The organism is Anaerotalea alkaliphila, assembly GCF_010179735.1.
In the GTDB taxonomy this organism is placed as follows: Bacteria; Bacillota; Clostridia; order Lachnospirales; family Vallitaleaceae; genus Anaerotalea; species Anaerotalea alkaliphila.
The window spans coordinates 1-47,923 of the sequence record NZ_JAAEEH010000025.1 but is presented as its reverse complement, the minus strand read 5'-3'; the positions used below and the strand labels follow the sequence as shown (position 1 = coordinate 47,923).

General features: G+C 55.9%; 52 protein-coding genes. 40 read left to right on the top strand and 12 right to left on the bottom strand.

The genetic code is table 11. The features are described from left to right. Window positions 1-166 precede the first annotated feature (166 nt). From gpG to GXN74_RS09660, 14 genes are all read left to right on the top strand, one after another. On the top strand, window positions 167-478 hold the full coding sequence (gene gpG / locus GXN74_RS09725) for a phage tail assembly chaperone G (RefSeq protein ID WP_162370742.1): 312 nt from the start codon (window positions 167-169) through the stop codon (window positions 476-478). 392 nt (window positions 479-870) lie between these two features. Beyond that, the gene (locus GXN74_RS09720; RefSeq protein ID WP_162370741.1) at window positions 871-3,288 is read left to right on the top strand and encodes a phage tail tape measure protein; all 2,418 of its coding nucleotides are present in this window, start codon (window positions 871-873) and stop codon (window positions 3,286-3,288) included. Then, window positions 3,285-3,650, top strand: a complete 366-nt coding sequence (locus GXN74_RS09715; protein WP_162370740.1) for a hypothetical protein — start codon at window positions 3,285-3,287, stop codon at window positions 3,648-3,650. Before GXN74_RS09720 ends, GXN74_RS09715 begins: the two co-directional genes overlap by 4 nt. Beyond that, window positions 3,651-5,024, top strand: coding sequence for a hypothetical protein (locus tag GXN74_RS09710; RefSeq protein WP_162370739.1), 1,374 nt, complete (start codon window positions 3,651-3,653; stop codon window positions 5,022-5,024). It abuts the gene before it with no gap. Window positions 5,025-5,037: 13 nt separating this feature from the next. Next, on the top strand, window positions 5,038-7,083 hold the full coding sequence (locus tag GXN74_RS09705) for a WD40 repeat domain-containing protein (RefSeq protein WP_162370738.1): 2,046 nt from the start codon (window positions 5,038-5,040) through the stop codon (window positions 7,081-7,083). Next, entirely contained in the window at window positions 7,084-7,245 is a 162-nt protein-coding gene (locus tag GXN74_RS09700) for a hypothetical protein (RefSeq protein ID WP_162370737.1), read from the top strand. Next, on the top strand, window positions 7,238-7,531 hold the full coding sequence (locus GXN74_RS09695; protein ID WP_162370736.1) for a hypothetical protein: 294 nt from the start codon (window positions 7,238-7,240) through the stop codon (window positions 7,529-7,531). Before GXN74_RS09700 ends, GXN74_RS09695 begins: the two co-directional genes overlap by 8 nt. 9 nt (window positions 7,532-7,540) lie before the next feature. Further along, on the top strand, window positions 7,541-7,750 hold the full coding sequence (locus GXN74_RS09690; RefSeq protein WP_162370735.1) for a hypothetical protein: 210 nt from the start codon (window positions 7,541-7,543) through the stop codon (window positions 7,748-7,750). Between the two features lie 3 nt (window positions 7,751-7,753). Beyond that, window positions 7,754-9,148: a hypothetical protein gene (locus tag GXN74_RS09685; protein ID WP_162370734.1), complete on the top strand. Its 1,395-nt coding sequence runs from the start codon at window positions 7,754-7,756 to the stop codon at window positions 9,146-9,148. Window positions 9,149-9,157: 9 nt separating this feature from the next. Next, on the top strand, window positions 9,158-9,367 hold the full coding sequence (locus GXN74_RS09680; RefSeq protein ID WP_162370733.1) for a hypothetical protein: 210 nt from the start codon (window positions 9,158-9,160) through the stop codon (window positions 9,365-9,367). A 4-nt stretch (window positions 9,368-9,371) separates the two neighbouring features. Next, on the top strand, window positions 9,372-9,539 hold the full coding sequence (locus GXN74_RS09675) for a hypothetical protein (RefSeq protein ID WP_162370732.1): 168 nt from the start codon (window positions 9,372-9,374) through the stop codon (window positions 9,537-9,539). Next, window positions 9,526-9,723, top strand: a complete 198-nt coding sequence (locus GXN74_RS09670; protein WP_162370731.1) for a hypothetical protein — start codon at window positions 9,526-9,528, stop codon at window positions 9,721-9,723. Before GXN74_RS09675 ends, GXN74_RS09670 begins: the two co-directional genes overlap by 14 nt. Then, window positions 9,724-9,936 carry a hypothetical protein gene (locus GXN74_RS09665; RefSeq protein WP_162370730.1) on the top strand — a complete coding sequence of 71 codons (213 nt, stop codon included), beginning with the start codon at window positions 9,724-9,726 and terminating at the stop codon, window positions 9,934-9,936. After that, complete coding sequence (locus GXN74_RS09660) at window positions 9,923-10,558, top strand: M23 family metallopeptidase (RefSeq protein ID WP_162370729.1); 636 nt, start codon at window positions 9,923-9,925, stop codon at window positions 10,556-10,558. The genes GXN74_RS09665 and GXN74_RS09660 overlap by 14 nt, the downstream gene beginning before the upstream one ends. A gap of 120 nt (window positions 10,559-10,678) precedes the next feature. On the opposite strand, the gene GXN74_RS09655 is transcribed toward GXN74_RS09660, so the two are convergent. From GXN74_RS09655 to GXN74_RS09640, 4 genes are read right to left on the bottom strand one after another with little or no spacing between them, the layout of a single operon-like run. After that, a complete protein-coding gene (locus GXN74_RS09655) occupies window positions 10,679-11,026 on the bottom strand; it encodes a hypothetical protein (protein ID WP_162370728.1) in 348 nt (115 codons plus the stop codon). A gap of 50 nt (window positions 11,027-11,076) precedes the next feature. Then, the gene (locus tag GXN74_RS09650; protein WP_162370727.1) at window positions 11,077-11,577 is read right to left on the bottom strand and encodes a hypothetical protein; all 501 of its coding nucleotides are present in this window, start codon (window positions 11,575-11,577) and stop codon (window positions 11,077-11,079) included. A gap of 1 nt (window position 11,578) precedes the next feature. Continuing rightward, window positions 11,579-12,028 carry a plasmid mobilization protein gene (locus GXN74_RS09645; RefSeq protein ID WP_162370726.1) on the bottom strand — a complete coding sequence of 150 codons (450 nt, stop codon included), beginning with the start codon at window positions 12,026-12,028 and terminating at the stop codon, window positions 11,579-11,581. A gap of 52 nt (window positions 12,029-12,080) precedes the next feature. Beyond that, window positions 12,081-12,548 carry a hypothetical protein gene (locus GXN74_RS09640; protein ID WP_162370725.1) on the bottom strand — a complete coding sequence of 156 codons (468 nt, stop codon included), beginning with the start codon at window positions 12,546-12,548 and terminating at the stop codon, window positions 12,081-12,083. Window positions 12,549-12,969: 421 nt separating this feature from the next. Here GXN74_RS09640 and ispF point away from each other — a divergent pair, with 421 nt between their 5' ends. The 4 genes from ispF (at window position 12,970) to GXN74_RS09620 (ending at window position 16,323) form a co-directional block, all read left to right on the top strand. Beyond that, window positions 12,970-13,470 (top strand): 2-C-methyl-D-erythritol 2,4-cyclodiphosphate synthase, encoded by a 501-nt coding sequence (gene ispF, locus GXN74_RS09635; RefSeq protein ID WP_162370724.1) that lies wholly within the window; start codon window positions 12,970-12,972, stop codon window positions 13,468-13,470. Between the two features lie 5 nt (window positions 13,471-13,475). Beyond that, the gene (locus GXN74_RS09630) at window positions 13,476-14,381 is read left to right on the top strand and encodes a DUF2156 domain-containing protein (RefSeq protein ID WP_162370723.1); all 906 of its coding nucleotides are present in this window, start codon (window positions 13,476-13,478) and stop codon (window positions 14,379-14,381) included. Between the two features lie 10 nt (window positions 14,382-14,391). Next, complete coding sequence (locus GXN74_RS09625) at window positions 14,392-15,609, top strand: GNAT family N-acetyltransferase (RefSeq protein WP_162370722.1); 1,218 nt, start codon at window positions 14,392-14,394, stop codon at window positions 15,607-15,609. Window positions 15,610-15,672: 63 nt separating this feature from the next. After that, window positions 15,673-16,323 carry a hypothetical protein gene (locus tag GXN74_RS09620; protein WP_162370721.1) on the top strand — a complete coding sequence of 217 codons (651 nt, stop codon included), beginning with the start codon at window positions 15,673-15,675 and terminating at the stop codon, window positions 16,321-16,323. Between the two features lie 85 nt (window positions 16,324-16,408). Here the strand turns inward: GXN74_RS09620 and GXN74_RS09615 are convergent, their stop codons facing one another. Beyond that, window positions 16,409-17,767 (bottom strand): M23 family metallopeptidase, encoded by a 1,359-nt coding sequence (locus GXN74_RS09615; RefSeq protein WP_162370720.1) that lies wholly within the window; start codon window positions 17,765-17,767, stop codon window positions 16,409-16,411. 197 nt (window positions 17,768-17,964) lie between these two features. Here GXN74_RS09615 and gltX point away from each other — a divergent pair, with 197 nt between their 5' ends. The 9 genes from gltX (at window position 17,965) to GXN74_RS09575 (ending at window position 28,104) form a co-directional block, all read left to right on the top strand. Beyond that, on the top strand, window positions 17,965-19,437 hold the full coding sequence (gene gltX, locus GXN74_RS09610) for a glutamate--tRNA ligase (protein WP_162370719.1): 1,473 nt from the start codon (window positions 17,965-17,967) through the stop codon (window positions 19,435-19,437). Window positions 19,438-19,447: 10 nt separating this feature from the next. Next, a complete protein-coding gene (locus tag GXN74_RS09605) occupies window positions 19,448-20,119 on the top strand; it encodes a uracil-DNA glycosylase (RefSeq protein WP_162370718.1) in 672 nt (223 codons plus the stop codon). 46 nt (window positions 20,120-20,165) lie between these two features. Next, the gene (locus GXN74_RS09600; protein ID WP_162370743.1) at window positions 20,166-21,230 is read left to right on the top strand and encodes a branched-chain amino acid aminotransferase; all 1,065 of its coding nucleotides are present in this window, start codon (window positions 20,166-20,168) and stop codon (window positions 21,228-21,230) included. A 2-nt stretch (window positions 21,231-21,232) separates the two neighbouring features. Next, a complete protein-coding gene (locus GXN74_RS09595) occupies window positions 21,233-22,129 on the top strand; it encodes an ATP-grasp domain-containing protein (RefSeq protein ID WP_162370717.1) in 897 nt (298 codons plus the stop codon). Beyond that, the gene (locus GXN74_RS09590) at window positions 22,126-22,605 is read left to right on the top strand and encodes a flavodoxin domain-containing protein (RefSeq protein WP_162370716.1); all 480 of its coding nucleotides are present in this window, start codon (window positions 22,126-22,128) and stop codon (window positions 22,603-22,605) included. The genes GXN74_RS09595 and GXN74_RS09590 overlap by 4 nt, the downstream gene beginning before the upstream one ends. 226 nt (window positions 22,606-22,831) lie before the next feature. Beyond that, on the top strand, window positions 22,832-24,514 hold the full coding sequence (locus tag GXN74_RS09585; protein WP_162370715.1) for a DEAD/DEAH box helicase: 1,683 nt from the start codon (window positions 22,832-22,834) through the stop codon (window positions 24,512-24,514). A 79-nt stretch (window positions 24,515-24,593) separates the two neighbouring features. Then, on the top strand, window positions 24,594-24,905 hold the full coding sequence (locus GXN74_RS14300; RefSeq protein ID WP_212505764.1) for an ABC transporter transmembrane domain-containing protein: 312 nt from the start codon (window positions 24,594-24,596) through the stop codon (window positions 24,903-24,905). Then, the gene (locus GXN74_RS09580; RefSeq protein WP_212505763.1) at window positions 24,862-26,310 is read left to right on the top strand and encodes an ABC transporter ATP-binding protein; all 1,449 of its coding nucleotides are present in this window, start codon (window positions 24,862-24,864) and stop codon (window positions 26,308-26,310) included. Before GXN74_RS14300 ends, GXN74_RS09580 begins: the two co-directional genes overlap by 44 nt. After that, entirely contained in the window at window positions 26,311-28,104 is a 1,794-nt protein-coding gene (locus tag GXN74_RS09575; RefSeq protein WP_162370714.1) for an ABC transporter ATP-binding protein, read from the top strand. On the opposite strand, the gene GXN74_RS09570 is transcribed toward GXN74_RS09575, so the two are convergent. Continuing rightward, complete coding sequence (locus GXN74_RS09570; protein ID WP_162370713.1) at window positions 28,101-28,574, bottom strand: helix-turn-helix domain-containing protein; 474 nt, start codon at window positions 28,572-28,574, stop codon at window positions 28,101-28,103. The genes GXN74_RS09575 and GXN74_RS09570 overlap by 4 nt on opposite strands. A gap of 160 nt (window positions 28,575-28,734) precedes the next feature. Further along, on the bottom strand, window positions 28,735-29,064 hold the full coding sequence (locus GXN74_RS09565; protein WP_162370712.1) for a rubredoxin-like domain-containing protein: 330 nt from the start codon (window positions 29,062-29,064) through the stop codon (window positions 28,735-28,737). A 183-nt stretch (window positions 29,065-29,247) separates the two neighbouring features. Between GXN74_RS09565 and GXN74_RS14295 the strand changes: the two genes are divergently transcribed. From GXN74_RS14295 to GXN74_RS09550, 4 genes are all read left to right on the top strand, one after another. Then, entirely contained in the window at window positions 29,248-29,409 is a 162-nt protein-coding gene (locus GXN74_RS14295; protein ID WP_212505762.1) for a hypothetical protein, read from the top strand. A gap of 71 nt (window positions 29,410-29,480) precedes the next feature. Further along, window positions 29,481-29,735, top strand: coding sequence for a hypothetical protein (locus tag GXN74_RS09560; RefSeq protein ID WP_162370711.1), 255 nt, complete (start codon window positions 29,481-29,483; stop codon window positions 29,733-29,735). Then, window positions 29,732-30,181, top strand: coding sequence for a VanZ family protein (locus tag GXN74_RS09555; protein WP_162370710.1), 450 nt, complete (start codon window positions 29,732-29,734; stop codon window positions 30,179-30,181). The genes GXN74_RS09560 and GXN74_RS09555 overlap by 4 nt, the downstream gene beginning before the upstream one ends. Window position 30,182: 1 nt before the next feature. Then, window positions 30,183-30,515 carry a hypothetical protein gene (locus GXN74_RS09550; RefSeq protein ID WP_162370709.1) on the top strand — a complete coding sequence of 111 codons (333 nt, stop codon included), beginning with the start codon at window positions 30,183-30,185 and terminating at the stop codon, window positions 30,513-30,515. Here GXN74_RS09550 and GXN74_RS09545 read toward each other — a convergent pair. Beyond that, complete coding sequence (locus tag GXN74_RS09545; RefSeq protein ID WP_162370708.1) at window positions 30,512-31,288, bottom strand: ECF transporter S component; 777 nt, start codon at window positions 31,286-31,288, stop codon at window positions 30,512-30,514. The two genes, GXN74_RS09550 and GXN74_RS09545, sit on opposite strands and share 4 nt — an antisense overlap. A gap of 93 nt (window positions 31,289-31,381) precedes the next feature. Between GXN74_RS09545 and pdxR the strand changes: the two genes are divergently transcribed. The 6 genes from pdxR to era all read left to right on the top strand — a co-directional run bounded on the left by pdxR (window position 31,382) and on the right by era (window position 40,529). Continuing rightward, window positions 31,382-32,818: a MocR-like pyridoxine biosynthesis transcription factor PdxR gene (gene pdxR, locus GXN74_RS09540; RefSeq protein WP_162370707.1), complete on the top strand. Its 1,437-nt coding sequence runs from the start codon at window positions 31,382-31,384 to the stop codon at window positions 32,816-32,818. 55 nt (window positions 32,819-32,873) lie between these two features. Further along, window positions 32,874-33,236, top strand: coding sequence for a response regulator (locus GXN74_RS09535; RefSeq protein ID WP_162370706.1), 363 nt, complete (start codon window positions 32,874-32,876; stop codon window positions 33,234-33,236). A 36-nt stretch (window positions 33,237-33,272) separates the two neighbouring features. After that, entirely contained in the window at window positions 33,273-34,466 is a 1,194-nt protein-coding gene (gene trpB / locus GXN74_RS09530; protein ID WP_162370705.1) for a tryptophan synthase subunit beta, read from the top strand. A gap of 95 nt (window positions 34,467-34,561) precedes the next feature. After that, the gene (locus GXN74_RS09525; protein WP_162370704.1) at window positions 34,562-35,179 is read left to right on the top strand and encodes an HD domain-containing protein; all 618 of its coding nucleotides are present in this window, start codon (window positions 34,562-34,564) and stop codon (window positions 35,177-35,179) included. Between the two features lie 130 nt (window positions 35,180-35,309). Beyond that, window positions 35,310-39,608 carry a 2-hydroxyacyl-CoA dehydratase gene (locus GXN74_RS09520; RefSeq protein WP_162370703.1) on the top strand — a complete coding sequence of 1,433 codons (4,299 nt, stop codon included), beginning with the start codon at window positions 35,310-35,312 and terminating at the stop codon, window positions 39,606-39,608. Between the two features lie 9 nt (window positions 39,609-39,617). Further along, the gene (gene era / locus GXN74_RS09515; RefSeq protein ID WP_162370702.1) at window positions 39,618-40,529 is read left to right on the top strand and encodes a GTPase Era; all 912 of its coding nucleotides are present in this window, start codon (window positions 39,618-39,620) and stop codon (window positions 40,527-40,529) included. Between the two features lie 72 nt (window positions 40,530-40,601). On the opposite strand, the gene GXN74_RS09510 is transcribed toward era, so the two are convergent. After that, window positions 40,602-41,741, bottom strand: coding sequence for an AI-2E family transporter (locus GXN74_RS09510; protein WP_162370701.1), 1,140 nt, complete (start codon window positions 41,739-41,741; stop codon window positions 40,602-40,604). 176 nt (window positions 41,742-41,917) lie between these two features. On the opposite strand from GXN74_RS09510, the gene GXN74_RS09505 reads away from it, so the two are divergent. Further along, a complete protein-coding gene (locus GXN74_RS09505) occupies window positions 41,918-43,576 on the top strand; it encodes an FAD-dependent oxidoreductase (RefSeq protein WP_162370700.1) in 1,659 nt (552 codons plus the stop codon). Here the strand turns inward: GXN74_RS09505 and GXN74_RS09500 are convergent. Next, on the bottom strand, window positions 43,542-44,102 hold the full coding sequence (locus tag GXN74_RS09500) for a transposase (RefSeq protein ID WP_162370699.1): 561 nt from the start codon (window positions 44,100-44,102) through the stop codon (window positions 43,542-43,544). The two genes, GXN74_RS09505 and GXN74_RS09500, sit on opposite strands and share 35 nt — an antisense overlap. Window positions 44,103-44,241: 139 nt before the next feature. Here GXN74_RS09500 and GXN74_RS09495 point away from each other — a divergent pair, with 139 nt between their 5' ends. Continuing rightward, complete coding sequence (locus GXN74_RS09495; RefSeq protein ID WP_162370698.1) at window positions 44,242-44,772, top strand: peptidylprolyl isomerase; 531 nt, start codon at window positions 44,242-44,244, stop codon at window positions 44,770-44,772. 44 nt (window positions 44,773-44,816) lie between these two features. On the opposite strand, the gene GXN74_RS09490 is transcribed toward GXN74_RS09495, so the two are convergent. Beyond that, the gene (locus GXN74_RS09490; RefSeq protein ID WP_162370697.1) at window positions 44,817-45,815 is read right to left on the bottom strand and encodes a GGGtGRT protein; all 999 of its coding nucleotides are present in this window, start codon (window positions 45,813-45,815) and stop codon (window positions 44,817-44,819) included. Between the two features lie 33 nt (window positions 45,816-45,848). Beyond that, window positions 45,849-46,541: an iron-sulfur cluster assembly scaffold protein gene (locus tag GXN74_RS09485; RefSeq protein ID WP_162370696.1), complete on the bottom strand. Its 693-nt coding sequence runs from the start codon at window positions 46,539-46,541 to the stop codon at window positions 45,849-45,851. Window positions 46,542-46,794: 253 nt separating this feature from the next. On the opposite strand from GXN74_RS09485, the gene GXN74_RS09480 reads away from it, so the two are divergent. Next, a complete protein-coding gene (locus tag GXN74_RS09480) occupies window positions 46,795-47,739 on the top strand; it encodes a hypothetical protein (protein ID WP_162370695.1) in 945 nt (314 codons plus the stop codon). Window positions 47,740-47,923: the final 184 nt, after the last annotated feature.

Sequence of the window (47,923 nt, the reverse complement as noted above, 5' to 3'; positions counted from 1 at the left end):
GTTGTTGCTGGATCATAAGGGCCACCACCTTTTTTTGATACTATGATTATAACAAAAAAAAGCTTGAATTGCAGTCTAATCTGCATTCAAGCTTCTTTTCTAATTATGAGACTTTTTCAGTGGCCTCGATTCCTGCCTTTATTTTTTTATATGGAGGCTATAAAACATGAGACCGGTATATATAAATTTTACGGATGACGAAGGCAACAAGACAAAGACGTATACAGCCTGCAGCCTTAAGACAGGCATGATGGACAACATCTTCGACATTGCGGAGAGGGCGGAAAGTCTCAATACGGACAGCGTTTCCATCGGACAGGCAAAGGATTTCTATAAGGATTTGAAAAGCCTCATCCTGGCCGTATTCAAATATCAGTTTTCCTTCGATGAGCTCAACGAGAACGTGGAGCAGGAAGAGCTGATGAAAGTTTTCCAAGACATCTGCGGGAACATCGGCGGAGAACTTAGAAAAAACTGAGTACGGGGGAGTTGGAGGACGATTCCCCCGCGGGCTATAAAACGACAGTCCTGAATCTGAAACGGACGATATCCCAAAGACTGGGATGGACACTGCACGACATAGATGAGACAGACGTATGCAACCTGTTGGCATTCATCCAGTTCCGACCGGAAGAGGATCCGGATGTTAGGGTTGTGAATGGAAGGGAATACAGAAGGGCAAAGAAGCCGCCTAGCTGGCTGTAAGGAGGTGATCAGATGGCATATGATATCGGACCTGTCATAGGGATTGAAGGGGAAAAGGAATTCAGGGACTCGATCAATAAAATCAATACCAACATGAAGACGCTTGGAACCGAAATGCAGGTCGTCACTTCCCAGTTCGACAAGAATGACAAGAGCACCCAAGCCTTGACAGCAAAGAACCAGGTGCTGAACAAGCAGATTGCTGAGCAGAAGAACAAGCTTGCCGAACTCACAAAGGGGCTTAAAGCATCCTCCGACAAATATGGGGAGAATGACAAGGTAACCCAAGGATGGCGACAGGCTGTGAACAAGGCCACGGCAGACTTGAACAACATGGAAGGTGAACTGAAGAGCAACAACAAAGCATTGGACAATTTCGGGAAAGAGATGGATGACGCATCCAAGAAAAGCGACAAGTTGGACGGTGCAATGGGAAAGCTCGGCAACAGCCTGAAATCCGTGGGAGGCGCAGCTGCGAAGACGGCAGCTGCAGGGGTGGCTGCGTTAGGAGCTGCGGTAGCCGGTGCGGTGGTCGGAATCATCAAGTTCAGCAACGACTCCGCAAAGGCCATGAACTCCTTCCAGGCCCAAACAGGCTACTCCACGGAGCAAATGAAGGAGTTCAAGGAAATAGCCAATGAGGTCTACGCCAACAATTTTGGCGAAAGCATGGAAGACATAGCGGAAAGCATGGCGACCATCAGCCAGACGGCAGGGCTTTCCGGTGAAAAGCTGAAGGATGCGACGGAACAGGCGCTGCTGATGAGGGACACATTCGGTTTCGACGTCAAGGAAAGCATCGACACGGTAAACTCGCTGATGGCCAACTTCGGTCTCACATCCAAGGAAGCCTACAACCTGATTGCCCAAGGAGCCCAGCAAGGTGCCAACAAAAACGGTGATCTGCTGGACATCATGAAGGAGTATGCGCCGAACTTCAAATCTTTGGGATTTGATGCCGATGAATTCACAGACACCCTGATCCAAGGCGCGATGTCCGGGGCGTTCCAAATCGACAAGGTAGGCGATGCCGTCAAGGAGTTTTCAATCCGATCAAAAGACGGAAGCAAGTCCAGCGCTGAAGGATTTGAGCTGCTGGGAATGAACGCGGACAAGATGTTCAGCGCTTTTGCAAAGGGAGGACCTGAAGCGCAGCAGGCGTTCCAGGAGGTGACGGCAAAGCTTTACAGCATGGAGGATCCGCTGGCCAGGAACCAGGCCGGCGTTGCCCTGTTCGGAACCATGTTCGAGGACCTCGAAATCGAGGCCATCGGTGCGTTGTCGGATATTGAGGACTACGCAAAGAAAGATGCCGATGCCTTGGATCAAATCAACAAAATCAAATACAACGATTTGGGTTCTGCGCTGGAAGGGTTGCAAAGGCAGATCATAACTTCATTGGGACCGGTGACTGAAATTGCGACAAACAGCATCGCCGGGATTGTACAAGGAATACGTGACGGAGACTTCGAGCAAGTCAGCACGGCGCTGACCGAAGGAATCAAGGGCATATTGGATGGACTCTTGCCAATGATAGTGACAACGGCCCCAATGGTGATTGAAAGCCTTGTGTCATCCCTTACCACATCGACGACCCAAGTGCTGCCATCCCTCATGGAAGCAATAGTAAAACTGCTGGCGGCCATAGTGCAAGTTATTGTCGATAACGGACCGATGCTGATAACCGCTGGCGTAGAAGCGCTGAAAACGCTGGCGCTTGGCCTTCACCAGGCCTTGCCTACACTTATCATAGCGGCAATCGAGATTGTCATGGCATTCATCATGGCGCTTACCAGCATATGGCCAGAAATCATCCCGTCGGCCATCCAGGCGATTGTCGTATTGGCAGAGGGCCTCCTGCAGGCACTGCCAATTCTCCTGGAAAAGGCTCCGGAAATCATCACGACAATCATCAAGGCCATAACGGACAACCTACCGCTGCTGATAGATGCATCCATACAGATCATTGTGGCGGTGATAGCAGCCATCATCCAGAACCTGCCGTTGCTGCTAAAGGCCGCAGTGCAGATTGTAGTTGCTCTTGCAGGAGGGCTCATTGCAGCCATCCCGACGCTGCTGTCGGTAGTGCCAAAATGGTTGGCTGCCATCCGTGAAGCGATATATGCGATAGATTGGGGAGAGTTGGGAAAGAACATACTCTTTGGCATCAGGGATGGTATTGTGAACGCCGGCTCCGCATTGGGGGAAAGCGTCATCAACTCAGCCAAAAGTGCTTTGAGTGGAGCGAAAAAGTTTCTGCAGATACGCTCCCCGTCCAGAGTGTTCGAGAAACAAGTAGGGGCCCAGATTGGTGCCGGCATGGCGGTAGGCATAACGAACAGCGCAAGACAGGTGCACTCCGCAATGGATGGATTGAACAAGGACTTGAACGCCAACATACAGGTCTCCGGATCCGGAGGATTGCTTGGGAGGTCTCCGGCAGCAGGACAGGCGGGAAATAGACCGATGGACGTAATCCATTCCGGTACCCTAAGGGTGGAAGGCATAAACAATGCAGGTGACCTTACGGGTGTGGTGGACATCATCATGGAGACACTCCGGAGGGAGGTGAGGCGCGGATGACAAAAATAGAAGCGCTGGACGGGACGATTTTAAGCCTGATATGCAAAGAAATTACCCCGGTAAAATATGACGCTACAACCATTAAAACAAAACTCCTGGATGGAAGCTACCATGTACAAACAATCGGAACACCAGCCCGGTATGTGGAGTTTACCGTGCAAGTAAATCCGACGCAAGCAGACTCCATCAATCTGATGCAAAGCCAGGGAGAAACTGTGAAGCTAACTGGATATGATGAAACATTTTACGGAAAAATAGATGAGCCTGCAGCTTGGGAGAGGATAACCATCGGGTACAGCAATAGAAGCAGGGTCGTTTACGAGGCCAGGCTGAAACTCATCATCGATAGTGGGGTGGTGTAGATGCGCACCATCCCCTCGGAGCTCCTGGACCGGGTAGCTAAAAAATGGCAGGTGCCGGCGGATAACGCAGACCCGAAGCTAAAAGTCCTGCTCTCCCGGGGGTTCCTCAACGAGCTTTTCCAGGTTTTCACAATCCAAAACGGCACAGAACTCTCCGACGTGGACGTCACCGTCAAACGCACCGACACCTCAAGCGAGCCGGCGGAAGCCTTCGCCCTGGCCATCAACGACGGGATCGCATCCGTAAAAAGCAAGCCCCTGCCATACGACGACCAGACCCCATGGGTGCACGAGTTCACCGTGGGGGCAGCAACAGCGGTGGCCATCGAGTTTGATGGATACTGGGACCGGGATTACGTGAGCCGGCGCTTCAACTTCGTCACGGAGGAAAACCCGTGGCTTTTCTACGTGCAATCCGGCGACCTCAAGGCGCAGCTCTGGCAGGACACCTCCATCACCCTGGCGACAGGCGTGACGAAGGTGGCAGCCATCCGTGGCTGGCTGCCGGCAAACGGTGACCAGTCGAACGACCAGGGGCTTGTGGTGGCCTACCTCAAGACGGATGGCACCATGTGGTACCGGGCGTACTGCATCCAGTCCGGCGGCAAGCTGTGGGAGGTGGAACGGCAGGTGACGGAGCTGGCCGGGACGTGCGACGACCTTGCGCTGTTCCGCACCAATGATTTCCGGCTGGGCTTCATGGCGCAGGTCGCCGGGGATATTTGGTGGACGCTGACGACACGCAACTATGCGGGCATGAGCGTATGGCCTGAGTTCATCAGCGCGCACATGAGCGGGTTTGCCATGAGCGTGACGCCAATCGGATACCTGAATGCGCAGCTGCCTGACGAGCAGATCACAGCAACAGCAACCGAGATGGTGATTAACGCCTGCCCGGCAAGCTACGACTACAGCCAAATCGAGATTACGGGCACCAGGACCGGCGAGCACACCCTCGCCCTTGAGTGCAACTACCCGCTGCTCAATGCGGCAGGGCAGGAAGCGCTCTTTTCGATTGTGGGCTACACGGTGACAGGCACCGCCTACGGGGACACAAGCCACAAGGTGGTGCTCACCATAGCGGAGAGCCTTTCGGTGGTTGGCGCGTGGGATGTGATTTACACCAAAGCCTACACAGGAATCAAAGTGGAGATTTGCGGAGGATGCACGCCGCACCTGGAAAATTCGACAATCACGGCAACTGGATACCCGCCGGAACACAACGAGCAAATCAGCGCGAACATCGCCACGATGGCTTTTGAGCCGAAACTGGTGAGCTACTTGAGCGCCGACACGGGCGACGAGCATCTAAGCGCCGGCTTCACAAATGCCATGACCATCACAGTCACCAAAGTCGGTGGCGGAGACTTATAAGGAGGGACAAGACTTGGATATAAAATCAAACGTAACAATCCACAACCGGTTCGACGTTGAGCTGCGGGACAGCAGGACCGGCGAGCTGAAACAAACCGCCACGGCCTACAACATTGTGCTCAACCAGATGTACGACCGGCTGTGCGCAGGTAGCGCCTACTTTGCCAACATCGGCATCGGCAGGGGCACCGGCACGCTCGACCCCACCAGGACAACGCTTTTCAACTACTGGGGGTACAAAGCTGCAACGACCGTGGAGACCATCAAGGCAGACCCGGTGTCGAGCTGGAAACGCAAAATCGAGCTGGGGCTCACGGAGTACAACGGTACACCCATCACCGAAGTCGGCATCATGTACGGGACTGGCTCCACCAACTTCGTGACTCACGCATTTTTGGAGGACAGCGAGGGCAATCCTATCAGCATCACCAAAACGGACACGGACATCCTCACAATCTATGCTACGGTGTTCGCCACGGTGGGCATCAGCATCCCGGGGGCAAAACTTGTCGGGATGCCGAACAGCAACAATTTGGTTAACTATATGATGGGCGGTTCGTGGACAAACGGTAGCTTCGAGGCGGGCGCAGCTCCTTACCCGTCTGTAGATGGCATGAGCGGACTGGCGTCCACCCCGGCGCTTGGCTCAGTGGCCACAACGTGGAGCGCTGACACCGCCAACAAAAAGCGGACATCCAGCGTGCCCAGGCTGGGTACCACAGTAGCGAACGGACACATTGCAGAAATCAACCTGTCGGGCTACTTCCGGTTGCCGTTGCCGATTTCCGGGGTGTTTACCGGCCAGCCTTACACGGGTGTTGCGCTTGGTACCGGGGACGGAGTAGAGGATAAGTTTTTGTTGCCGTCCAAGAACGTGGACCAGGGCAGTGTTGTTGTGAAGCTGGACGGAGTGGAAACTACTGCGTTCACAAAAGCGAATGTCTGCAGAACTCAAAACTTTCAGCAAATTACAGGTGTGACACTTGCCGGGGAGGGAACAGCTTGCGCACTGTCTGCCGATGGAACCGTGCTGGCGGTGACTCACAAAGCGGCCCCCGCGATACGCACATTTGATTGGAATGGCTCGGCGTGGATAGCGAGAGCAAACCCTTCAAGTTTACCCGCCACCAATGGTCAAGGGTGTTCCCTGTCTGCGGATGGCACGATACTGGCGGTATCGCAAAGCAGTTCTCCCTATATATCCACATATGATTGGATTGATGGCGCGTGGGTTCGAAGATCAAACCCTGCAAGCCTCCCCGTAAACAGTGGATATTGTTGCAAACTATCCGCTGACGGGAACGTGTTAGCGGTTGGCAGCTATTCTAGCTCCGCAAACGGCATAGCAGTATACGACTGGACGGGCGGTGCATGGGTTAAACGGACTACACCTCCAAGCTTGCCCGCAACCAGTTGTCAAGGCATAACGATTTCTGATGATGGTACGCTTTTAGTTGGGGCAATGTCGGCGTCACCTTATGTAGTATCTTATGATTGGTCTGGAAGCGCCTGGACAAAGAGGGCGAACCCGGACGTGCTTCCTCCTAGCTTTTCCTACGGAGCTGCTCTTTCGTCCAATAAGAATATTTTGGCGATCGCTCACGCTGGCTCTCCGTACATAACTGTGTACGACTGGTCAGGAGGTATTTGGACTAAACGAGCAAATCCAAGCAGTCTGCCTACTTATGAGGCCAACTCGTGCTACTTGACCCCGGACGGGGGCACTATGGCGGTCGGGTTTGGTTCCGGCTCTGCGGTTAATGTATACGACTGGGACGGTGCGACATGGACAAAGCGCGACACGCCGCTGGTCCCCGTGGGGTTAGTTTATGGTTGCGTTATAAGCCCCGACGAGGGGACGCTTATAGTTGCTCACACCGCAGGAACCCGCTTATCAGCCTACGACATCTCACCCCTGCAAACGGAAATCGCCTTCAACACACCCCCGGCGGCGGGCGTGGCTATCACAGCAGACTACACCGTCAACGGCGTCCATAAAACGTCCGATTACGTAATCGATCTGGGCGGTGTGTCCATCCAATTCGGGGAGGTGGTATAGATGATAATCGGTACGGTCAGATGTAAGTGCGGCCAGCTTTTCGGCTTTGAGACAACCTTGGAAACTGTGGCTTGCCCGAAATGCCAGGCCGAATATGTGGCAGTGGAACACGAGGATGTAGCAGAGGAGCCTGTAGTGGCGGAGGAGGAAGAAAATGAGTAGCAGCGTAAACATGTTCAAGGAGCACCCAACCCTTTTCACCGACTACGACTCCGGCGAAATTGCCGCAACCGCCGACTATCTTGAGGCAGCCGTCCAACCGGGCGGCCTCCTGCGGCAAATGCTGGTGTACCCCATGGTGGATTGCAAGATCAAGCTCAATGGATCAGCCAAGGAAATCCACCTCCCTGCAGAGGTATGGACGCCCATCGGCGTGGCGGCGGAGAGCTTCAACATCAAGACGGCATCTGGCACAGGCACCGTACACTGGCAAGGCTGGTACAGATAGGAGGCAAACATGTTTTTATTCCACCTGTCCCCCATCTTCGGGGGCAAAAGAAAAGACCCGCCCCCCTGGAAGGGGCAGGGCAACTATCATGTGATCAGCGCCAGCCTGGGCGGCATGACTTTTGTAACGACGCCCATCAGCTACGCCAGCGCCTACTCGGGTGACGAGCACATCAGCGCCGGGATCACAGGCATGAGCTTTACTGTCTCGGGGGTGTAGCCCATGGAGTTTGCATTTGAGCACACCACCAACCTGGGCCCAGGCATCAACCCTGCAGCCATCCACCTCCCCGACAACTCCATCTACCTCTTTGCGGTGGAGGACGGGCGGCTCCTGGCCAAGAAGTGGGCGCCTGATCCGGGCGACGTCCCGTGGGGCACTCCCGACTTCGACGCCGGCCAGATAGCCACCAGGGATAAATCCCTCTCCCTCTACCGGATGAAGAACGTTCCCCGGGTGGGGATGTTCGGGGCCTGGCACCAGGAAGCGGTGATGGACAGCGACAAACTGATCACCCCTGAGCGCCAGCGCTTCGCGATATGGGACGCACTCAACGACATTTCCAACTACTTGGACGGCGCGGACATCCGGCTGGACCTGGACAACATCGTGGCCAGCGCAAGCCTGACTTTCAAAAATCCCCACCAGTACCTCTCTGGAGAGGACAACACCCGGATGGTGCCGGGCAACAAAATCGAGCTGTTTTTCAGCGCCGGAGACTCGGCCGACTATCCCATGGGCGTGTTTTGCGTGGACCGGGTGGATATGAGCGTGGCGCAGGAGACGGTCACCGTGGATTGCCGGAACATCAGCGGGAAGGTGATGAAGGACCAGAAGGTGGATGGCAGCTACGCCTACCCCAAGGACGTGTACGCCTATGTGGTGGAGGCCTTGCTCACCAACGCCGGCATCACTGACTACCAGGTCCAGGAGCCCGCCGACCCGGGGACAGCCTGGCAGGCTGGCATGACTTTCGACCCGTCCACCGACTATCTCACGGCCCTGACCGACCTGCTGACCATCTCCCTCAACTGGGTGGCCCGGGAAACCATGGGCGGCCAGATCGTAGTGGGTAGCACGGCCACCTACCAGCCCCTAATTGATATGGCCAGCAAATACACCTTCGCCCGGGGCGCCGACCTTATCAGCCGGCAGGTCACCAGGGACGACGCGGACGTCTACAGCAAGGTATGCTACCAGAGCAAGGACACGACGACGGAGGCGACCCTACGGGCTTACACCAACGTGACGCACTTTTATGAATGGGCACTGGCTCCGCACAAGACTCTCTACATCACGGCCCCGGACGACACGGACCTGACGGAGCTGCAGGACCTGGCCGACGACCTGGCCGCCAGGATGGCCTACGCGGGCACGGTGGAGCAGTTCGCCGGCCCCTTCCGGCCCCACCTGCTGCCCGGGGACGAGGCGGAGATTGTGGGCGAGACGGAGACCCGGCTCCTTGGCACCATCACCACGGTGGAGCACCGTATGGGAGCCCAGGGCTTCTATACAAGCTTCACCGTAGACAGCGCAGGGGTGCTGCACAGGCCCCAGCTGAGGGACCTTATCGACAAGGTGGACAAACGGCCACAAACCGGCAAACGACTTTACTAGGAGGACAGCATGGAGTTGGACTATAAATTTTGGATACAAATCCTCGTATACGCAGGGACCTTCGGGGGCTTCTACGGGAGCATGAAAACGGAAATGCGGTGGATGAAGGAAAAACTCGACAAGCACAACAGCTTCCAGGACCGGCTGGTCCGGGTGGAGGAGAGCGGCAAGTCTGCCCACCACCGGCTGGACGACCTGTGCAACGATATGAAGAGGTGATCACATGAGAGTGATATGGACGGCGGAGAAAGACGGGTACAAGTTCGGCGGGCAGGAAAAGATTGACGCCCGCGAGACGGCCATGGAGGCGTTCCGGTCCAAGCTGCACCAGTGGTACCCAGGCCACGAGATCACCGTCAAGGAGAGGGTGGTGCCCGGTGAGGTACGGTAAGCTGATAGTCGCCGGGATGCTGGTATTCCTGGCGGCGTTCACCTTCGGGTGCATGGCGCTATTTTACTACAAGGGCTTGGAGCCCACGACACTGATCCTGTCGGTGTTCGCCTTCTGCGGCGTGGAGGGCGGGCTGATGGCGTGGATTCGCACGGAAAAAGCAAAGAAGACGGAGGGACCATAAATGATTGATTGGAAGCAGAAACTCACAAGCAGGAAGTTTTGGGCGGCGGCCACGGGATTCGTGACGGCCATCCTGGTGATTCTGAAAGTTGACCAGCTGACCATCGAACAGGTGGTGGGGCTGGTGGCAGCCATCGGCACGCTGGTGGCCTACATCGTAGGTGAGGGCCTGGTGGACGCTGCGAGGGTAGGTGGCTCGGATGATACAGTTTGAGCGCTGGCCCACCGATTCCCACCGGATCACATCCCCATATGGGGTGCGGACGCTTAGGGGTGTCCGGCAGTTCCATTCTGGGACGGACATCGGAGGAATGCGGGCGGGCGTTGCCGGCGACAAGCTCTATGCGGTGGCTGACGGGACGGTGATCGTGTCCAAAATCAACGGCGGCGGGGTGCACACGGGCTTTGGGTACTACATCTGCATCCAGCACGACGGCTTCATCGCCCTGTACGCCCACATGAAGGCGTTAGGGCTGCCGGTCGGGACAAAGGTCCGGGCGGGGGATGTGGTGGGCTTCATGGGCAACACGGGCAACTCTACAGCGGTGCATCTGCACTTCCAAGTGTACCAGGGGAGCAAAGTGCATTTTACAAAAGATTCATCTGGCAAAGTGGACGGGGTGGTGAACCCCGAGCCCTACTTGGTGGACATAGACAACAGAAGGGTGGTGATAAAGGTGGTAGATGTGCAGCAGACGAGTGATTGGGCAAAAGAAGCTCAGGCATGGGTACGGCAGACGGGCATCTCGGACGGAGAGCGCCCCAAGGATGCGGTCACCCGGGAGGAGTTGTGGACCATGCTGCAGAGGGCGGCCCAGGTGATAGGGACAAAATAGGGACAAAATAGGGACCGGGCACGGGATGTCCGGTCGGGATAAGCAAGAATTTATGGGAACTGATGGGAATTAGCAGCAAAAAGAAAGCCCTGGGGTTTATGGCCCCGGGGCTTTTTGCTATTATGTATAACTCCATAATTTGTATCCGTTAAAGCTTAATAAGGGATTCATTATATCTAGTTCAATTTTTAAGTTTTTAATGACTTCTTCAAAATTTTCTTCTGTTACTAATCCCTGATCCTGTAAGAAAGCACCTTCTGCGTCAGTGAACTTCGGTGTTGCCCAGTAGAACAACTCATTTTTTAGAGAAATCTTCTCTTTGAAGCAGTCAACTTTAAATGATCCATTGTCAATTATTTTATTTGGGTTATCTTCTTGAAATTTAACAAAAAAAACCAAACTAGGGACAATGCCTAAATCTGCATCATTAACAACTGTCTTGCAAAATATAAGAGTCTTTTTATCCATGCTGTTAACCTCCTGTTGACTTCTAAAAAGATAGTAACAAATTAAGCCTATCACAATGAGTCATCGTAGTCAATCAATGTCCACCCTTTCCATTGGTAAGCCCGGTTCTTGCGCTTACCCTGGGCGGAATATTTTATCTTTGCCAGTCCGTCCCATGCCTGCCTTGGTGTGCCGTCGAACAGGTCTGCGTGTTCTTTGCACCACAGCTTGAGGTTCCTACATTTGTACACCTTCCCGTCCGGCGCCTTGATGGTCCAGCTCTTGGCATGGATGTTTGTCTCGAACGATCCTGTTTTGGGGTGCACAGGTGTAATTTTATGTGCTGCATCCAGGGCATCATCGTAAATCCCCGATGATGCCAAGTCTTTCCTATGCCGTTTCGAACATTCAAGAGAGCAAGTGACCGTCATGTTCGTTTTGGAATCCGGAAACTGCTTGCCGCAAACTATGCAGGTCTTGTAGTTTTGCCGCAGCTCCGCATAGCAAGCGTGCGAGCAAGCTTTTTTGTTGCGGCCGTTGGGCTTGCCGCATATTGGGCAAATCCCCGGCATGCTACAACCCCCTTACGAAATCCCGAATAAACTCGGACACGTTCTTGCCGGCATTCCGCGCAGCCGCATCGAGCTTTTCCTTTTCGGAGGGTGACATCCTGACCCGGATCACCTCCGAAAGGGTCTCCTCGTTCCGGGCAAAGCTATAGAATTTGTATAGGTATTCCGGCATCGGGGATCCTTTTGCCATGCGGGGATGGTATCCCTTGTAGGGCTTCAGGTCCGCTTCAGTAATTCTGCGGAATGGCGTGACGGAAAACATTGCCAGTGTTCCGTCAACCCTTTCGACGATATACTGTGTGGGAATTTGGTCCAGATTCCATGCCCCGTTGATGGTCATGAGCTCACCTTCAGGGACTGGCACCTCCTGCTGTATGGGGAGTGATTTTCCCTTCACCAGTAGCTTGCCGGTGTCTGTTTCGTTCACTTCGTACTTTCCAATTTTATCCATTTTTAGTCCTCCTTGTTTAAAAAGGGGAGGGGCTATATCCCTCCCTTGCATTTTATCTATTTTCGATGAACCATTTTGCAGATGTTTCAACTTTCATCTGCTCGATGAGCGCCAGCTGCCTTTCATACTTCTCCTTTTCAGAAGCGACTGCTGCCAAGCGAGCTTTGATTTCAGCTTCTGCAACCCCCTTAGACCTAAGATTGGCTGTAATCTCTTCTTCGGTGAGCTTGTAGGCCCCCGAAGCGTACCACCGAAGACCATGCAATGTGTCCTCGGCGATTTTAATTTGCTCCTGCCTGAGCTTAAGCGCCCAGGCAATTTGTTTTTCAGAGCCTTGGAGCTCTGGGAGACCGGAGTTCTCGGCCTTCGCCTTGGCGGCTTCGGCTTCCTGTTTCCTGTAGCAATCGGAGCAGATAGTAGACTGCATCCACTCCATCTTTCTTTCTCTTTCCTTAATGGGTCCGAACAATTGGACTTCCACGGTATGCCCGCATGTGTGATTTACTGTGTATTTTCCCATGATGTACCTTCTTTCCCGCCTTTTCGCCGGCGCGCGATCTGTTGTTTGCTATGAATTAATTGTACTACGCGCGTGGTACAAAGTCAATACACATGAGTAAATTTGCTATAGAAAAATAGCACCCTGGGGAGGGTGCTATAGATGAGGGGAGAGTATTTAATTTGTAAGGGGTTAAACTTACCAACCCATCATACCACATCAGCAATTTGTCTGTCAAATAAGTGCAATTCATAATTGTATCATTTCCTATATAATAAGTGTGGTTTTGTAGATAAGCGCTTCTCCGCTACTGAAGAAGACAGATTCCGATCTGTCTTTTTTTGCGTATGGGAAAGCCTCTTTTGTTCGCGGGCGAGGATGTGCTATAATGAAAAAGTAGAACGATGCACGAGACAAGAAAAGGAAAAGGGAGAGTGTTCGGATGCGTATAGGAAGCGGATATGACGTACACCGTTTGGTGGAGGGGAGGGACCTGGTCCTGGGCGGAGTCAGGATTCCCCACCCCAAGGGGTTGCTGGGACATTCGGATGCGGACGTGGTTGTGCACGCGGTGATGGATGCCCTGTTGGGAGCCATGGGTCTGGGAGACATCGGGAAACACTTTCCAGATACGGACCCGGCCTATGAAGGCGCATCCAGCCTCCGTCTGCTGGCGAAGGTGGCGGAGCTGATGGAATCCCAGGGTTTCATGTTGGGGAATCTGGACGCCACCATCATTGCCCAGGCACCCAAGCTGTTGCCCCATATGGACTCGATGCGGACCAACATCGCTGCGGCCATGGATGTGGACCGAAACCGGATCAACCTGAAGGCGACAACGGAAGAGGGGTTGGGATTCACCGGAAGGCAGGAGGGAATCAGCGCCCAGGCGGTATGCCTAATCGAAAGGAAGGAACTGGAGGAGAAAACCTCCAGTCAGTGAGACGCATGAATTTGACATTTGAAAGATTGGACTTTTCAATGAACGGGGAGCTGAAGAGGAGGCTGGAGGTCAGGGAAATCCTGAGCTGCGAGTTCAACCTGCCCATCCTCTACCTGTGGGACGAAACATACGAAACCCGTTGCCATTTCCATCCCGACTACACCCTGATTGTGGAAACCTATGAAGGGGAAGAATATGCCCTCATGCCGGTTTGTGGGGAAGTTTTTTTTCCGGAGGCGCTGGAAGCCCTGCGGGGGTATTTCAAGTCAAAGGGAAAGGCGCTGACCATCTATTGTGCGGATGATGTCTTCAAAGGGTTCATTGAGAAGAACCATCCCGACGAATTCGATATAATTTCAGATAGGGACACCTTCGACTACCTTTACGATGCGGAAAAGTTGCGGACCCTGACCGGAAGGAAATACAACAAGAAGCGGAACCACCTGCATGCGTTCCTAAGGGAATACGAGGGCAGATATGCCTACAAGCCTTTAAGCGAAGGCGATGAACCCCGAATCTGTGAGTTTGTGAAGAAGTGGAATGAGGAAAGGGAAGACGACGCGTATTTCATCGAACAGGAAATCAAGGGGATTTGCAGCGTGATGAAGCACATGAGCCGTCTGGGGGTGAAAGCCGCCGGCATCTACATCGACGGAAGGCTGGAAGCGTTCACGATGGGCAGCGCCATCAACCAGGGGAAGGAAGCGATCATCCATGTGGAAAAGGCCAACACGAAGATCCGTGGACTCTACCAGTTTGTCAACCAGCAATTCCTGGTGCATGCCTATCCGGATGTGGCATTGGTGAACAGGGAGGACGATGTGGGGGAAGAAGGCCTGCGGAAGGCCAAACTGTCCTACCATCCGGTGCGGCTGGTGGAAAAGCATACCCTGCTTGAGGTGGAAAGGTGAGTGGACATTTGTGGAGGAGCTGGAAAACGGCCAAGTTTTGGGTTTTTGTGGCGAGGAAGACCGGAAGGACCTGCGAACGATTTGGGAAGCCTGTTTTGACGACACGCCGGCCTTTGTAGACTACTACTTCCGAAAGCGGATGGATCCCCTGCGCTGCATGGCCCTACGGGAGTGCGGGGAAATGGTGGCCGCCCTCCATCTGAACCGGCACCGGGTGGAGTTCCTGGGAAAAAACCATGACGTCAGTTATTTCGTGGGGGTTTCCACCTATGAAGTCCACCGGGGCAAGGGGCACATGCGGAAATTGATGGAGGCGGCCATACGGGAGTTGCACGCCGAAGGGGAGCTGTTCAGCCTGTTGATGCCGGTGGATTCCCGGTTGTACGACCGGTTCGGATTTGCCTTTGTGGAAGACCATCTGCAGACGGACTTCAACCCGGAGCACGAAACAGCGCTGGAGAAGGAATGGAGGGGGGGCCCCGGAAGGTTTCCGGCAAGAGGATCCTACCGTATGGTAGACAGGCAGGATCCAGGGCGTTTCCGTCAGGAATGGGAAGGGGTCCGGGCAGGCATGATCAGCTGCTATGGATTGGAAATGGTTCCCCTGTTCGGGGAAGGGCGTTTCCAGGCCCTGGTGGAGGAGTTGGCGGTGGAAGACGGGGGAATCCTGCTGGGTGAGCGGGGATATGCCGCATTTTATCCTGGAGAGACCTTGGAGGTCAGGGAAATCGCCGTCCTGGACAGGGATGCAATGTTCGAAATATTGCGCCATTTAAGGGAAAAAGCCGGGAAAAGGACGATAGGACTCAATACCCATCTAAAAGATTGCATAAAATACTTGATTCCTTATACAAATGATAATACAATCAAGGTAAGACCATTCATGATGGCCAGAATCTTGGACGCAAGACGCCTTTTGGCGGCTTATGTGGAGGCCCATCCCTTGGAAGTGGGAAGGGAACTCCGGATCCAGGTGCTGGACGGTCTGATTCCAGAGAACAACCGGACGTTTGCTTTACGGGAAAACCATGTGGAGGTGTTGCAGGGACAGGAGGTTTCGGCAGACCTGGCACTGGGCATCGATGCCCTTGCGCAGCTGGTCTTCGGTTACGGAAATGCCGCAGGGACCTGCTTTTTGCACGAAAGGTCAGGCAAGGGGAGTGTGGATTTGCCGTTTTTGGAAAGGGCATTCCCCGTCCGGGTACATTACTTCAACGAATGGATTTGAGCAATCGCATCCGGTTGAAGAAAACAGAGTGGTCAAATATCGCATACTGAGGAGGAACGGTCGATGGAGTTGAACAAAGTTGTCAAGAGTGGAATCAAAATCGCAGGATTGGCGGGACTGGCAGGATTGGGGTTTGCGGGCTACAAGGTGGCCACCAAGAGCAAGGAACTGAAGGAAGAGTTTGGCGAAGTGACCATGTTCAAGGGACGGACAGTAAGTTATGCGGGAGAGGTCTTCGTGGGAGATTCGGTTGCATCCATGTTCAGCGGCATGGTGATCGACCTGCGGGATTCGACCATCGAGGAGCCGGCTGTCCTGCAGATTTATGCGGAGTTCAGCGGTGTAAAGGTGATCGTTCCCGACGATTGGACCGTGAAAGTGGGCGGGAATGCGGAAAAGAGCGGTGTTTCCAGCACCATCGAATGGGAAGGGGATGTGGAGGAGGTTCCACAGCTGACCATCGAGTACGATGTGAAATTCTCCGGCCTTGAAATCAAGCGGGCGGCAGAGGTGGAAGCGGAAGAAGAGGAAGATTTCTACGAGGACTACGAGGAGTTCGTGGACGATCTGGAAGACGCCTCCGAAGATGTGGCGGAAAAGGTGGAAGATGTGGCGGAAGAGGCGCAGAAGAAAGCCGAAGAATTGGCGAAGGCCGCCAAGGACAAGGCTGCCGAAGTGAAGGACGCCGTCGAAGAAGCGGTCAAGGACCTGTAGAAGTCGGACAGCCGGCCAAAACAATATAAACAGAGGCGCCCCCAAGGTGGTTGAACCATCGCCTTGGGGGCGCCTCTGTGCAGCATCAGGGAAGCAGGGGGTCCTGCCGGAAGAAGTTCCATGGATTCATGGGTTCCCCCCGGTAGGTCGTTTCAAAATGGAGATGGGGTCCTGTGGAAAACCCCGTGCTCCCCACCTCCCCCAGCAACTGCCCCTTGGCCACAACCTCCCCGGGCTGGACATGGACCGCGTGCAGATGGGCATAAAGGGTGTGGATGCCCATGCCATGGTCCAGGATGACGGTCTCCCCTGTGATGTTCAAAGGCCGGGCCAGAACGACGGTTCCTCCGTTGGAAGCCAGGATGGGGGTTCCCTGGGGGGCTGCGATGTCGATGCCCCGATGGCGGTAGGCGGTCACATTGTCGTTGACGGAGCGGCGCATCCCGTATTCGGTGGAGATGCGGCCGGATACCGGCTGGAGGAAGGGGCCTGTCCACAATGCCTCGGGGGAGGTCCGGGCAAAGGCCTCCGCCAGGGCAAGCCGGTCTTCTGCAGCGCTTTCCTCTTCCCGCAAAGAGAGTGCCGCCGGGTCGATGTTCAGCTGCTGGACAGGAAAGTCCTTCGGCAGGATTTCCAGCGTCCATTCCAAATCCAGACTTTCATTGCCGGAAACCACCCGGATGTCCAGTGCATAGGTGCCGGGCACCGCATCGTAATCCAAAGGCAGGAAGCCCACATGCCCGTCTTCCAGGGACAGGAGGGGAAGGGGACCGGCGAAGGGGCCTGACTCCACAGTCAGCGTGGGAAGGGTCCCGGAATCCAGGTTGAGCAGGTTGCGTCCGCCTGCAACACGGAGAGGAAGCAGGTCACCGGGCTGGCAGGCTTGCAGGGGAAGGTCCAGAGACATGGGGAAATCCACCAGCAGCTCGAACGCATAAGTGGCGGAGGAATAGTAGGGGTGTGTCTCCGGGTCGAACCGTAGGGTGAGCAGGTACAGGTAGAGGCCTTCCTCCTCAGGAAGAGGCAAATTCCCCGCATCCACGGCCATTTCCCGGAGCGCTCCCGTCCCCGGTTCCAGGATCTTGAGGCTTGCGGCAGCACCAGGAAGGGTAGACTGTTCGAAAGCCAGAACGCCTCCCGGAGCATGCACCTGCAGGGTTTCCAGGGAGTGGACGGATTCCAGCAGGAAGTCCTTGTGGAGCAGGAGGGGGCCCCATGTCGGAAAGACGGAGGGGCGCCAGGCGATGGAGGTCCTGGGGGAGAACTCCTCCCCGTTCAATCGAAAAGAGGCCAGCGGCTCGAAGCCGGACAGGACATGGATGGATCCGGAAGGCCATTCCTCCGGGGAGGTTTGAACGGGTTCCCCGGACCCGGTGCTGGTGGAAATGCAGGCGGTACATAGGGAAAGGGTGGCCCACAGGCCTACCAGAAAGCGAAGCAACATGGGAAATCCTCCTCAGGGAACGGGATGGGACAACATACAATCTATCATTATACAGGGAAAACAGGCGGATGTAAACGTCGGGGAGGATTATTTCCGGGGGCCCGGTGGTTTTGTTTGTATGCGCTATCCCGGTATGATATAATGGTATCCAAACCGATTTTGGGAAGTCACAAGAAAACAGGACATGGAGAATTGCAATGGAACAGAAGAAGATCAGAACACGATTTGCACCAAGCCCCACAGGCAGGATGCATGTGGGCAACCTTAGGACGGCTCTGTATGCCTATCTGATAGCAAAGCATGCGGGCGGGGATTTTCTGGTGAGGATTGAGGACACCGACCGGGAGCGCTACGTGGAGGGGGCGGTGGAAATCATTTATCGCACGCTGCAGAACACGGGGCTGCACCATGACGAAGGACCTGACAAACCGGGGAACGTCGGACCTTATGTGCAGAGCGAGCGCCAGCAGATGGGGATCTATGCCCGCCATGCGGAAGAACTGGTGGAGAAGGGGGAAGCCTACCGCTGTTTTTGTGATGTGGAAAGGCTGGAAACCCTCCGCCAGGAGGCGGAGGCCCGGAAGGAGATGTTCAAGTACGACAAGCATTGCCTGGAGTTGTCTCCGGAGGAAGTCGCCAAGAAGCTGGCGTCGGGAGCACCCCATGTAATCCGGCAGAACAATCCGGCAGAGGGGAAAACGACCTTTGTGGACGAAATCTATGGGGAGATTTCCGTGGACAACAGCGAGCTGGACGACATGATCCTGATGAAGTCCGACGGTTTTCCAACCTACAATTTCGCCAATGTGGTGGATGACCACTTGATGGGCATCACCCATGTGGTCCGGGGGAACGAGTACCTCTCTTCCTCGCCCAAGTACAACCGGCTGTATGAGGCGTTCGGATGGGAGGTCCCCATCTACGTCCACTGTCCGCTGATCACCAATGAAGAGCACCAGAAACTGAGCAAGCGCAGCGGCCACTCATCTTATGAGGACCTGGTGGAGCAGGGTTTCCTCACGGAAGCCATCGTGAACTACGTCGCCCTCCTGGGCTGGAGTCCCGGCATCAATGAGGAGATTTTCAGCCTGGAGCAGCTGGTGTCGCTCTTCGACTACAGGAACATCAACAAGTCCCCGGCGGTCTTCGACATGAAGAAATTCCGGTGGATGAATTCCGAATACATCAAAAGGATGGATCCGGAGGTGTTTTATGGAATTGCACTGCCCCGGATCCAGGAGGTCTTGACCAGGCCCGGCCTGGACCTGAAGAAGATTGCCGCCCTGGCCCAGACAAGGATCGAGACCTTGCTGGAAATCGGAGACCAGGTGGATTTCTTCCAGGAGGTGCCGGTATACGACAGCAACCTCTACACCCACAAGAAGATGAAAACCAATCCTGAAGTGGCCCTGGCAAGCCTGGAGGGGATCCTTCCCGTGCTTGAGCTCCAGGAAGACTGGAGCTTCCAGGGACTGCATGACAGGGTGATGGAACATGTCCAGGAAAAGGGGATGAAAAACGGCCAGATGCTGTGGCCCATCCGCACGGCCCTTTCCGGAAAGGCCAGCACTCCCGGGGGAGCCTTCGATTTGGGAGAAATCCTGGGCAAGGAGGAAAGCATCCGGAGGATCCGAAAGGCCATCGACAAGCTCAAAAACGAAAGGGCCTAGGGGGACCGGGATGGGCAGGATATTGCACAACCGTTGGGAAGAGGTCATCGGTGAAGAGTTCGGGAAACCCTACTATCTGGAGATCAGGGAAACCCTCCGGCAGGCCTATCGGAGCCAGAGGATATTTCCTCCAGCGGAGGAGATTTTCAGCGCACTGCACATGACGGACTACGACGATGTGAAGGTCGTCATCCTGGGGCAGGACCCTTACCATGGACCCGGTCAGGCCCATGGACTCAGCTTTTCCGTGCGGGAGGGGGTGGCCATCCCCCCTTCCCTGCGGAACATCTACAAGGAACTGCAGAACGACCTGGGCTGCAGGATTCCCACCCATGGATGCTTGGAAAAATGGGCGAGGCAGGGGGTGCTCCTGCTGAACGCCGTTTTGACGGTGCAGGCGGAATCCCCGGCCTCCCACAGCAAGCTGGGATGGCAGAATTTTACGGATGAGATCATCAGGAAACTGAACCGCAGGGAAAAGCCGGTGGTGTTCATCCTTTGGGGCAGCTATGCCCGGAGCAAGAAGAACCTCATCACGGAAAAAAGGCATTTGATCCTGGAGTCCCCCCATCCAAGCCCTTTGTCGGCTTCCCGGGGCTTCTTCGGCAGCAGGCCTTTTTCCAAAACCAACGTATTTTTAACCAGCATAGGGGAAACGCCCATCGACTGGCAGATCTACTGAAGGTCTGTCAAGGAGCCGTTCCCATAAAATACAGGAGGCAAAGATGTTGAATATCGCAGTCGAGTTGACAACCGCACCCAAGGCCAAACCAGACCAGGAGAATCTGGGCTTCGGCAATTACTTTACGGACCACATGTTCATCATGGACTATACGGAAGGGAAGGGGTGGCATGACCCGAGGATCGTTCCTTACCAGCCCCTGGTCCTGGACCCCGCCACCATGGTCTTCCATTATGGCCAGGAGATGTTCGAAGGGCTGAAAGCCTACAAGACGGCGGACGGGAACGTCCAGATGTTCCGTCCTGAGAAGAACATACAGAGGACGAATGTGACGAACGAACGGATCTGCATCCCCTCTGTGGATGAGGCCGATGCGCTCCAGGCCATCGTGAAGCTGATCCAGGTGGACAAGGACTGGGTGCCGGACGCCCCGGGAACCTCCCTGTATGTACGCCCCTTCATCATCGCCACGGATCCTTTCCTGGGCGTGCGTCCTTCCTTCACCTACAAGTTCATCGTCATCCTGTCTCCGGTGGGGGCCTACTACAAGGAGGGGCTGAACCCTACGAAAATCTATGTGGAGACCGAGTTCGTCCGCGCTGTTCCGGGAGGCATCGGTTATGCCAAGACGGGAGCCAACTATGTGGCCAGCCTGAAGTCCCAAATGAAGGCGAAGGAAAAGGGGTACAGCCAGGTTCTGTGGCTGGACGGACTGGAGCGGAAGTATGTGGAGGAAGTGGGCACCTCCAACGTATTCTTCAAGATCAAGGGGGAAGTTGTGACACCCTCCCTCCAGGGGAGCATCCTGCCAGGTGTAACGAGGGATTCCGTCATCCAGTTGCTCCAGTCCTGGGGGATTCCTGTGATGGAAAGGCGCATCACCATCGACGAGGTGTTTGAGGCAGCCCAGAACGGAGACCTTGAAGAGGCGTTCGCCACAGGGACGGCTGCGGTCATCTCTCCCATCGGGGAATTCAACTGGGAAGAGCGGATTGCCTCCATCAACGGGGGGAAGATCGGAGAACTCTCCAGGAAGGTGTATGACACCATCAGCGGTATCCAGAGAGGCACCATCGAAGACGCCTTTGGGTGGACAGTGAAAGTCGAATAGGGATGTCCAAAGGGAAGGAACGCATCTGGATCGTCTACAGCCGGGAAGCCCTGTCTCCGGACAAGGGAAAAAACGCCTCCGGCTGGATGCTGGAGGCCGGGAAAGCCTGGGGCTTTGAAGGGGAAATCGTCTTTTCGGAAGACTTGCTGGCCGGTTATGGGAAGGTGCCGTTCCTGTACCGCCAGGGACGGCCGGCAATCTTGCCGGACTTGGCCCTCATGCGCTGCTACGACCTGGGATTGGCCAGGGTGCTGGAAGAACTTGGAGTTCCCGTATTCAACGGAAGCGGACCCATGGAGGCCTCCCGGAACAAGTTGGAAACCCACAGGCATCTGTGCAGGAGAGGGCTTCCCATGCCTCTAACCCTGCAAGTGGGGGCGCTGTCCCAGGAGATGCCGGTGGACCGGGAATACGAAGCGGTGGCGGAGGTCCTGCAGGCGGGAGATTTCGTGGCGAAGGTACCGGAAGGTTCCAAAGGGGAAGGGGTCCATCTGGTGGACAGCCCAACGGCCTACCGGGAGCTGCGGAAAATCCACCCCCAGGAGGTCCTGTGCCAGTCCTATGTCCGGGAGAGCAGCGGCAGGGACTATCGGGTGTACGTTGTGGACGGGAAGGCCGTCGGTGCTGTGGAGCGCAGTTCCAGGGAGGATTTCCGGTCCAACATGGCCCAGGGGGGGAAGGTGCGCCTGGTGTCTCTGGAAGGGGGCAAGGCTGCTTTGGCTGAGACTGCGGCAGCCGCCCTGGGATTGTTTTTCGCCGGAGTGGACCTGCTGGACGGAGCCGAAGGGTTGCTGGTCTGTGAAGTGAACGCCTGCCCCGGGTTCAGGGGAATCAGCATGGTGTCTTCCATCAGCATCCCCCATGCCATCTTTCAAGGATTAAGGAGGGTTTTGTCATGAGCACCCTGATTGTCTATTCTTCCAAGCACGGCACCACCGAAAAGGTTGTGGAACGGTTGAAGGATAAGCTTGAACAGCCGGTCAAGGCGGTCAATGTGTCCAAAGAAAAGAATGTGGACTGGGATTCCTGGGACAAAGTGATAATCGGGGGCCCCATCTATGTGGGGAACTTGAAGTCGGATCTGAAGATTTTCGTGGAGCGGCATCTGGAGAAGATCCTGGAGAAGAAGATCGGCCTGTTCATCTGCTGCATGTACCATGACGATGCGGCGGCGGAACAGTTCAACCATGCCTACTCCGACGCGCTTCTGGCGGCGGCCCAAGTAGACGGATGGTTCGGCGGGGAAGTGCACCCTTGGGAGTTGAGCCTGCTTGAAAAGACCGTAGTGCGCATGGTCGACAAGGGGGTTCTGGAGAATGCGGTTCTGGACCTGGATGAGGTGGACAGGTTTGCGGGGAAAATGAACGCGATTTAATAAAATGCACGCAATTGCTTGCGTTTTGCGCAAAGTTGTGCTATAGTAAACAATTGTGGTTACTAGATACATCCAGATTGGAAGAAAAATGGGAAGAACCGCCCGTGCGTCATGTGTGGACGGTCCAAAAATTGCGTGGAATGGAACTTGCGGCACCCAGGTGTAAAGTTCATATTTTTAGCCGATTTTCCAGATCTGGATCGACAAGAGAAGGAAAAGGTAAAGTATGAATTATCAGGAAATGAACGTAAGTGATGCAGTCAAACAGGCAGTCAGGGATATGGGCTTTACGGAGCCTACAGAAATCCAGGAAAAGGGAATCCCTTTGATCCAGTCTGGAGTGGATGTCATCGGACAATCCCAGACAGGAACAGGGAAGACCGCTGCCTTCGCAATCCCCATTTTGGACAAGATAGATCCGGAGCTGGAGGGCCCCCAGGTGTTGGTCATCTGCCCCACCAGGGAACTTTCGGTGCAGGTGAGCAACGAGTTCCAAAAGCTTGCGAAATATATGCAGTCGGTCAAGGTGACCGCGGTCTACGGCGGAGACCCCATCCGGAACCAGATCATGGCCCTGCGCAGGGGTGTGAAGGTGGTTGTGGGGACACCCGGAAGGACCATCGACCACATCAACCGCAGGACGTTGAAGCTGGACAACGTGCATACGGTCATCCTGGATGAAGCAGACGAAATGCTGAAAATGGGATTCAGGGAGGACATCGAGCTCATCCTGAGCCAGGTCAAGCCGGAGAGGCAGACCATCCTTTTCTCCGCGACCATGCCCAAGACCATCATCGACATCACGAAGAAATACCAGAAGGACCCGGCCATGATCCAAATCAAGGCCACCGGAATGACCACCGCCACCGTCAAGCAGGAGTACTGCCAGGTGAAGGAAGTCCACAAACCGGAAGCCCTAGGCAGGATCCTGGACGCCTTCGACCCTAAACGTTGCATCGTGTTCTGCAACACCAAGAACAAGGTGGACGACGTGACGGAAGCGCTCCAGGCTAGAGGCTACATGTGCGAGAAGATCCACGGGGACCTGAAGCAGGAGCTGCGCTTGAACGTATTGCGCAAATTCAACGAAGGGATCGTGAACGTCCTGATCGCAACGGATGTTGCGGCCAGGGGGCTGGACATCAAGGGCGTTGACCTGGTCGTCAACTTCGACGTGCCGGACAAGGAAGACTACTATGTCCACAGGATCGGACGAAGCGGAAGGGCGGGCAAGGAAGGCCATTCCATGACGCTGGTGTCCAAAAGGGAAGTGCGGCTGCTCCAGAACATCCGCTTCTACATCAAGAAGGACATCGAGCGGGTAAAGATCCCCACCATCGCCCAGGTGAATGAAATCAGGGCGGAGCGCTACATCGACACACTGGTGGATGCCATCGGCGTGGGGCGCCATGCAAGATATGAAGACCTGATCGAGACAATAGAGGCCAGAGGCGTGGACTTGCGCCAGATTGCGGCGCATCTGCTGAAGAACGTCCTGGAGCTTTCCGACGTGGGCGAGCATGAGGACATCAACGAGCTCCACGAGGAGAGGCGGCCAGCATACGACGGAAAGGCCAGAACGGACCGGAAGACCGGCGTCGGCCGCAAGTTCGAAGACAGGCGTTCCGGTGGAGGAAAGCAGGGACAAGGCCGTGTAGGCATGTCCAGACTCTTCATCAATGTGGGCAAGAGCCATAATGCAATGGCAAGGGACATCGTGGGCGCCGTTGCAGGGGAAAGCGGAATTCCGGGAAGCCATATCGGCAGCATCGACATGTTCGACAAGTATTCCTTCATCGACGTCTTGGAGAAGGACGTGGCCCAAGTCCTGCGCAGCATGCAGGACAAGCGGATCCGCGGCCGCAGGATCAACATCGAAGAAGCGAACGCAGCACAAGAGAGGCGGTAAACGCCAAGGCAGAGAGGCCTGTACAGCAACCTGGTTGCGGTACAGGCCTTCTTTCCAATTGAAAGGAGGCAAGGAGCCGATGGCGCTGTTTGCAAAGGACTTCACAAGACACTACAAGCCGTTCCTTTTCGCAATGGCGTGCCTGGTGTCGGAATCCTTCTTCGACCTGATGCAGCCGGTCCTGATGGCCAGCATCGTCGACATTGGCGTGGCCCGCAACGACTTCGGTACCATCCTGCGCACAGGAGGACTGATGCTGGGGATTACGGCCGCAGGAGCGGCCATGGCCCTGGGGAGGAGCATCATCTCCACCACTTTGTCCCAGGAAGTGGGGGCGGACCTGCGGCGTGAAGGTACAGGCCCTTCCGCTGCAGGAGAGCAACCGCTTTGAGACGGGATCCCTGATCACCCGGATGACCAATGACGTGACACAGGTGCAGAATTTCGTCATGGGCATCATGCGGATTTTTGTCAAGGCACCCCTGTTGGGGATTGGAAGCGTAATCATGGCGGTCTGGCTGGATAGGGGCATGGCGGCCATCCTTTTGGCTACGGTTCCGGTGGTGGCGCTGTTGCTCTACGTGAACATACGGCTGGGAACCCCCTATTTTTCCAGGGTGCAGAAGGCGTTGGACAAGGTGAACGTCATCCTGCGTGAATTCTTGGCGGGAGTGCGGGTGGTGAAGGCCTTCAACCGGTCCGATTACGAGGAGGAGAGGTTTTTCGGGGCCAACAGGGAGCTGACCCGAACGACGACGGCTTCCATGCGGCTCCTTTCCGTATTCCTTCCGTTCATCGGGCTGGTGGTGAACATGGGGATCGTGCTGCTGCTCTGGTTCGGTGGGAACAGGATCCTCCAGCAGGACTTCCAGCCGGGAAAACTGATCGCCCTAGTCAACTACATGGTGCAGATCCTGATTTCCCTGGTGATGATCTCCAACATCATCGCCGTCCTGGCTAGGACCAAGACATCTGCCGCAAGGATTGCCGAAGTGCTGGAAGTGGAGCCGGCACCTACGGGAAAGGGAACGCTCCCGGAGGAGAAGCTGCCAGACCTGGGGAAGATCGTGTTTGAAGGGGTTTCCTTCAGCTACGACGGTGCCCTGGAGGAACCGGTCCTCCAGGATGTGTCCTTCGCCTGCAGGGAAGGGGAAATCCTGGGGATCATAGGTCCCACCGGTTCAGGGAAGAGCAGTCTGGTCCAGCTTCTGGTCCGGCTCTATGAGGTCAGCCAAGGGAGCATCCGCCTGGATGGAAAAGACATCCGGGCCATGGAGGAAACCGCGTTGCGCAGGAAGGTCGCCCTGGTTCCCCAGAAGTCCCTGCTTTTCACCGGAACGATCCGGGAGAACATCCTCTGGGGAGCGGAAGGGGCAGGGGAGGAGGAAATGGTGGAGGCGGCCAGGAAGGCCCAGGCCCATGAATTCATCCTCCAATACAAGGATGGGTACGATACCCTTGTGGGACAGGGGGGCGTGAACTTGTCCGGCGGGCAGAAGCAGCGCGTCTGCATCGCAAGGGCATTGGTGGGGAAGCCGGAGGTGCTCATCCTGGACGATTCCACCAGTGCGGTGGACGGGGGGACGGAAGGAAGGGTTCTGGAAGGTCTGCTGGAAGACGGAAGGGGTACCACCATCCTGTGGGTGGCCCAGAACATCCGGACCATGGACAGGGCCCATAGGATCCTGGTGATGGAAGACGGAAAAGTGGCTGGCATGGGGGACAGGGAAATGCTGATGGCATGCTGCCCGGTTTACCGGGAACTGGCGCGTTCCCAGATGGGAAGGAGGCTTTAGATGAACGGTTTTGGAGGAGGGATGCAACGGGGAATCGGGTCCGGAGGGACGCCGGTGGCCAAGGCAAAGGACATGAGGGAAACCCTTCTGCGGCTATGGACCTACTTTGGGAACGAAAGGAAAGGGCTGCTGGCCGTTTTCGCACTTTCGCTGGGGGGGACCCTGCTGGGCCTGGCAAGTCCCTATCTGATCGGCCGGGTCATCGATGGTCTGGAGATGGAGAGGATTCCGGGGATGGAAAGCCGGGAGCGGCTGTTTCTGCTGTGCATGGGCCTGGGGGCGGTGTATGCCGCCGACGCTCTGGCAGGCCTGGGGCAGGGCTGGCTGATGGCCCGCATTTCACAGAATGTGGTCCATCAGCTGCGGAAAAACCTGTTCGGAAAGCTGCAGAAGCTGCCTCTCCGTTTCTTCGACACCCATACCCATGGGGAGGTCATGAGCAGGCTTGCAAATGACGTTGACAACATCAGCAGCACCGTCGCCACTTCCATGACCCAGTTCTTTTCGGGGGTCCTGATGGTGGGTGGAGCCCTTGGGGTGATGCTCTGGTTGAGTCCGTTGCTGACCATGGCCAGTGCGGTCACCTTGCCGCTGATGCTCCTGCTGACAAGGACCATCGGCCGGAAGACCAGGGAGTTGTTCCGGGAACAGCAGAACGCTCTAGGACGCTTGAACGGACTGATCGAGGAGGGGATTTCTGGCCTTCTGGTGGTGAAGGCATACAACAGGGAAGCGGTTATGGGGTTGGATTTCCAAAAGGCGAACCAGGCCCTCATGCAGGCGGGGATCCGGGCCCAGGTTTGGGCAGGAATGATGATGCCTTCCATGCATGTGTTGAACAACCTTGGTTTTGTGACGGTCGCCTTCTTCGGAGGCTGGATGGCCCTTCATTCCATGGCAAGCATCGGCCTGATCGCCAGCTTCGTAGGCTACACGAAACAGTTCACCCGTCCGCTGGTGACCCTGTCCAACATCTACAATACCCTCCAGACCGCGATTGCAGGCGCAGAAAGGGTGTTCGAGGTACTGGACGAGGAGGAGGAGGCGGAAAATGTGGAGAAGCCGCTGCCCCTGGGAAGGATCCAAGGGCGGGTGGTGTTCGACCGGGTGGATTTCAGCTATGAGCCGGGGCAGCCGGTACTCAAGAGCATTTCCTTCCAGGTGCGGCCGGGCATGACCGTGGCCCTGGTGGGTCCCACAGGAGCGGGCAAGACCACAATCGTGAACCTGTTGACCCGGTTCTATGAGGCCGACGGGGGAAGCATCACCATCGATGGGAATCCCATCGGCGCCTATGCAAGGGAAGAGCTGTTGGGCCGTTTCGGCGTCGTACTGCAAGACACCTACCTGTTTGCGGGGACCATCCGGGAGAACCTCCGCTACGGGAGGCAGGATGCCGGAGACAAGGAAATCCTGGAAGCGGCCAGGGTCTCCGGTGCCCACCAGTTCATCCATCATCTTCCCCATGGATACGACACGGAACTTGTGGAGAGTGGAAGGAACTTGAGCCAAGGGGAGCGGCAACTGCTTGCCATCACCAGGGCCATGCTGACGGAACACGACATCCTGGTCCTGGACGAAGCCACCAGCAATATCGACACAAGGACAGAAATGCATATTCAAAGCGCCCTTTTGAAGCTGATGGAAGGGAAGACGAGCTTCGTCATCGCCCATCGGTTGAGCACCATCCGGGATGCGGACCTGATCCTGGTGGTGGAGGAGGGGCGGATCTCCCAGCAGGGAACCCACCAAACACTTTCCATGGAAGAAGGGTACTATAGGAACTCCCTCTAGAATTCCAGGGTGGGCTTCTGGATGAAGTTGTACCGGACTAGGCTTTGGATCTGCTCGTGGATCATCTGCAGGGCCAAGGTGTCGCAGAGGGCCAGGACATGGATCACATCCTCCATCTTTTTCCGGAGGAGGAGTTGTTCCGCCAGCCACGAGGGGTCCTTTGCCTGGGTCCTGTAGAGGGCGCTGGGAGAAGGGAAGTCGATCCGGTGCTCCAGCTGGTATCTGGCATACTCTTCCTTTGCCATGTTCTGGAAGGAACGGCTGCCCCCTAGGAGACTGTCCACGGTAGTGTTCGTAAGGTCCGCAATCCTGCACAGGGTTTCGAGGCTGGCTTTCTTTTCGCCGCGCTCGACCATTCCGAGGAAGGAACAGGAGACGTGGATTTTCTTCGCGAATTGGGTTCGGGTTAAGGAAAGGCTTTCGCGGGCCGCCTTGATGGCGAGGCCTAGCCGGTCGATTCTGTAGCTCATGGGATTACCTCTCTTTTGTCGTGATGCGCTGGTTGAAGGTCGGGGAGCCGGGTCCTGATGCTACTATAGCAGACCGGAAGGAATATGCAAGCCAATGCGTGCAAAAGGCCCTCCAACAGGGATGAAATCCTGTGGGAAGGCCTTCCTTTCGTTTGGGTTTTTACCACTTGCCCTTGCCCATATGGCTGGCAAGCTCCGCCTTGCAGCGCTGTTTGATGACCCAGGCTTCGTTGGATGCCTTTTCGAAGGTCGAAACGCAATCGGGATCCAGGTCCAGTTCCACACCTTCGGCGCAGAGGTCGATGATGGCTGCGGCGAGGTTGATGATATCCATGTGGATGTCGTTGGTCCTGTCGGAGTTGTAGACCTTGCCGGTTGCCTCCTCATCCAGTGCCACAAACTTTTCTTTGGGGGAGCCGCATTTGGGGCAGACGGCAGGTGCTTCTTCCCCTTCCAATACGATTCCACAAACTGTGCATTTCCACAACATGATGAACCCTCCTTATCGGCAGTCGATTCCGGTCCAAGAATGGGACCGCACCTACCATTATAAATCAATTTGGGATAAAAACAAGAAAAAATTCGGTGAAGCCGTCGCTTGCAAAAAAAACAGCAGATGTTATAATGAAGGGAAGTGAAACTATCCTTTGGGAATGATTCGGGAGGAAGAGCCATGTTGGAATACAATGAGAAGGTTTACAAGAAGATATCCGCTGCGGGCACGGCTGGAATCGTGCTGGGGATCATAGGCATCATGACGGGCGTTGTGGTGGGGACCATGTCCATCATCTTCGGAGCCATGATTTTGGATATCCGAAAGCATCTGATCGATTAGGAAATAGACAGCAACGTCCTGTGCGGACGTTGTTTTCAAGTCTGGAATAAGGCGTGAATGGAGGATGTCGTGTGAAACTCGGGAAGGAAACGGACCACTGCAGCGTGCTGGCTGTGGTTTTTGGAGGAGCGGGACTGGTCCTTTGGGTGGTTCCCATGGTGTCGATTTTCGTCAATCTGGCGGCGATCCATTATGGAGGGAAAGGCAGAGGGTCCGGTTTGGATGCGCTGGGCCAGGTGGGCTGGAGCCTGGGGGTGGTCGGCTTTGTCCTGACCCTTTTGCGCACGGTCTACGTTTTTGCGCAGGTGCTGCAGGTGGGCGCGTGAAGCAGGGAGCAAAGAAGCCGGGGCGCCTGTGGACGGGATTGCTGATGGGCATCTATCTGGCGCTCCTCTCCCACCTGGTGTTTTTCTCCAAATCCTTCGGGAGGGACACGGTCAGGACGCGCTACAATCTGGAACTGTTCAAGACCATCGGCAATTTCATCAAATACAGGGAACAGGTCCGACCGGAGCTGTTTTACATGAACATCTACGGCAATATGGCGGCCTTCATGCCGTTGGGACTCCTTCTGCCCCTGGTCCTCCCCAAGGCCGGGCGTCTCTCCGGGACCCTTTTCTCCGGTCTCCTGGTGAGCGTTTTCATTGAAGCGGTGCAATTCATCTGCAAGGTGGGAAGCCTGGACGTGGATGATGTGGTTTTGAATGTGCTTGGAACCCTGTTGGGATGGATGCTGTACCGGATCGGCCGGCACATCCAGGAAAGGTTTTAGGATGGATGATAAAAAAATAACACTACGCCTGAACACCAGGAGCCAAACGGGATTCGGCATTGTTTCCTTGGCATTCGGGGTAGTGTCGATCGGCCTGTTCGTGGCGGCGACTATCCTAGCCGCCTTTCTAAGTGAAGAGCAGCTGGTCCGGCAGCATCTGCCGGGATGGCTGGAAATCCTTGCCGCCGCCATGAACATGGCGGGGCTGGTTACGGGGGCTGTGGGGGAAACCACCCGGGACACATTCAAGGGTGCGGCCCATGCTGGGCTGGCTGTGAACATCCTTGCGGCCCTGTTCCACCTATGGGTCCTGGCTGCAGGATTCATGCTCTAAAAGGTCAGGGATTTGCGTATTTTTTCGGATACAGGCAGCAACAGCAGGGCGATCACGAGTCCGCCGATGAATTGCAGGATGTTGGGCGGTATGCTGAAAATGGGAACCAGATAGTTGCCGTACATGATCCAGTAAGCCAGATAGTACAGGAAGACCATGACCATTCCGGCAACGGAGAAGGCATAGGTATGTATGAAGCTGAGCTTCACCTTGGACATCTTTTGGATCAGGAGGCTGATTGCCACCAGAAGAAGGGGGATGGCCACCACAATCAGCAGCAACTGGCTGTTCACACGGCTCGCCTGGTCCACAAGTTCCTGGGCGGTCCCGAACTCCTCGAAATCCCCCAGAAGCTGGGAGGGGTCCGAATGGCGAAGGATTTCGCTTCCGAGGATGACCCGTCCCAAGCCGATGAACAGGATCCAAATGGAAGAGGCGGCCGCGGTAAGGAAAAGGAAGGCCTTGGTTTGGGATGTCCTGTGGACCACATAGCCTACGATTGCGGCCATCAGGGCCTTGATCACCAGAGTGGGAAGGATCCAATGGGGATATCCCCCCACCAGGTCGGCCAAAGCGGACCCGATGCCGGCGGCAGCCGCGCCATACACGGGTCCGAGGATGAGGCCGGACAGGAACACCATGGAGTCCCCGGGATGGATGTATCCATTGGTCATGGGAATGGGGATTTTCACGACATAGGTGCCCACAAAGACCAGTGCCATCATGATGGAAGTATAGGTCATGGTTTTTACATTGATCGTCTTGTTTTTCATGTGTCCTCCTTATGCGGTTTTATTCATAACCTACTATAAGGGAAAAGTGACGCTTTCTAAAGTGACAGTTTCAATAAAAATGAAAGGGACAGTATGGATATGGAGCCGCTTCTGGATGCAGCAATCCCCAGTGGGGGACCCAAGTACCTGCTGCTGTACGAAACCATCCGGCAGGAAATCCTTTCCGGAAAACGGGCGGAACACACGCGCCTGCCCTCCATCCGGGAAACGGTCCGGGCCTTGGGTGTCAGCAAGACCACAGTGGAAAACGCCTACAACCAGCTCTTGATGGAAGGGTACATCTACAGCATGCCCCAAAAGGGCTACTTCGCCAGTCCCATGGAGCTGGATTTTGCCGGTCAGGGCAATGTTGCCGCAAAAGCGGCAACGGTCCCGCCCCCCACCGGCAACATGCCCGCTGTCCTGTACGACTTCCAGACCGAGCATCTGGAGGAGGAAGGGTTCAATTTCGACCATTGGAAGAAACATATGAATCTGGTCCTGAATTACCAGTCCCGGGCCTTGCTCCGGTATGGGGACCCGTTGGGAGAGGAGTCCCTGAAGAGGGAAGTCGCCCAATACCTCAAAAGGACCAGGGGAATCGACGCGGACCAGAATCTGATGGTGGTGGGAGCGGGGGTGGAGCCGCTGCTCCAGAACCTGGCTTACCTGTTCGGGAAAAAAGGTTTTGGGAGCCTGGCCATTGAGGACCCTGGATTCAACCGTGCGAAGTTGTCTTTTGAAACCGCAGGGTTCGAGTTGATTCCCATCCCCATGGGGGAAGGTGGTCTGGACGTGGACCTCCTGGTGGGGACCCGCAGCCGCCTATGCTACATCAGCCCCTCCCATCAGTTCCCCACCGGCAGGGTCATGCCGGTCTCCCTCCGGCGGCGCCTGCTCCGCTGGGCGGAAGATGTGGACGGCTATCTGATTGAGGACGACTACAACACCGAACTGCGCTACACGGGCCGGCCCATCCCTGCTTTGAAGGGATTGGACACCCAGGAGCGGGTCATCTACCTGGGGTCCTTCTCCACCGTCCTGGCACCTGCTTTCAGACTCAGCTTCATCCTGCTGCCGCCTGGGCTGATGGAAGACTTCCGGGAGTGCAATGGGAAGAAGGCCCAGACCGCCTCCACCTTGGAGCAGCTGACGCTGGCTTCCTTCATGGCAAGCGGTGATTACGAGCGGCTGGTGCGCCGGGTAAGGAAATTCTTTTCGAAGAAGCAGGAGCGGCTGATTCGTCTGTTGGAGACCCATCTGGAGGGGGAAGTGGAGATCCTGGAAAGCGACGGCGGACTGAACCTGCTCCTGCAAACATCCGCTGGAATCGACCTGGAGCGTTTGAGGGAAACCTGCCGCCAGAAGGGGTTGGCCTTTGGAACCTTGGGGGACTACAGCCTCCGGCCGGGGGGGGACACCCAGGTCATGGTGCTGGGATTCAGGGGGATACCCGAGGAGAGGATGGAGGCGGGAATCCGACTTTTGGGAGAAGTTTTCCGGCGACATTCCGCGGAAAATGTGGTATAATATAATTGGAGAGTTATGTATGTAGCCTATTTTTCAATGCAAGGAGATGAGAGCCTTGGAAAAGAGGGTTCTAGTGGTGAACGACTCTAGATATGAAGGCCTCTTTCTAGAAGAGATGCTGCAACGGTTGGACTATACGGTGAAAACCGTCGATGAGAATGAAGCCCTATCCTATCTGGAAAGCTTCTCCCCCGACCTGCTGATCGTGGAGGATTTCATGGAAGGGTATCGGGGAGACAACTTCATCCACCTGGTCAAGGCGGGGTTGCCCACAGTGAAATGTGTGCTTTCCACCACCACCACCAGCGCCATCCGTCTGGAAAAGATTTCCGGCGGAGACATCGACGCCGTGTTGCGGATTCCGGTATCCATGGCTGCATTAAGAGACACGCTGCATGCACTTGGTGAATTGCATTAAATGAATTGCATTAATAAATTGCAGGAGGACGAGCAGATGGAGCATCAATTTGGAGAATATGGCGGGCAGTATGTGCCGGAAGTGGTTGTGCAGGCGCTGAATGAAGTGGAGCAGGCTTTCAAGGAAGCCATGGTGGATCCCGGATTCCACGAGGAGTACAGGTACTACATGCGCGAATTCGTCGGCCGGCCCAATCCCCTCTACTTCGCGGCCAACCTTACGGAACGGCTGGGAGGCGCCAAGGTCTATCTGAAGAGGGAAGACCTGAACCATACGGGTGCGCACAAGATCAACAACACCATCGGCCAGATCCTTTTGGCCAAACGGATGGGCAAGAAAAAGATCATCGCTGAAACGGGCGCAGGACAGCATGGAGTGGCCACCGCAACAGCCGCCGCCATGTTCAACATGGAATGCGAGATTTTCATGGGCAAGGAAGACACGGAACGCCAGAGGCTGAACGTGTTCAGGATGGAGCTTTTGGGTGCGAAGGTCACACCGGTCACCCGCGGCACACAGACCTTGAGCGACGCGGTGGATGAAGCGATCGAGGAATGGGTTGCGAGGATTGAAGACACCTTCTACCTGCTGGGTTCTGTTGTAGGACCCCACCCCTATCCCGTGATGGTGCGGGAGTTCCAAAAGATCATCGGCGAGGAGGCCAGAAGCCAGATCCTGGAGAAGGAGGGAAGGTTGCCGGACTACTGCCTGGCATGCGTGGGTGGAGGCAGCAACGCCATCGGTCTGTTCAACGCCTTCCTGGACGACCCCCAGGTGAAGCTGGTGGGCGTGGAGGCCGCCGGCCGGGGCCTGGACACCAAGGACCATGCCGCCACCATGACCCTGGGCAAAACGGGAATCATCCATGGGATGCGGACCCGGCTGCTTCAGGGGGAGGACGGCTCCATCATGCCGGTCTACTCCATATCCGCAGGATTGGATTATCCCGGTGTAGGTCCCCAGCACGTGCATCTGAAGGATTCGGGCAGGGCCACCTATGAGAGCGCGACGGACGAGGAGGCGGTCAAGGCTTTCCTCCTCCTGTCCCAGGTGGAGGGGATCATCCCGGCCATTGAAAGCTCCCATGCCGTTGCCTATGCCCTGAAGCTGGTCCCCACCCTGGATAAGGAGGCCATCGTGGTCATCAACCTTTCCGGAAGGGGAGACAAGGACGTGGAGGCCATGGAGCGGTACCTGGAAGAAAGCGGAATGCCGATCAAGCAGAAATAGGCAAGTCATGAAAGAGGTTAGGAGGATGGCTGCAGGATCCGTAATACGGGATGCGGCCATCCTCCTTTCACGGAAGGGGAAAGGGAGGAGAGGCAATGCAGGATTTGAATGGCCTTCTGGAGAAGAGGGAACGGCTCCGGAAACAGATGGAATTCATCGTCGAGGTGGACAAGGTGAAGGGCATCTTCCGGCAGTCCTATCTTACGGACGGATCACGGCATGAAAACGATGCGGAGCACAGCTGGCACCTAGCCCTGATGGCCCTTCTCCTGGCCGAATACGCCAATGGGAAGGTGGACGTCCTGGAGGTGCTCAGGATGCTTCTGGTCCATGACCTGGTGGAAATCGATGCGGGGGACACCTACATCTACGACGATCAGGCCAATGAGGACAAGCACCTCCGGGAGAAGGCGGCGGCGGATAGGATTTTCGGGCTGCTCCCGGAAGACCAGGAGAAGGAATTCAGGACGCTCTGGGAGACCTTCGAGGCCAAGGAAACGCCGGAGGCGAAGTTCGCGGCGGCGTTGGACCGGATCCAGCCCATGCTCCTGAATTACATCACGGACGGGGTCGCCTGGAAGGAGCATGGAGTGTCCAAGAGCCAGGTGCTGGGGAAAAACCTCCACACCAGGGAAGGGTCCGAAGGGCTTTGGGCACTCATGGAGGATCTCTTGGAGGATGCCGTGGAGAAAGGGTTCCTCCGGGACGCGTAGAAATCGTGCTTGCCAGAAAAGGGTTCCTGGTGGTATGATTAAATGTACAATGTCTTTACGCATTTGCAGCCAGCCGGCCTTTTGGGGCCGGCTGCACCCACATAGAAGATGGAGGAGCAACTTAAAACCTATGAAGAATATCAAACGCATCGGTTTGGACGTGGGCTCCACAACGGTCAAGATCGTTGTGACCAATGAAGAAGGGAACTTGCTGTACAGCAAGTACCAAAGGCACTACGCGGACATCCGCCAGACAGTATCCCAATTGATCAACAAGGCATACCAGCAGTTCGGGGACATCCCCGTGACCGTCATGGCCACAGGCTCAGGCGGACTGGGAATTTCCCGCTGGCTGGAGATTCCGTTCATCCAAGAGGTAGTGGCTTGCGCCAAGACCGTGGAGAGGAAGATTCCCAGGACGGACGTGGCGATTGAACTGGGTGGGGAAGACGCAAAAATCACCTACTTCGAGGGGCCTTCCATCGACCAGAGGATGAACGGGACATGCGCCGGAGGTACCGGCGCCTTCATCGACCAGATGGCCGCACTGCTGCAGACGGATGCGTCCGGACTGAACGAAATGGCCAGACTGCACAAGACCATCCATCCCATCGCCGCCCGTTGCGGCGTGTTCGCAAAAACGGATGTGCAGCCCTTGCTGAACGAGGGTGCCGCCAAGGAAGACCTGGCGGCCAGCATCTTCCAGGCGGTGGTCAACCAGACCATCAGCGGACTGGCCTGTGGAAAACCCATCCGCGGGAACGTGGCCTTCTTGGGAGGCCCCCTGTACTTCCTGTCCGAGTTGCGCCAAAGGTTCATCGAGACGCTGCAGCTTTCCAAGGACCAGGTGGTTTTTCCGGAACATTCCCAGCTCTTCGTGGCTATGGGAGCGGCCATCGAGTCCGCAGGGGAAGGGGGCATGGACCTGCAGGAACTGGCGGCCCGGGTGAACAGCATGGAGAAGAAGGTGTGCTCCGAGGTGAACCGGCTGGACAGCCTTTTCGAAAGTCCGGAGGAGCTGGAGGCCTTCCGGGCGCGCCACGGGGCAAGCCGGGCGAAAAGGGGGGACCTCGCAAGCCAGGAGGGTCCCGTCTACCTGGGGATCGACGCAGGCTCCACGACCTCCAAGTTCGCCCTGGTGAACGGGGAGGGGGAACTCCTTTATTCCTATTACGGAAGCAACCAGGGCAAGCCGCTGGAACTGACCGTAAGCATCCTGAAGGAAATCTACAGCCTGATTCCCGAGAACGCTTGGATTGCAGGTTCCACCATCACCGGGTACGGGGAGTCCTTGATCAAGGCGGCCGTGGGCATCGACCACGGGGAGATCGAAACCATCGCCCACTACAAGGCCGCCGAGCATTTCTTGCCTGGGGTGGAGTTCATTCTGGACATCGGCGGACAGGATATGAAATGCCTTCGGCTGCGGGATGGGGTCATCGACGAAATTCTCCTGAACGAGGCTTGCTCTTCCGGCTGCGGCTCCTTCCTGGAGACCTTCGCCCATTCCCTGAACATGGACATCGAAACCTTCGCCCAGACAGCTCTGGAGGCGGAGGCGCCTGTGGATTTGGGTTCCAGATGCACCGTCTTCATGAATTCCAGGGTCAAACAGGCCCAGAAGGAAGGGGCGGGCGTGGGGGAAATCTCCGCAGGGCTGTCCTATTCGGTCATCAAGAACGCCCTCCAGAAGGTCATCAAGATCAGGGACCCCCAGGAAATGGGGGAGAAGATCATCGTCCAGGGGGGCACCTTCTACAACGACGCCGTCCTTCGGGCGTTCGAACAGGTGGCCCAAAGGGAAGTGGTCCGGCCGGACATTGCCGGCATCATGGGGGCTTTTGGAGCCGCGCTCATCGCCAGGGAGCGGTCCCTGCAGGGGGCTAAGACCGGAATGCTTTCCGCGGAGGCGCTGGAGGCTTTCAAGGCCCAGGTGGAGATGGGCCGCTGCACCTTGTGCGGGAATAACTGCCAGCTGACGATCACCCGTTTTTCCGGAGGGACTAGCTTTGTTTCGGGCAACCGCTGCGAGCGGGGGGCGGGCATGGAAAGGCCGGCGGAGAGCATTCCGGACCTCTACACCTACAAGTACAAGCGGGTGTTCGCCTACAAGCCACTGGAGAAGGAAAAGGCGTTCAGGGGAGAAGTGGGAATTCCCCGGGTGCTGAACATGTTCGAGAGCTACCCCTTCTGGCACACCTTTTTTACGGAGATGGGCTTCCGGGTGGTGCTGTCCCCCCATTCCAGCAAGAAGGTGTATGAGGAAGGAATCGAAACCATCCCTTCGGAATCGGCCTGCTATCCGGCCAAACTGGTCCACGGCCACATCATGCATCTGATTGGAAGGGGCGTAAGGAGGATTTTCTATCCCTGCGTGCCTTATGAGGAAAAGGAGTATGAGGGTGCGGACAACCATTACAACTGTCCCATCGTGACCAGCTATCCGGAGACTATCAAGCACAATACGGACGCCCTGCTTTCCGAGCAGGTGGAGTTCATGAACCCGTTCCTGCCCATGGATGACAAGGGGCTCCTGGCCAGACGGCTGGGGGAGGAGTTCGCGGACCTTGGGATCGGGCTGGAAGAAGTGGAACGGGCCGTGGAAAGGGCTTGGGAGGAAAAGTTGGCGGTCCGGGAGGAAATCCGGAGAAAAGGGGAGGAAACCGTGGAGCATATCCGCAGGAAGGGCATCCGGGGCATCGTGCTTGCGGGCCGCCCCTACCATGTTGACCCTGAAATCCATCATGGATTGACCAACATCATCACCGGCTTGGGCATGGCTGTCCTCACGGAGGATTCCGTTTCCCACCTGATGCCGGTGGCAAGACCCCTCCGGGTCCTGGACCAATGGGCCTACCATTCCAGGCTTTACGCTGCGGCGGAATACGTGGGGAACACCCGGGACCTGGAGCTGGTGCAGCTCACCTCCTTCGGCTGTGGTGTGGACGCGGTGACTTCGGACCAGGTAAAGGAGATCCTGGAGAGCCACGGCAAGATCTACACGCTGCTCAAGATCGACGAGGGCAGCAACCTGGGGGCCATCCGGATCCGCATGCGTTCCTTGAAGGCCGCTTTGGAGGAGAAGGAAAACAGCGGCATGGAGCTGCGGAAGAAGGACCATTCCTATCCACGGGCCGTCTTCACCAAGGAGAACCGCAAGACCCACACCATCCTGGCTCCCCAGATGTCCCCCATCCATTTCGATTTCTACGAGCATGGATTGAATGCCCTTGGATACAATGTGGTGGTGCTGCCCCAGGTGGACCACAAGGCGGTGGACGAGGGCCTGAAATATGTGAACAACGACGCATGCTACCCCTCCATCCTGGTGACGGGACAAATCATGGAAGCCTTGAAGTCGGGCAAATACGACCTGAAGAACACCTCGGTGTTCATCTCCCAGACAGGGGGCGGCTGCAGGGCGTCCAATTACATCGGATTCATCCGAAAGGCGATGAAGGATGCAGGCATCCAAAACATCCCCGTCATCTCCGTCAACGCCCTGGGATTGGAGAAGCATTCCGGCTTCAGGATCACCCCTCGTCTTGTCCATGTGGCCCTTATGGCCACCCTGTACGGGGACCTGCTCATGCGCGTGGTCCAGGCCACCAGGCCCTACGAAAAGGTGCCAGGCACTGTGAACGGATTGCATGAGAAATGGAAAGGGATTGCATTCAAGAACCTGGAGAACGGAAGCTTCCTCCAGTTTGCGGGGAACATGAAGAAGATTGTGCGGGAGTTCGACCGGGTGGAGCGTCTGGACATCGTGAAGCCCAGAGTGGGGATTGTGGGAGAGATTCTGGTGAAGTACCATCCCACGGGAAACAACCAGCTGGTGAAGGTTCTGGAGGAGGAAGGGGCAGAGGTGTGCGTCCCCGACCTGGTGGACTTCTTCCTCTACTCCGCCTACAACAGCAAGTTCAAGGCCGAAAAACTGAACGGAAGCGAAAAGAGCTGGAAGCTGAACCGGCTGGCCATCAGGGTCATCGAAGCCTACCGGTGGCCGGCGAAGAAAGCCTTGAAAGCCAGCACCCATTTCAATCCGCCCACGACAATCGAAGAGAAGGCGGAACACGCCTCCGAACTGATCAGCCTGGGAAACCAGACGGGGGAAGGGTGGTTTCTGACCGGGGAGATGGTGGAACTGGTGAAGCATGGGGTGGAGAACATCGTCTGTGTCCAGCCTTTCGCCTGCCTTCCCAACCATGTGGTGGGAAAATCCATGATCAAGCCCATCCGGAAAAAATATCCCATGGCGAACATCACCGCCATCGATTACGATCCGGGTGCCAGCGAAGTGAACCAGCTCAACAGGGTGAAGCTGATGATGGCCGTGGCCGACAGCAATCTGAAGAAGAAGTACGCAAATGTGGCTGAGTTCCCCGCAACGGAAACGACCGGCGGGGAAGAAGATGAAAGATACGCATAGGAGAAAAGCATGAGCCAAGAATTCAAATCAGGGTTTGTTTCCATCGTGGGCAGGCCCAATGTGGGGAAATCCACATTGATGAACCGGATGATCGGTCAAAAGATCGCCATCACCTCGGACAAACCACAGACAACCCGAAACCGGATCCAGACCATCCTGACCAACGAGACGGAACAGGTTGTCTTCCTGGATACGCCCGGCATCCACAAGCCGAAATCCAAACTTGGCGCGTACATGAACACCACCGCCAAGACGACCTTCCGGGAAGTGGACATGATCCTCTGGCTTGTGGAACCGGACAAGAAGGTGGGGCCTGGGGACCTGTTCCTTGTGGAGCAGCTGAAGAATGTGAAGATCCCCGTCGTTCTGGTGATCAACAAGATGGACACCCTGCCAAGGGACGAAATCCTGGCGGTGATTGCCGCCTTCAAGGACCTGATGGATTTTGCGGAGGTGATCGCCATCAGCGCCATCACCGGGCAGAACACGGACATGGTCATGGACGCCATCCGCAAGTACCTTCCGGAGGGTCCCAAATTCTTTCCCGACGACATGGTCACCGACCAGCCGGAGAAGCAGATTGTTGCGGAGCTGATCCGTGAAAAGGTGCTTCGCCTCATGGAGGACGAGATTCCCCATGGGGTGGCGGTGGTCATCGACCAGATGCGGGAGCGGGAGGATGGGAGCGTGATGGACATCGATGCGACCATCATCTGCGAAAAGGACTCCCACAAGGGTATGATCATCGGCAAGCAGGGGGCCATGATCAAGAAGATCGGAACCCAGGCACGACAGGAAATCGAGGGGCTCCTGGACACGAAGGTATATTTGCAGCTATGGGTGAAGATCAAGAACAATTGGCGTGACAGCGACTTCCTGTTGCGGAACTTCGGATACGACAAGAACAGCATGGATGAATAAGGCAAAAAAACGCGGGCTTCCAAGTGGATCGACTTGGAAGCCCGCGTTTTTTGTGCCGCTGGAGGGAAGTTGCTAGTCCTGGTCGGAATCCTCCAGGACATCCGCTGCAGATTCGGATGCCTGCCGCTTCCGGTAGAGATTGGTGTGTTCGTTCACCAGCTGGAGGATGACCGAAGTCACGGGAACCATCAGGACCATCCCCAGGGGGCCATAGAGGCCGGCGCCCACGACCACCGCCAGAAGGACCCAGAACGGCTGCAGGCCTACGGAATCCCCCACAATCCGGGGTGTGACGATGATGTTGTCGATCTGCTGTGCGCCATAGATGATGGCCAACAGGGCCACCACCGGCCAGAAACCCGAGAAGGCGGCGATCAGAAGGCAGGGGATGGTTCCGAAGATGGGGCCCAGATAGGGGATGATGTTGGTGATTCCGATGATGAATGCGATCAGCAGCACGTAGGGGATGTTCACGGGGGACAGGAGGTTGAAGACCAGAATTCCTCCGGCCACCATCAGCCCCAGGTAAAGGCAGGTGTAGAGCTTCCCTATGATGAACTTCTTCACCGACCGGTCCAGCATGGGACCCACCTTCAGGATGATGTCCGCCAGGGGGGCGGGCAGGAAAGCCCGTGTCGCCAGTGCCATCTTCTCCGGAATGTCATTGATGTCCCGCAGGGCCAGGAAGGACAGGATCAAGGAGAGGAGGAAAATGCCCAAGGTGGTGGCAAAAGAGGCCAGGGAGCCCAGGATGCGGCTGGAATATTGGATCAGGCTCTGGGCGTAGCTGATCAGGGCGGACTGGAGGGTCTCGATCAGACTGGCGATGCTGGTGGTGGCCAGATAATTGGATAGGAAAGGCCAGGAAGAAACCGCGTCGACCATCTGCTCCGTCGAGGGCATGTTCTCCATGAGCATCCGCACGCTGGAAACCATGCTGGGTACGATCAGTACAAAAAAGAGGACGATGGAGAGCAGTGCGGTTCCGTAGGCTGCAGAAACGGCCAGCGACCGCCTGTCCTTGAATTTCCTTAGATAGTACTGGGTTAGAGGATAAAAAAGGTATGTGAAGACAATCAGGTTGGGAACCGGCCGGAAGGCTGCGGTGAACCAGGAAAAGGTCCCTTCCGTGAACAAGAGTTTGATCATCATCAGCACGATCAGGATGAAGGGGAGCAGACGATAGGGGCTGTATTGCCTTCGGTTTTCCATTGCGAGCACCTCCTGGGGACGGGACAGTCCGTATGATAATATCATACCCAATTTGGGGGGGGAATGCAATAGAGGGAAGTCACCCTTGACAAAACTAAGAATATATCGTAATATACAAATATACAAGAGTTGAGGATTTGATTGAGAAAAAAATAACAACAAAAGGAGCGGAAAATATGAAAGTAGTCATCGTTGGTGGAGTTGCAGGAGGCGCCACAGCAGCCGCCAGATTGAGAAGAGTGGACGAGAATGCGGAAATCATCCTGTTTGAAAGAGGGGAGTACATTTCCTTTGCCAACTGCGGCCTGCCCTACTATATCGGCGGGACCATAGAGGACAGGGACGAGCTCCTGCTGCAGACGCCGGAATCCTTCAACGAGCGTTTCGGGGTGGATGTGCGGGTACTGAATGAGGTTGTATCCATCGACAAGGAGGGCAAGAAAGTTTCTGTCCAAGACCACAAGAGCGGAAAAACCTATGACGAAAGTTATGACGTACTAGTCCTTTCTCCGGGATCCACACCCTTGCGGCCGCCGATTCCGGGCATCGACGGAAAGAACATCTTCAGCCTTTGGAACATCCCCGATACCGATGCCATAAAGGCGTTCGTGAACGAGCATGACCTGGAATCAGCAACGGTCATCGGCGGAGGATTCATCGGCCTGGAGATGGCGGAAAATCTCCATGACCTTGGTCTGAAGGTGAACATTGCGGAAATGGCGCCCCAGGTCATGATGCCCATCGACTTCGAGATGGCACAGATCGTGCATGGGCATCTGAAGAAGAAAGGGGTCCAGCTTCATCTCAACAATGGGGTGAAAGAATTCGTCCAGAACGGGGATGGCACGGAGGTGGTCCTTTCCGATGGAACCCGTATTCCCAGCGACCTTGTCATCCTGTCCATCGGCATCAAACCCAACGGGGAGCTGGCCAAGGCGGCAGGACTGGAGGTCAACGAGCGGGGCGGCATTGTGGTGGACGAGAACCTGAAGACCTCGGACGAGAACATCTACGCCTTGGGGGATGCCGCAGACGTGGTGGACTTCATCAATGGCGGCAAGACCATGATCCCCCTGGCGGGACCGGCCAACAAGCAGGGAAGGATTGTGGCGGACAACATCGCAGGTGCCAGTAAGCGCTACAAGGGCTCCCAGGGCACTTCTGTGGCCAAGGTATTCGACCTGACCGTATCCAGCACCGGTACGAACGAAAAGACCCTCCAGCGTCTGGGGAAGGTCTACGGAAAGGATTACCATGTGGTACATGCTTTGCCCAACTCCCATGCGGGCTATTATCCCGGAGCCCAGACCATCTGGATCAAACTGCTTTTCGCGGCGGACGGGAAAGTGCTGGGTGCCCAGGCGGTGGGAACGGAGGGCGTTGAAAAAAGAATCGATGTCATCGCGACTGCAATCCGTTTCGGCGCCAGCGTCTATGACCTGACAGAGTTGGAACTGGCATATGCACCCCCCTATTCCTCCGCAAAGGATCCGGTGAACATGGTTGGGTTCGTGGCGGAAAACATCCTGGACGGCCTGATGGACCCCATCCGTGTGGAGGAGATTCCGGATGTGGACCTGGAGAAGAGCGTCTTCCTGGATGTGCGCACGGAGTATGAACACAAGCGGGGAACGATTCCCGGAAGCCTCCATATCCCTGTGGATGAGCTCAGGGAGAGGGTGGGGGAACTTGACAGCAGCAAGGAAATTGTGATATTCTGTGCCGTAGGCGTGCGTGGCCATGTGGCATCCAGAATCCTCGGGCAGAAAGGCTTCAAAACCAGAAACCTGATGGGGGGATTCAGTTTGTACCGCCAGTACCACCTTCCCGTGTAAAGGAGGGGCCCAGCAAACGGGGTATGGCACGGACCTTGTCCGGCGCTTCCCCCAAAAAAGACAGCAGCAGCCTGCCATCCACGATGCTGTCGTCCTGGAGTATATAGTCCCGGTAACTGCTGTAGCAGTCGAAAGGATTTTCCGCCAGACGGCAAGCGACGGGGCTGTTGTGGATTTCCGCCAGCCAGTCCTGGAAGAGGCCTTCAAAATCCATGATCTTGGATACCGGCCTCTTGGAAAACAGGGTGCCTTCCCACCGGTATTTCTTCTTGTAGTACCGGGTGTAGGCCTTTTGCAAACGGACCAGCATGGCCTGGAGGTCCAGACCGCTTTGTGAGCCCACCAGGAATTTGATGGAGTCCTCCATCAGGCTGTAGGCGAAGAAGTGCAGGTTGGATCGGGATTTGACCGCTTTAAGGCATGCCAGGAAGTGCTCCCTGTCCGCGTTTTCCCTGAAAAGGGAAGCCCGGTTGATGCCGTAAAGGGTGTAGTAGAAGATGTTGGTCCTGTATGGGCTGGAATCCATGGGATGCAGGCTGCTCCTTTCCTGCGGCCAAGACGGCCACAACCAATGAAAGTATGGACAACCTCATTGTACTACCTGGAAAGGTAAAAGTGGTATGCCGCCGGCACAATTTTGAAAATAATTTCAATGGAGGTATGAGATGGAAAAACAGAATCCGATTGTCGAATTCGAAACTACCCAAGGAGTCATCAAGGTGGAGCTGTACCCCGAAATCGCACCCAATACAGTGAACAATTTCGTGGAGCTGGTGCAGAAGGGCTTCTACGACGGCTTGACTTTCCACAGGGTAATCCCCGGATTCATGATCCAAGGGGGATGCCCGGACGGCACAGGAATGGGGAATCCCGGATATTCCATCAAAGGGGAGTTCACCAGCAACGGCTTCAAGAACAGCCTGAAACACACCAAGGGGGTCATTTCCATGGCGAGAAGCATGAACCCCAATTCCGCAGGATCCCAATTCTTTCTCATGGTGGCGGATTCCCCCCACTTGGACGGCCAGTATGCCGCCTTTGGAAAAATCGTGGAAGGCCAGGAGGTGGCGGACAAAATCGTCTCCGTTCCCAGGGATGGAAATGACAAGCCAAGGGAAGACCAGGTCATGAAGAAAGTGACCGTAGACACCTTCGAGGAAACCTACCCGGCTCCTGAGAAGGGCCCTGGCAGATAGCAAGGCAACAAAAAAAGCGCGTTAGCGCTTTTTTTGTTGCCTTGCTATCTGCAGCCTTCCTCGATGGCCACAGCTACGGATACGGTGGCGCCGACCATCGGGTTGTTGCCCATGCCGATGAGTCCCATCATTTCCACGTGGGCGGGAACGGAAGAGGATCCGGCGAACTGGGCGTCGGAGTGCATCCGGCCCATGGTGTCTGTCATGCCGTAGGAAGCGGGGCCGGCAGCCATGTTGTCCGGATGGAGCGTGCGGCCAGTACCACCGCCGGATGCGACGGAGAAGAACTTCTTGCCCTGCTCGAGGCACTCCTTTTTGTAGGTGCCGGCAACCGGATGCTGGAAGCGGGTGGGGTTTGTGGAGTTTCCGGTGATGGACACACCCACGTTCTCATGATGCATGATGGCGACACCTTCCATGACATCGTCGGCACCATAGCATTTGACTTTGGCCTTGTCGCCTTTGGAGAAGGGCTTCTCCTCCAGGATGTTCAGCTTGCCCGTATAGTAGTCGAACTCGGTCTCCACATAGGTGAAGCCGTTGATCCGGGAGATGATGTACGCCGCGTCTTTGCCCAGTCCGTTCAGGATGACACGGAGGGGTTCCTTGCGCACGCGGTTGGCGGAACGTGCGATTCCGATGGCGCCTTCGGCAGCGGCAAAGGACTCGTGACCGGCCAGGAAAGCGAAACAGGTGGTCTCTTCCCTAAGCAGCATGGCAGCCAGGTTTCCGTGTCCGATGCCCACTTTGCGCTGGTCGGCTACGGAACCGGGGATGCAGAACGCCTGGATGCCTTCTCCGATGGCTTCCGCGGCGTCGGCGGCGGCGGTGGCCCCCTTCTTGATGGCGATGGCGGCACCCAGGGTATAAGCCCAGAGGGCGTTCTCAAAGCAGATGGGCTGGATGGATTTTACGATTTCCTTCACATCGATGCCCTTGTCCTTGCAGAGCTGGTCCGCTTCTTCCAAAGACTTCATGCCGTACTGCTCCAATACGGGGATGATTTGATTTATTCTTCTCTCGTAACTTTCAAACAAAGCCATTCTATTCGTCCTCCTGATCTTCTTTGGTGGGTGCTATTCTTTCCTTGGGTTGATGTGCTTCACGCCTTCATCGTATCTGCCGTACTGGCTGGTGGCTTTTGACAGGGCCTCTTCCGCGCCCACGCCGTTGCCGATCATTTCCATCATTTTTCCCAGGTGGACGAACTTGTAGCCGATGACCTCGCTGTTCTCGTCCAGCGCCATGCTGGTGACGTATCCTTCGGCCATCTCGAGGTAACGGGTGCCTTTGGCTTTGGTTCCAAACATGGTGCCGACTTGGCTCCTAAGGCCTTTGCCCAGGTCTTCCAGTCCGGCACCGATGGGCAGACCGTCCTCGGAAAAAGCGGTTTGTGTCCGGCCGTAGGCGATCTGAAGGAAAAGTTCACGCATTGCCGTATTGATCGCATCGCAGACCAGGTCTGTGTTCAGGGCTTCGAGGATTGTCTTTCCCGGAAGCAGTTCGGAAGCCATGGCGGCGGAATGGGTCATCCCGGAACATCCAAGGGTCTCGATCAGCGCCTCTTCGATGATTCCGTCTTTTACGTTCAAGGTAAGCTTGCATGCGCCTTGTTGGGGTGCGCACCAGCCCACACCATGGGTAAGGCCGGAAATGTCCTTCACATCGTAGGCCTTGACCCAACGTCCCTCAACGGGAATGGGGGCTGGACCATGCTTGGGTCCTTTTGCAACAACACACATGTCTTTCACTTCATGAGAGTAAATCATTATTATGGATCTCCTTCCTTACTATAAGCCTTTTGGCTTCAGTTTGCTTAATACGGAACCGAACTTCACACACATACAATAGTTTACCAAAATCCGGGGGAAAACTCAAAGGATATTTTGTCTTTTTCTAGACAATCTTCCGCAAGGGTGAAAGCGGCCAGTCTTGAAAAATGCGGTGGTCTGTGATACTATGGGCGTATGCTCTTCCGGCGCATGCGCATGGAGGAATGCAATTAACATGCGGGAGGAAATCATGGACAAGAAACAAAGTTCCCTGGCGGTTCTTATCAAAAAAGCGGGGATGCTTGGGGTCATGGGACTCGCCCTGGTCGTATCCGGAGGCTGTTTCGGAGGATCCAACGGGGTGCCGTCGGATGACGAGACTGCTGCCGCACAGGAAATACAGGGGTATGCAGTATCCGATGAGGATTTGTTGAAGGCGTTGAAGATTGAAAAGTATACTGCAATCCAAAGCTTGCAGGAGGATGTGAACGGGGACGGGGTGGCCGAGAGGATCCTGCTGCTGGGGGTGGAAGCACCCTCAGTGGGGTACGACGACGTCCAGCTTGTGCTGGCCAGTCCAAAGGAGAAGTTGCTGCTGACCCAGATTCCGGTGGCCAGGTTCGCCCATCTGGAGGGGAACCGTTTGCTGACCGTGGATTTCGAAGGGAACCAGATTAAGGATGTGATGGTGGTCCTGTCGGTCAACGAGGCCGTGGGGGCATTTGCAGGCTTTGCATACAGCTTTGCAGGTACGGAGCCGGTGGCGCTGTTCGAGAACGATCTGGGAGGCAACGAGAACATCTGGAGCAAGGAATTCAGGCAGCCCTCCAGCCTGGTGCTCGCTTCTTCCGTTCCGGAGGAGGAGTATGTCCTGGGTCTGGATGCGGGGGGTGCCTTCAAGGCGGTCGAACTTGCGGCGGAACCTTTCAGGGGACCCTACTGGAACGCAGCGGACAAGGACATGGACGGAGACCACGAGCTGATCCATGCGGTGAAACTCATGGGTATGGATGGGGAGGAGACGTTGGCCTACTGCGAAACCATCTATGACTGGCAGGACGGGGAATGGGTTGCCATTTCGACGGCGGTGAATTCGCCCTACCTGCCCCAGGAGAGCCTGGATGTCCACGATGGTGAGGAGCCCCAGCCGCCGGTGGACGGGCAGGAAGTCCAACCGGAACAGGTGGAGGAATAGGCAAGAAAAAACAGACCGAAAGGTCAATGTCATTAAGTTAAGAAATTAGAAAAAGCCCTATATCAGTAACTGATATAGGGCTTTTTTCTTTGTAATAAATTTCATGAAACACTTGACAAATCACTCAAAAAATGTGGCGAAGCCCCTTGAATATAACTTATTTCAAGGAGGATATCGCATGGAA

Coding starts and splice junctions, on each gene's coding strand:
- GXN74_RS09615 (WP_162370720.1), bottom strand. CDS start 17,767: ATGTTGCTTCGCTTTCTGGTAGGCCTGTGGGCCACCCTTTCCCTATGT.
- GXN74_RS09680 (WP_162370733.1), top strand. CDS start 9,158: ATGGAGTTGGACTATAAATTTTGGATACAAATCCTCGTATACGCAGGG.
- GXN74_RS09570 (WP_162370713.1), bottom strand. CDS start 28,574: ATGAGCTACAGAATCGACCGGCTAGGCCTCGCCATCAAGGCGGCCCGC.
- GXN74_RS09665 (WP_162370730.1), top strand. CDS start 9,724: ATGATTGATTGGAAGCAGAAACTCACAAGCAGGAAGTTTTGGGCGGCG.
- GXN74_RS09520 (WP_162370703.1), top strand. CDS start 35,310: ATGAAGAATATCAAACGCATCGGTTTGGACGTGGGCTCCACAACGGTC.
- GXN74_RS09630 (WP_162370723.1), top strand. CDS start 13,476: ATGAATTTGACATTTGAAAGATTGGACTTTTCAATGAACGGGGAGCTG.
- ispF (WP_162370724.1), top strand. CDS start 12,970: ATGCGTATAGGAAGCGGATATGACGTACACCGTTTGGTGGAGGGGAGG.
- GXN74_RS09640 (WP_162370725.1), bottom strand. CDS start 12,548: ATGGGAAAATACACAGTAAATCACACATGCGGGCATACCGTGGAAGTC.
- pdxR (WP_162370707.1), top strand. CDS start 31,382: ATGGATATGGAGCCGCTTCTGGATGCAGCAATCCCCAGTGGGGGACCC.
- GXN74_RS09490 (WP_162370697.1), bottom strand. CDS start 45,815: ATGGCTTTGTTTGAAAGTTACGAGAGAAGAATAAATCAAATCATCCCC.
- gpG (WP_162370742.1), top strand. CDS start 167: ATGAGACCGGTATATATAAATTTTACGGATGACGAAGGCAACAAGACA.
- GXN74_RS09550 (WP_162370709.1), top strand. CDS start 30,183: ATGGATGATAAAAAAATAACACTACGCCTGAACACCAGGAGCCAAACG.
- GXN74_RS09545 (WP_162370708.1), bottom strand. CDS start 31,288: ATGAAAAACAAGACGATCAATGTAAAAACCATGACCTATACTTCCATC.
- GXN74_RS09605 (WP_162370718.1), top strand. CDS start 19,448: ATGGGCAGGATATTGCACAACCGTTGGGAAGAGGTCATCGGTGAAGAG.
- GXN74_RS09650 (WP_162370727.1), bottom strand. CDS start 11,577: ATGCCGGGGATTTGCCCAATATGCGGCAAGCCCAACGGCCGCAACAAA.
- GXN74_RS09655 (WP_162370728.1), bottom strand. CDS start 11,026: ATGGATAAAAAGACTCTTATATTTTGCAAGACAGTTGTTAATGATGCA.
- GXN74_RS09675 (WP_162370732.1), top strand. CDS start 9,372: ATGAGAGTGATATGGACGGCGGAGAAAGACGGGTACAAGTTCGGCGGG.
- GXN74_RS14295 (WP_212505762.1), top strand. CDS start 29,248: ATGTTGGAATACAATGAGAAGGTTTACAAGAAGATATCCGCTGCGGGC.
- GXN74_RS09500 (WP_162370699.1), bottom strand. CDS start 44,102: ATGGATTCCAGCCCATACAGGACCAACATCTTCTACTACACCCTTTAC.
- GXN74_RS09685 (WP_162370734.1), top strand. CDS start 7,754: ATGGAGTTTGCATTTGAGCACACCACCAACCTGGGCCCAGGCATCAAC.
- GXN74_RS09480 (WP_162370695.1), top strand. CDS start 46,795: ATGGACAAGAAACAAAGTTCCCTGGCGGTTCTTATCAAAAAAGCGGGG.
- GXN74_RS09695 (WP_162370736.1), top strand. CDS start 7,238: ATGAGTAGCAGCGTAAACATGTTCAAGGAGCACCCAACCCTTTTCACC.
- trpB (WP_162370705.1), top strand. CDS start 33,273: ATGGAGCATCAATTTGGAGAATATGGCGGGCAGTATGTGCCGGAAGTG.
- GXN74_RS09715 (WP_162370740.1), top strand. CDS start 3,285: ATGACAAAAATAGAAGCGCTGGACGGGACGATTTTAAGCCTGATATGC.
- gltX (WP_162370719.1), top strand. CDS start 17,965: ATGGAACAGAAGAAGATCAGAACACGATTTGCACCAAGCCCCACAGGC.
- GXN74_RS09700 (WP_162370737.1), top strand. CDS start 7,084: ATGATAATCGGTACGGTCAGATGTAAGTGCGGCCAGCTTTTCGGCTTT.
- GXN74_RS09505 (WP_162370700.1), top strand. CDS start 41,918: ATGAAAGTAGTCATCGTTGGTGGAGTTGCAGGAGGCGCCACAGCAGCC.
- GXN74_RS09510 (WP_162370701.1), bottom strand. CDS start 41,741: ATGGAAAACCGAAGGCAATACAGCCCCTATCGTCTGCTCCCCTTCATC.
- GXN74_RS09595 (WP_162370717.1), top strand. CDS start 21,233: ATGTCCAAAGGGAAGGAACGCATCTGGATCGTCTACAGCCGGGAAGCC.
- GXN74_RS09585 (WP_162370715.1), top strand. CDS start 22,832: ATGAATTATCAGGAAATGAACGTAAGTGATGCAGTCAAACAGGCAGTC.
- GXN74_RS09645 (WP_162370726.1), bottom strand. CDS start 12,028: ATGGATAAAATTGGAAAGTACGAAGTGAACGAAACAGACACCGGCAAG.
- GXN74_RS09710 (WP_162370739.1), top strand. CDS start 3,651: ATGCGCACCATCCCCTCGGAGCTCCTGGACCGGGTAGCTAAAAAATGG.
- GXN74_RS09575 (WP_162370714.1), top strand. CDS start 26,311: ATGAACGGTTTTGGAGGAGGGATGCAACGGGGAATCGGGTCCGGAGGG.
- GXN74_RS09485 (WP_162370696.1), bottom strand. CDS start 46,541: ATGATTTACTCTCATGAAGTGAAAGACATGTGTGTTGTTGCAAAAGGA.
- era (WP_162370702.1), top strand. CDS start 39,618: ATGAGCCAAGAATTCAAATCAGGGTTTGTTTCCATCGTGGGCAGGCCC.
- GXN74_RS14300 (WP_212505764.1), top strand. CDS start 24,594: ATGGCGCTGTTTGCAAAGGACTTCACAAGACACTACAAGCCGTTCCTT.
- GXN74_RS09495 (WP_162370698.1), top strand. CDS start 44,242: ATGGAAAAACAGAATCCGATTGTCGAATTCGAAACTACCCAAGGAGTC.
- GXN74_RS09590 (WP_162370716.1), top strand. CDS start 22,126: ATGAGCACCCTGATTGTCTATTCTTCCAAGCACGGCACCACCGAAAAG.
- GXN74_RS09620 (WP_162370721.1), top strand. CDS start 15,673: ATGGAGTTGAACAAAGTTGTCAAGAGTGGAATCAAAATCGCAGGATTG.
- GXN74_RS09690 (WP_162370735.1), top strand. CDS start 7,541: ATGTTTTTATTCCACCTGTCCCCCATCTTCGGGGGCAAAAGAAAAGAC.
- GXN74_RS09525 (WP_162370704.1), top strand. CDS start 34,562: ATGCAGGATTTGAATGGCCTTCTGGAGAAGAGGGAACGGCTCCGGAAA.
- GXN74_RS09565 (WP_162370712.1), bottom strand. CDS start 29,064: ATGTTGTGGAAATGCACAGTTTGTGGAATCGTATTGGAAGGGGAAGAA.
- GXN74_RS09660 (WP_162370729.1), top strand. CDS start 9,923: ATGATACAGTTTGAGCGCTGGCCCACCGATTCCCACCGGATCACATCC.